The following is a 46,113-nucleotide window of genomic DNA, read 5'->3' as shown; positions in this document are numbered from 1 at the left end:
AAGTTACTTCGCATTTTACACAAACTGCGAATAAAAAGCTGTAAAACTAAAAGAACGTTAGGGTCCAGGTGTATCCAGGCTGCTCAGTTCCAATAGTTAATTTAAAGTCAATTGAGCAGTGCAACTCACGCCATCCTAATTCTGCCAAGTTCTTATTTATCCATTCCCTTCTGCGAAAGTTGAGTAGTTAATAAACATCATTTTTCTTTCTGGCTATATTTATTAAAAAGCGTTACAATTATATGTAAATTTAATGATAATGTAAACTATTTAAAGCAGAAGAAATTAGGAGAGATCAGATGGTTATATTCCCTATTGTTATTATCGTATCGGCAGTACTCTATATTTATTATAAGGTTGCCATTCTTAAAAACAATGATGAGCTTACACAAAAATATTTTAACGGAAAAGCCCGTTTATGTCTTGGTACCTTTCTTTTATTCTTTGGAATAAATCAATACACCTTTTATCAGACTCAGTTTTCACTGTTCATCGGTATTCTATTTGGCATTCTGGGTGGACTGCAGATGTACAGAGGTTTTGCGGAAGCCAAACATTATCGCAGCGAATGGCGCCGACTTAACCCAAATGAATAGAGCAGCAAAAGCGAAGGTGACTGTTCAGAAACTTAACGCTAGCAAGGGGCTGGAAAGCGCATGGTTTTCGCGCTTGGAATGTCCATTGCTTATGACGGGAGTTTCTAGGAACCGTAGCTGGACATGGCTGTTCATGTGCAAGAATTTATTGCTCAAAACATATACTTTCTAATTTATGAAGCAAAAGAAATCGGCAATGGCAGCCGATTTCTTTTTTTTTAAAATAAGAAAGATAGTATAAAACTGCATATGCGCTATTTAACGATTGATCAGTTGGGCCATAATCAATCCCTTTCCGACAAGGTTACGTTCATTGTATACTTCAACATCAATTTTGGCATAGAGTCTGCCGACATCAAGCAATGACGGTTTGATGACGAGCGTACTGTCTATTTGAACCGGTTTACTGAAATAGACGGTTAAATTTTCAACCGTAATATCTGCTTTTTTAACTTTCATGAGCAGTCTGCTGCTTGCTTCCGTGATTAATGACGTGAATACCCCATGGGATAAAGTACCCAATTGATTCGTCATTTGCGGGATAACTTTTGATTCATATACATTCTCCTCATCTTCTCTCACATCTATATTGCTGGAAACAATATCATCGATCGTTTCACCAACCTGAGGCTGACGCTGGATTTGCTGCATTGCCTTTAATACGTCCTGCCTTGATACGACACCTTGAAGCTGATATGCTTGATCGACAACCGGAACAAGCTCAATACCTTCCCAAACCATCATATGTCCAACAGATGCAAGCGACGTTTTCGATTGCACGACTTGAGGTTTTCTGCTCATGACGCGGTCAATAACAATACTTTTATCTTTACCGACAATATCCTTGGAAGAAACCATACCAACTACACGGAGCTTATCATCGACGACAGGGAAACGTGTGTGGGAGGATTTTTCATTGAGCTCATACCATTGATGAATGGTATCTTTTGTTTTCAGGAAATAAGACTCATTAAACGGCGTTGCAATATCCCCCACAAAAACAATTTCTTTTTTGATCAGCTGATCATATATCGCCCTGTTGATCATTGCTGCTACGGTAAATGTATCATAGCTTGTCGAAATGATTGGCAGCTCTTTTTCATCTGCAAGTCTTTTTATGCGTTCCTCTGTATCAAATCCGCCCGTAATAAGTACAGCAGCTCCAGCATTGAGAGCAAGTTCATGTGCCTTAAATCTGTTTCCGACAATAAGGAGGGAATCTGCCTGGGTATAGCGCATCATTGCATCGAGCTGCATAGCGCCGATTACAAATTTGCTTAATGTTTTATAGAGACCATCTCGTCCGCCCAATACTTGTCCATCAATAATATTTACAACCTCTGCAAAGGTAAGTCTTTCAAAATTCTCTTTTTTCTTCCGTTCGATCCGAATCGTACCGACACGTTCAATTGTGCTGACCAGACCTTGATTTTCAGCTTCCTTTATCGCACGGTAGGCTGTTCCATCACTCACATTCAAATCCTTTGCAATTTGACGCACCGATATTTTGCTGCCGACCGCCAAAGAAATGATATGTTGTATAATCTGTTCATGTTTAGTTGCCATTTTATTCCACCAGCTTTCAACTGTACTATATCACACCTGTTAAAATTAATTATACAGTTGAAGGGACAGAAACTCAATGAAAATCACGTTGCCTTCTATTTAATTCCTCCTGTTCCATTACAGGTGGCCTTGTCATTTCTAAAAGGGTTGCAAAATTTGCTCCAACAACAAGTAACAGGAACAACAGCCAGCCCCCCCAGAAAATTAACTCGATGTTTGACGTTGCATATGGAAATACCGGCCAGGCAATGTACAGGAAAAAGCCAGCTAATAACAAGCGCAGAATAGCATAATGCCGCATCATCATCCCTCCTTTATTATAAATTATGAAGCGGAAAGCAGCATAAGAACCTTTATGGCAAAGTAAAAGGACAGCTTTTCGTTAAAAGCTATCCGCGTGAAATGCTGTAAATGTAACTGTAAGGTAACTATCTGTCTCGCTTTGCTGTAGGTTAATTGCATCAATTCGGATCAGGCGTTCACTTAAGCTAAGTCCGTTCAGAAAATCATTCATGGAATTGAGGTCTTTTGCAGTTGCATCCATTATATAGGATGTTTCGTTAATGATGGAGTCCTCCTCCGCTTCTGCATTCTCTGATCCCATCATGCCGTCCGCTGCAATAGAGTCAATACTCACATTATGATGCCTAGCTATTTCTTCCAATCCAATAAGCAGCTGATCTGTCGCTTTACTGTTTGGTATTTTGCCGGCTGCTTCAGCAAGCTCTTCATTCACTTCCGCACCGGGCCCGTTTGAAATATCGCTGAGCTGATTTTCATACATAGAAACCTCGGTTTTTTTCATTTCTACTTCGTCCTGCAGTGGTTTGATGACATACAAATATGCTATTCCATAGATTAATAGAGTTGCAGCAAGAATACCAACTGCGATAAATGTATGATTTTTCCCCCATTGTTTAATCATTTGCGGCAAACTCCTCCATCACCATTTCCGAATCGATTGTAAGCTCGAATGTCGCTTCATATGCCTGTCCCATTTTTACCGAACTTGTAAGCAGTACATCCTCGACATAGCTCTCTTTCATAAGCGCTGCGATATATTCAGCGATAGCATTCAATGATTGAAAAGTGGCATCCACGACTATCCCGTTGTCGGTTTCGTATCCATATGAAATCAGTTGCTCTGCAGTTCCAAGCAAACCAGTGATCTCACGATACAATGCTGTATTTGGAATCATTTCTGCCTCCTTCTTTCTCATTTCCTCCTGTACCCTTTCAAGCTGTCTGACTGTCCCATGTTCTGCCTGCTGTTCCATAAGCACGGTTTCCACTTCTACCCGTTCGTTTTCAAGAGTTATGAGCTGCTTGTCATAACTGCTTTGTTGGAGCAGCAAAAGAGTCACTGTCAAAGTCAGCAAAATAAAGAAAATGATTCCAAGAACGATGTATGCACGATTTTTATTCGGTTCTTTTTCAAGAAAATTAATTTCTGTATTCACGTGCTCCCCCCTAAGAATCTTTCTTCAGTGCCAGACCTAAAACATCGATATATTTTGCTGTCAATTTCTCATTCTCAAAATGGTGAATAGGTATTGTAACAGTTTCAGTGAGAGTCGTTTTCACCATCTCCATGAAAGGGAAATCCCCGGAAAGGAGCAGCTGGTTGATCTGTGCCTCCCCCTTCGTAATGGAATACTGATAAAAATCGATGATTCGATTAATCTCAATGGTGTACTCATTAATAAGCTGTCGAACAGCCTGTTCATCACTGTCTGCATCTATTGAAATTTTCACGTAGCGGGAAAAAACCGCCTTATGATTATTAAATGCTGTCAGCAGCAAAGAATCCTTATTCCAATGGATTAACAGAACATGATTCTTTCCATCCTGATTTGGATTTGACACATAGTAATAACGATATACAGACAAAGATGTCAAATCAGCTGCCATCGGCTTTAATCCAGCTTTTTCAAAAGCTTCCTCATATGCAGAAATTTTATCATTGGGATATGCAAACAAAAGAATGTCTCGATTTTTCTCATCCGCCTCAAGAAATTCAATCGCGATGGCAGGATTGGAAAAAGGCAAATAGAAACTGCTTCCAATCTGCGCTTTCACATAACCAGCCGCTTCTTCCTTTGTTAAAACTGCCGGAACCTGCAATTGTCGAATGACGACAGTATCATCCGGCACAGCGAAGAACAGCTTCTTTCGTTTCCATTTATGTTTATGGACAAGCTCATTAACCACTTCCACAAACACACCGGAATTTTCAATAGCTCCGTCCTTTATGGTGCCTTCCGGAAATTCCACCTCACCATGCACAACCATTCCAACAACATTATTGTTTTTGTGATAGCTGTACCTGAGAACCTGATTGGTAATCACTATATTGACCCTTCCATTATTCATCAGTCCCATGTTGTCACCCGCCTATATGAGTAAATTGAAATACCAATTGATTAAAGTATTCCCGTAAAAATAAGTTATTAAAGCTGAAAGAACAATATACGGCCCGAATGGCACAGGCTGCTTTCTATCGATAATTTTAAATAGGATGAGCATCATTCCGATAACCGATCCGATGAGACATGATAGAAAGAAAGCAAGCAACACCTTCTCCATACCGAGCACAATACCGAGAACACCAAACAGCTTCATATCCCCTGCCCCCATGCCGCCGCGACTGATGAGTATAATAATAAAAATCAGACCGAATCCAATAATTGCACCACCGATTGCCGACCACCACGGTTCTATGGGTTCGATGATTCTTAGGACAATGAACAACGGCAAAAAAAACAACAGCAGCTTATTTGGAATGAGCATATATGTAATATCTGATACTAAAACAATCATCAGCATGGAAACGAACAGCAACGCCGTAATCAGCTCAGTCTCAAACCCGATACTGTAAAAGCTGAACGCAAATAGAGCAGCTGTTAAAAATTCGATTACTGGGTATATGTACGAAATCCTTCCTTGGCAATGCCTGCATTTCCCCCGCTGGATCAGGAATGATAATAAAGGGACATTCTCATACCAGGCCAATTGATGTTTGCAATGCGGACACACGGAACGATCATTTGCGAAGGATATGTTTTTGGGGAGACGCAATCCGACAACATTGTAAAATGAGCCGAGAATCAGGCCTAGGAGGTAGAAAAGAAACAGGATTGACGTCATTTGGGAGGCTCCTTTATTGCGTATGATTTTTATTAAATAAACGCCCTGCGAATTTTTTCAAGTCAGGGCGCATCAATATTATTGCTATCAATCTATTCTTACAAATGTCTACCTATCTTCATATTCAAATGTCTGCCCATCATCACTTGTTGTAACTGTTTTTGATTCATCATATGGACCATCACTAGTTGGATCTTCTGGAATTTCACTTAAGTATCCACCGTCTACTAGTTCTTTTAAAGTGTAACTATTTTCTTGTTCCCCAGAAGTATATGCAAGTCTAGCAGCATTTTCAAACAAATCCATATTTGCTTCATGGGCATCATCTTTTGAGTTGCTAATTACATTCCCTACTGCAGGCCCAGCAATAGCCAAAATAATCCCTAAAATAACAATGACCGCCAGCAGCTCTACCAAAGTAAAACCTTTCTCTTTCTTCACCATCTTCTTCAACTTTTGTAACATACAATCTCCGCCTTCCTTATAATCTGTTACTCTATTAATTCCAGTTCTGTCAGATTCACTACTAGCTCCTGATTACCCAATACCAATATACAGGTAATCAACCATCGACTCCTACTAAATTCCCACTACATTTTCATTATATTACACATTTTACCATAATTCTACTATTATTTTCACTATAGTGAACAGTGCTTTACAGGCTTTCAAACATGCCAAACATTGGGATCACAACAGCAGCAATGATGCCTCCGACAAGCACTGTCAGCACGATGATCATCAATGGTTCTATCAATGTTTTGATCCGATCTGACAGCTGATCAACCTCTTCAGCATAAAATTCGGCAGCCTTGGTGAGCATATGGTCCAATGTACCTGTTTTTTCACCAATCTGGATCATTTGGACAATTAATGCCGGAAAAGCCCAGTGCTTTTTCATCGGCTTTGCAAGGGAATCCCCAACAGCCAATGATTTTCTTGCATCGATCAGCACATTTTCGATTACTCTATTTCCGACTACCTTCTCCGTAATTTCTACCGATTGCAATATCGGAACAGAGCTGTTCACTAGTGTGCTCAGCGTTTGTGTCATACGAACCAATGCACCCTTATGAACCAAAACACCAAGTAACGGAAATTTCATCTTAAGAAAATCCACCCGGTATCGGACTGAATCATGTTGGATGAAATATTTATAAAGAATAATACCGATGGCAACGACAACCAGCAGTATCCACCAGTACCTTCCCGTAAAATCACTCAAATTTAAAACGAATTGTGTATAGGCAGGCAGCTCCTCACCAAATGAATTAAACATGCTCACAAACTGGGGCACTATAAAGACGAGCAGGAAGATACTTAAGAGAACCGTTATGACACCAACAACACTCGGATACAGCAATGCAGAGATAACTTTCTGCTTATTACTGTATTGCTTTTCGTAGTAGTCTGCCATTTCATTCAGTATTTCATCCAGCTTACCACTCACCTCGCCGGCATGAATCATATTGACAAGCAAAGTCGGAAAAACCTTAGGATGTCGCGCTGCAGCCTTTGATAGACTTTGTCCCTGTTCAAGCTGTCTATCTACATCTGTCAATGTAATTCTAAGTGCGTCGCTATTGGTTTGGAGCATCATTGTCTTTGTTGCTTCAGAAATAGTAATTCCTGCATGGATCAATGTTGCATATTGTCTCAAAAAAATAATGAAATCTTTGTTTTTCACAGTTTTATTTAAAATTATATCTCTATTCCATGCCTTCGTCTCTTCAATCTCGAAAATGATCAAACCATCTTTTTCAAGCTGTGAGAGGGCTGTATTTTTTGTATCAGCCTCTATCTTCCCTTTAATCTTTTGTCCTGAGATTCTTCGACCGCTATATTGATAATTCATTGCTTAGAAGCTCCTTTCCTGCAAATAAGGAGCTGCGGTTTCATAATCGATTTCATTTTCACCGATCAATCGTTTCAAATCCATTTCAAGTGTATGCATGCCTTGATCACGTGATGTCTGTAGAACATTTTGGATTTGGTGGAGCTTTTCATTGCGGATCAGATTTTTAACGGCTGAAGTGTTCATCAGCACCTCGGTTGCCACACGTCTGTCCATTCTGTTTTTTGTAAGAAGCAAGCGTTGAGAAATAACTGCCTGCAGAATTGTTGAAAGCTGGACTCTGATCTGGTCCTGCTGTTCTGCAGGGAACACATCAATAATCCGCTCAATCGTCGATACTGCATCTGTCGTGTGTAACGTACCAAAAACCAAATGTCCGGTTTCTGCAGCGGTAATTGCCGTTGAGATCGTTTCGAAGTCGCGCATTTCTCCAACAAGGATCACATCTGGGTCCTGACGCAAACTTGCCCGCAGACCGTTCACAAAATTGTTTGTATCGAATCCAACCTCCCGCTGATCGATAATCGATTTCTTATGGGAGTGCATATATTCAATCGGATCTTCAAGTGTAATAATATGCCGAGGCACCGTTTGGTTAATATAGTCGATCATCGATGCAAGTGTCGTACTTTTCCCGCTCCCCGTTGGTCCTGTAACAAGAATAAGCCCCTGTGGGTAATGGACGATTTCCTTCGTTATCGAAGGCAGATGCAGCTGTTCGATGGTAGGAATACCATCCGGAATAATTCTGATTGCAAATGATAATTCCCCGCGCTGGTAAAAGGCGTTCACCCGAAATCGTGATACACCATGGATACCATAGGAGAAATCAATCTCCCGTTTGATACGGAGGGTTTCCAATTGTTCTTCAGATAAAATTAGTCGAACAATCTGTCTCGTATCTGCTGGCAAAAGCTTCGGCAGATCCTGTTCTTCCAGATTTCCATTAATACGGAAAATCGGTGCCTTGCCGACTGTCAGATGGACATCGGAGGCATGTTTCTCAAAAGCAATCGTTAACCATTTCTCAAAATTTTTCTTCATATTGTTCACCCTATACACTTATGGATACTTGCATGATTTCATCAATTGTCGTTAAACCGCTTTTTACTTTTTCCAGACCATCCTGAATGAGAAAATCCATTCCCTGTCCTTTCGCATAATTGCGTATTGCAGCTGTTGATTGATTATTCAGGAGCATGCTTTTCATCTCTTCATCAAGGACCAACACTTCATGTACCGCAAGCCGCCCCCTGTAGCCTGTCTGATGACAGACACTGCAGCCCTGTCCGTGATAGACATGCCCAACCTCTACACCGCTCTTTTCAAAAATTTCCCTTTCCATTTCTGTCAAACCTCTTTCTGTTCTGCAGTCTAGACATATTTTTCGTACCAAACGCTGGGCCACTATCCCTGATAAAGACGATACGACAAGATATGGCTCAATTCCCATATCGATTAATCGGGGGATGGATTCAACGGCACTGTTTGTATGAAGTGTGCTAAATACCAAATGTCCCGTTAAAGACGCCCGTATAGCGATTTCCGCTGTTTCCTGGTCACGTATTTCACCGACCATGATGATATTTGGGTCCTGCCGTAAAATAGAGCGCAATCCCTCTGCGAATGTCAAGCCGATTTTACTGTTAACCTGTACCTGATTTATCCCTTCCATCTGGTACTCGACAGGATCCTCGACAGTAATGATGTTGACATTTTCCGAATTCAACCGATTGACAGAAGCATACAGTGTTGATGTCTTACCGGAACCTGTTGGCCCGGTTAAAAGAACAAGCCCCGATGGCTGCGTAATCAGGTCTTGATATTTTTGACGGTTTTGCACGGAAAAATGAAGGTCCGACAAATCCATCAGTGCATTGTTCAAATCAAGGATACGGATAACAACCTTTTCCCCATGTACAGTAGGCAGACAGGATATGCGCAAGTCGACTGGTGTTGAACCGACCAATGTTTTAATCCGGCCATCCTGCGGTAGTCTCGTTTGGGTAATGTTCATATCTGCCAATATTTTTATTCTCGCTGTCAATGAATTCTGCATCTGTTTTGGAATCATTTTCTCCGTCTGCAGCCGGCCATCGATCCGGTAACGGACTTGTACATTTGCTTCCTGTGGATCGATATGTATATCACTGGCCTTTAACTGGACACCAGTGTTCAGAAGCTGATCCAGCATACGAATAACAGGGGCTTCAGCTTCTTCATTTGAATCAAGCAGCATTTCCGAGCCATTTTTAAAATAGTATTTGTTGATCGCATACAAAATATCGTCCTTGGCTGCAATTACTGGAGATATACTGAAGCCTGTCCCGATTTCCAAATCATCAATGGCAAAATAATCCATCGGGTCACGCATCGCTATCGTTAATGTGTTGTCCTGCAGTTTCAAAGGCATCAGGATATTCTTCTGAGCCATTTCCTTTGTAACAAAGCCAAGCACATTTTCCTCAATCGGATAGCGATAAAGAGATACATGCGGAATTCCCAATTGAAACTCAAGAACTTCAATTAACTGTTGTTCTGTTATAAACCCATGGTCAAGAAGCGCATCTCCCAATTTCTGGTCATCCTTTTTATTTTCCAGAGCTTCAACGACCTGTTCTTCCGTGACAAGACCTGCTTCCTGGAGTAAATCTCCAAGACGTTTTCGTTTCATCATTCGGGCACCCCGCTTTCATCTAGTCCGGTTATGTGTATGACGATGGTTCCGTAAGACGTCGCTTCTGTATCAGTAACGAAGCCAACACTTTTAAAATGAATACTTTTCTCATCAGCGTTAAAGCCTTCATACGTGATTTCATAAGTTCTATTTTCATCAACATCAACCCGTTGCTTTTCAACGTTTAGTAATTCATCTATAAACAAATCTACAACATTAGCAAGATTATCATCATCTGGATCCTCATTAATTTCCCTCTCTAGAAGTGGCTGATTTATTTCAACTAGTCTCTGAAAATATGTAACACCCATATCCGCAATAAGCTGAGCATCTATTTGTTTTTCCATCGTAGTTACCTGTTTGGTTGTATTTGTCACTTGAGTAAATAAACCTAATATAAACACCAAAAATAAAGTAATCATCATTATCGTGAGTACTAGTGCAGCACCTTTTTCGTTTCTTAGTTTATTCATTCTAAATCACCTGAAATATATGTAAACGAATCACTGACTAATTCACCTGATTCAGTAAGTATGTTTATCTTTGTACGATATAAATCCAATTCTTTTTCTTCGCAAGTATTTAACATTGATTTATAATTGACCCCATTTAATGTATATTCTTTAAAAAAAATATCTTCTCGTTGATATGTATCACACTGTTGGACATTATCAAAGAGGTCATGTCCGTTTACATCTAAATTTTTAACCTCACTGCTTACTTGAGGCAATAGATTACTAGCCACCAATTCATCATCTGTTGTCTGTGTCCAGCTCATTATTTGCGGAAAAAACGGTAAAAATGTCCCGATTACCATCACTAAAAGAGCAATTGATGCTATAATTTCAATAAGGGTGAACCCCTTGCTGTTCCATATTTCATCTTTATTATACATAGAAGTTCACTCCTTAAAGGTGACTTTTATACTATTATACCATTTAATGGGATGTGAAAAAATGAAATTTCGACAATTTACAAATACAAAAGGAATGACATTGGTAGAGCTGCTCGCTGCTCTTAGTTTGTTTGCTGTGGTCATTGCCCTTTCATCGACAGTGATCATACAGATGGTAAATGGCGAGAGTAAAACAAGCGATGACATTTCTTTAAAGCAGGAAACGAACGTATTAATCAGTGAATTGAGAAATGATTATGAAGAGAAATTGAAGGACGCAAACAGCAATGAAACCTTCCATATATGCTTACAAAATGAATCCGCAGCTCTTCACGATTTAATTATAAATGGTGCCAGCACTGTAATAGAAAATGGCTGTACTGCCGAGGAATTTGGAACCGGGGACCCATTGAACATAAAATTAATCACCCAAAATTCATCAGGCGGGAAACTTGAACTGGAGACCTCGTTCCGCAGTGAAAGCAGTATCGTCCCCCTTGAAATTACATTAGAAAGAAATGAAGATGATAATACAGATCCAGAGAAAATAGATTGGATACCAGTTTCAGAAGAAAAATGCGAATATGATCATCGTACACTTTTAACTGATTTACACTTCAAACATAACATGGACTGTGAAGAAGACGGTATTTTTACTGTTTATAAGGTAAATGGCGACGCCAAAATTGAAAATAATGTGAAATTCCAAGTTAAAACAAAACTAATTATTAAAGGAGATTTATACTTAACTGATAAAACCAATATCGTAGTAAACGGCGGAAAAAGTTACAATAAAGGTGAGATATGTGTGGAAGCAGAAGGGGGTATACATTATCCTCCGAATAAAACTGAAAGCGATTTTGAAGGAATTTTCAGCTGCACATAAAAATAAGTTCTAAAAAACCCGCGAGCATTGCTCACGGGTCTTATTTTAAAGTTCCATCTCTTCCCCAATCTCCATTTCCCTGCCTTCTCCAGTTTTAACCTTCCCAGCCCACGCTTTCGGATCCTGATCAATTACCGGGAACGTATTATAGTGGACTGGAACAGAAACCTTTGCATTGATCCAGTCTGCCGCAAGCAATGCATCATCAGGTCCCATCGTAAAATTATCGCCGATTGGAATAAAGGCTACTTCGATATCATGCATTTCCCCGTACATTTTCAGGTCTGTAAATAATGCCGTATCTCCGACATGATAGATTGTTTTCCCTTCAACAGTCAGCAGAATTCCACCAGGCATACCACCGTAGATCATTGTCCCATCCTCTTCTGTATAGGAAGAACCGTGAAATGCCTGTGTAAACTTCACTGTCCCAAAATCAAATGCACGGGAACCACCAATATGCATTGGATGTGTCACCAATCCTTTACCGCCCAAATAGACAGCCAATTCATTAGGTGCAACGACCAATGCATCGTTTCTTTTCGCAATCTCAATTGTGTCACCGACATGATCATTGTGCGCATGTGTAAGCAAGATCACATCTGCCACAACAGTATCAGCATTCAGATCACATGCTTCATTTCCGGAAATAAACGGATCGATTAAAATCGTATGACTTTCTGTAACAACCTTCACGACGGAATGTCCATGATAAGAAATCTTCACTTTCATCTCTCCCTTTATACGTATTCACTTTATCTATTCGATAAAAGTTTGTATAATCCTTCTACCCTTCTGCGCCTTTTTCTATTCATTCCTTTTCAGATGCATTCATTTATTTCTCCGCATAAGAAAGCATGAAAAACCACTAAGAAAGGCTGTGGAAAAGGTGATCGAATAGACAGAGAGCAAAGGGAGATTGCATTCAATTCAAGTATGCTGACAGAAATTATTACCTATCCCTACTAAGCCAAAAGAGAAGCAGAATTCTCTGCTTCTCCCTTATTGTTTACCCATCTTTTGCTTCAATGCTGCAAGTTCCTCATCAATGTCATCGTTGCTTAAATCCTTGAACTCATCATCCAATGTCCGGGAAGACTGTGACATATCTTCCGTTGTATCTGCTTCAGCTTCGTACTGCATTACACGCTCTTCCATACGTTCAAAGCCGCGGCGAGATTCATCATTTCCGATTGAAGACATGGTACGGTTCATTTTTGTTCTCGTCTTCGCAGATTCAGCCCGTGCCTTCAGGGAATCTTTTTTCAATTTCATTTCGTGATATTCTTTTTTCATTTCATCCAATTTGGCTTTAAGAATTTCCACATCATTCTTTGTATGTTCCCATGACTCGTTTAGTGTATTAAATGTGGCTTCATGTCCTTTTTTATCTTCAAGTGCGCGCCGTGCCAAATCCTCATTATCAGCTTCGATCGCTTGTTCAGCCTGCTTCAAGCGCTTTTCAACCATTGCTTCCGCATCATTTGCTTTACGCTTAAGCATTTTTTCACTTGCGATCTGTTTGGCAACAGCCGCTTCAACTTCCTGGATATCTGCTGCCATCTCCCTCATAAATTGATCAAGCATCTTCACTGGGTCTTCCGCTTTATCCAGCATGGAATTAAGCTCTGAACTGACAACTGTCCTCATACGGTTAAAAAATTTGAACATCGTATTTCCTCCTCATAGTTTATTCCATTTGATATGGCACAAATGCCGCTTAATAAACCTGTTTTACGGAAGTTCAATTAATAATTTGCTGTACCATGTATTACGGATTATGGATCAAAAGGTTTCATATAAATATAATAATTTTTAATTCTGCTATACTTGAACTACTAAATCTTTCAGGGGTGAATGAAATGAACGAGCGATTAGAAAATTTATTGAAAAAGCTGGAAACAGAAAATCTGGACAGTGCACTAATAACTTCAAAGGCAAATTTCTATTATGTCAGCGGGTATTATACAGAGCCGCACGAGCGTGTCATTGGTGTTTATGTCAGCAAACGTATGGATCCTATTCTGATCGTTCCTGCAATGGAGGTGGAAGACGCTAAAACTGCAGGTTGGACAGGAGAAATCATCAGTTATCATGACCATGAGGATCCCTGGAACTTATTCCTCGGCTGCCTGAACAAACATGAAAAAATCCCCCAATCAATCGGCCTGGAGCACAATCACATTACACTTGGACGATTAAAAGCCATCAAGCAAATTTTACCGAACACAGCCTTGTTTGATGTAGAAGAAATAATGGCCGATTTACGTGTCGTAAAAAGCGATATGGAATATGCACGATTGAAACAGGCAGCAGCTTTGGCGGACTTTGGTGTGGAAACCGGTGTAAAAGCAATTGCTGAAGGTGTAACCGAACTTGAACTGGTCGCTAAAATTGAATATGAACTTAAAAAACAGGGCATCCGGGAAATGTCATTCCATACAATGGCACTAACCGGATTAAAAACAGCCTCTCCTCACGGTACACCTTCAAATGAAAAAATAAAGCCGGGAGACCTCATCCTTTTTGACCTTGGTGTCATTTTTGAAGGGTATTGTTCTGACATCACAAGAACCGTTGCATTCAAGTCCATTACGGATGAGCAAAAGCAAATTTATGAAACTGTCCTTACTGCAGAGATGAACGCCATCGAAGCTTCCAGTCCGAATACTGCCATTGGAAAAGTAGATGATGCTGCCCGGGAAACAATTGAGAAATCCGGGTATGGAAATTATTTTCCCCATCGTGTCGGTCATGGCCTTGGAATTGAAACACATGAATACCCCTCCATAACCAGTAATAACGATCTTATCTTGAAAGCTGGGATGTGTTATACGATTGAACCGGGAATATACATTCCAAACACCGGTGGGGTGCGGATAGAAGATATGATTTTTATGACGGAAAAAGGGCCTGAAATCTTGACAGCATATCCAAATAAATTACAAATTATTGAATAGCACAAGAAGAGTACAATGTTGTACTCTTCTCTACATGAGGTTTATTTTTGCAAAAGGACATGGGGATCTTCATATTCTAGTCCATGTGCTTCAGCAACCGCCTGATAAGTAACATAACCATTGAGGGTATTAATTCCTTTAAGCAGTGCTGCATTATCCAATGCAGCTTGTCTATACCCCTTGTTTGCAAGTTGCAATGCATACGGCACGGTAACGTTCGTCAATCCGATTGTCGATGTACGCGGCACTGCTCCAGGCATATTTGCAACGGTATAATGAAGGACGCCGTGTTTTACAAATGTTGGGTTATCATGGGTTGTAATACGATCGCTAGTTTCAAAGTTTCCACCCTGATCGATTGCAACATCAACAATAACCGATCCTTCAGCCATCTGTGCCACCATCTCCTCTGTCACAAGCTTAGGAGCCCTTGCACCCGGAATCAGCACCGATCCTATAACAAGGTCCGACTCACGTACAGCATGATGAATATTGAGCGTATTGGACATCAATGTATTGATGGAGGAACCAAAAAGATCATCCAATTGTCTCAGTCTCTCAGGGTTCAGATCAATAATTGAAACATCTGCACCAAGACCGATTGCCACTTTAGCAGCATTTGTCCCGACTACCCCGCCACCGATAATCGTAACCTTCCCACGATTGACTCCAGGAATACCGGAAAGAATGATCCCTTTTCCGCCTTTTGGTTTTTCAAGAAATTGCGCGCCAATCTGTGTTGCCATTCTTCCGGCAACTTCACTCATCGGCGTCAATAATGGCAGCGACCGATTTGGAAGCTGAACAGTTTCATAAGCAATTCCAATGATCTTCTTTTCGATTAATGCTTTCGTCACTTCCGGTTCATTAGCCAAGTGCAGATAGGTAAACAAAATTTGCCCTTCATAAAAATAACCAAACTCTTCATGCAGCGGTTCCTTTACTTTCATTATCAGCTCCTGTGACCATGCTTTGGCAGGACTATCCACGATAACTGCTCCGGCATCTGCATACTGTTCATCTGTAAAACTTGAACCCAATCCCGCTCCTGTTTCGACATATACCTCATGCCCTGCATCTCGTAATGTCAGAACTCCAGAGGGAGCCATAGCTACTCTATTTTCATTATTCATGATTTCTTTAGGAATTCCTATTCTCATTCTGAACTCCCTCCCATAACTAATTATGTATTCGAAATTATTGAAATATATATAGTTTAATTATATCAGATGATTTTATAAAAAGCACCTATTATAAGAGGGAGATAGAAAGATGCTCCATCTCCCTAGCTTCGTTCAGTTTTGTTAATTTTTACGATTATTGAAGGTGTGGATATTCTTGTTATTATGCAGTTGATCGACGACACCACTCTGGTAACTTTGATTCAATTGATTTCTGACTGCATCTACACCTTTGTCATCTTCAAAAAAAGATTGTTTCTTGCCAGCTTTTTTGGACAACATTCATCACCTCCATAGCGGTAGTATGCCCAAATCACTGTAACCATATTGTAAAAATATTGCCAATTATGGGATTGTAGCGGTTTCATTTAGGGTATATAATTAATATGAAAGGGGAGATTTAGTATGGAATATAAAAATATACTTGTTGCTGTGGACGGTTCTGAAGCTGCCGAAAAGGCTTTTCAAAAGTCACTGGACATTGCAAAGAGAAATAATGCGCGTATCATTCTGGCCCATGTGATTGATTCACGGACTTTTGCTACTGCAGAGGCTTATGATCGCACACTTTCTGAACGTGCGGAAGAATATGCAAAAGAATTGCTCGACTCGTATGTTGCAAATGCCAAGGCTGCTGAAGTTACCGACTTAGTGAGATGTGTAGAATACGGTTCTCCCAAGGTAAAAATCAGTAAAGATATCGCCCAGAATTTTAAAGCGGACTTAATAATTTGCGGTGCTACCGGGATGAATGCTGTGGAGCGATTCCTTATTGGTAGTGTTTCTGAAAGCATTACAAGATATGCGCCCTGCGACGTTTTGGTCGTTCGGTAAAATAAGCAATATAGCGCTTTTGGGCTCCTCCCTGAAGCGCTATAGCTGTTCCGGATCAATATCCTTTTTTATGTCATGGCAGATTTTAGTGAGTTCCGGCAATATTATTTTTCCCGTAGCCAATTCCGCAACATTTACAGCCCCAGGCAAGGCAAATATCGCTGTATTTTTTCTGACCCCTGCTGCCGCCCGTAATCGAATTGCCGCTGTTCCAGCCTCTTCATAACAGATCGTTTGAAACAAGCTTGCAAAACCTGACATTTCTTTCTCAAGCATTTCTCCTATCGTTTCAATAGCTGTATGCTTGGTTGATAGTCCTGTCCCGCCATTTGTAATAACAACATCTATTTCCGGATTTTCCGTTCCAGCATCAATCATCTTCCGGATAGCTTCCGGCTTCTCTTTAATGATTTCCTTAAACCTGACATGGTGACCGGCCTTTTCGAGCTGTTCTGTTATTCGGTCCCCAGCCAGATCCGTTTTCTCTGTTCGGGTATCGCTGATCGAAATTACCATGCACTGCAAAGGTACTTGGGGAATATTGTTCACGAAAATCACCTCCTGGTTATACTAATACCCATTTTCCAACGATTTAAAAAGGCTTTGTCATGAAAATTACATGACAAAGCCTTTCATTATTAATTGCTTAATCTTACTGTATCCCTTGCAATCATTACTTCTTCGTTCGTCGGGATGATGATAACTTTAACCGGTGAATGTGGATAGTTTATAAATTGCTCTTTACCTCGCACATTATTCAATTTAGGGTCCCAATAAATACCCATGAACTCAAGACCAGTAAGGATTTTTTCTCGTATCGTCGTACTGTTTTCCCCGACACCTGCCGTAAAGATGATAGCATCGACTCCATTCATTTTTGCAGCGTAGGACCCGATATATTTATGAATTCTACCTGCAAAAACATCCAATGCCAGGCCTGCACGTGGATTTGTTTCCGATTTTTCCTCAATATCACGCAAATCACTTGAAAAACCGGATAATGCCAGCATTCCACTTTCCTTGTTCAGCACATCAATAACCTGGTCTGCTGTTTTGCCAGTTTTGTCCATAATATATGGAATCAGGGCAGGGTCTATGTTACCGGACCTTGTACCCATTGTTACACCGGCAAGTGGTGTGAAGCCCATGGAGGTATCAATGGACTCGCCATCTTTAATTGCAGTGACACTCGCACCATTACCGATATGGCATGAAATCAAACGTAAATTATCAAGTGGTACACCCATTAATTCAGACGCGCGTTCCGATACATACTTATGTGACGTGCCGTGAAACCCATACTTACGAATACCATATTCTTCATAATATTTTCTTGGCAGGCTGTACAAATAAGAAGATTCTGGCATTGATTGGTGAAATGCCGTATCAAAGACAGCAACCATCGGTACATTTGGAAGAATTTCCTTAAAAGCATGTATACCTGTTAAGTTTGCAGGATTATGCAATGGAGCAAGCTCAGAAGTTTGCTCTATCTTAGCAATAACATCATCTGTTATCAAAACAGAGTCACTGAAATACTCTCCGCCATGAACAACACGATGTCCGACTGCATCAATTTCGTCAAAAGATTTAATGGTGCCTGTCGAAGTCAGTGATTCCAGGAGCATCTTGACTGCCACTCCATGGTCAGAAATATCTTCTACTTTTTTGTCTTTATTTCCTTTAGCTTCAACGGTAAAAATAGAATCATTCATACCGATTCTTTCCACTAAGCCTTTCGCAGCTACAGTTTCCTCCGGCATTTTAATCAATTGAAATTTTAAAGATGAACTACCTGCATTGATAGCTAATACGTTACTCATTGATGTCAGCTCCCATAATTATTTATATGTTTCAAACCAAGCATTCATTTTCCCAAGAATATCAGCCATTGCATTGGAATTTTTGAAGGATGGCATTTGTACAAGCAATGGCTGTTTAGGCGTATTTGTATGTTTACCCTTTTTCTGCAAAATCAATATGCTTTTCGCATTTTTTTCTGATTTAAATGCAGTTTCCGGCAATCGGATAACTCCGATAATGTGAGCATTTTGTTGAAGATAATCATGCAGCTTGTCTGATTGATCACTATCAAAAAGAAATTCAGGTACTACTAAAATCAGATAGCCTGCATCTACGGTATACTTCATACTCTGCTCAATCAAAAGGTGGTGTGCATAAGAGTGACCGGAGTCGGCTTTCAATTCGAAATCATTCGCACGAATATCATCGGGATAATAACCGACAGGCAGATCGGCAACAATCAAATCTACCGGCTCCATCAGAAAAGGACTTAAACTGTCCTGGTGGAAAAACTCTACCTGTTTCTTTTGAAGGTTTGCATTCCTTAGAGATAATTGGATTAACGTTGGATCAACTTCACTTGCAAAAGCTTTGACATCCTGTTTCAGTTGGCCGAGGACCGTTGTCAGCAAATTCCCTGTCCCACTGACCGGATCAAATACACGTATCGCTTCCTTACCCTTTGTCAATTTATCTGCCAGGTAACCAACGATAAGCCCCACAGTTTCAGGGGTCATTAGATGCTGCTGTTGCGTGGAGCCCTTCATGCCTTTTAAAATCGCAAGCTGAACTGCTTTTCGGATTTCTTCATTATCATAAGATTGAAACTCTATATTTGCTAAAGCATTTTGTAATTTATGGGATAAAATATCGTCCATATCTTCCGCCGAGCCTTCATAAAAGAGAATATCCATCGTTACTGCCAAACTATCCAAATATGGTTCATTTTTATGCTGCTGAATCAATTCAGTCGTTTCATCCAACCAGCTGAATAAAGTTTCAACACTTGTTTTTTCCATGAACAATTCTCCTTTCGTTCTTATCACAACTTTTCTATTGTACCAAGTGAACTGCAGTATGTAAAAGAAATAAGAAGAAAGAAATAATAAAATATAAATGTTGGAAAGCAATTAACTCTTACCCATTAAACAGCCGCGTCCAGCACCGCTTTCATTCCAAATCCAGGTGAATTGTTGAACAATCCAGGACGAAGAAAAATCTCTCCCATTAAAAAGGAGAGATTTTCCCACTTATTCCGCTTCCTTCGCTGCCTTTAACGCCGCTTCATAATCCGGATGTGTGGAAACCTCTGAAACATATTCTGCATGGGTTACTTCATCTTTTGAGTTTACTACGAAAATTGATCTTGCCAGCAATCTTAATTCCTTTATCAATACACCGTACTTCTCGCCGAAATCTGCGTCACGGTGATCGGATAGCGTATCCACTTTTTCAATCCCGTTAGCAGCACACCATCTGGCCTGTGCGAATGGCAGATCCATGCTGATTGTCAAAACATGTACATTATCCAGCTTGTCTGCTTCTTCATTGAAACGTCTTGTCTGCTCAGAACAAACACCGGTGTCGATAGATGGGACTACACTGATCAATTTCACTTTCCCACTGTAATCACTTAGGCTAACTTCACTTAAATCATTGGATAGAACTGTAAAATCAGGCGCCTTATCCCCTGCTTTTATTTCGGGGCCAACCAGTGTTACAGGTTCCTGTTTGAAAGTAACATTTACCATAGAATATATTCCTCCTCTTAATCATTCTATTTTTATTATGGAGGATTACCGTACAATCTGTCCACCAATAGCAAACGACTAACTGTTAAATTTGTGTGAACTTAGAAAACCCTATTAAGAATAAAACTGCTTATATATCAAAGTGAGAAGGATTCGTTTTTTCTTGCTTTTCTTCACTCTGTTCTTTCTTGGATCCACCGTTTTCATTCATTATCTGCTGAACTTTTTCAATAACATTTGGTGCAAAATCAAGCATTCTCTCATATAGATGAGTGTGTTGATCAAGATGTACCATTTTGACTCCCTGTTCACTTACAATCAAAAATGCTACAGGCGTGATTGATACACCTCCACCACTCCCTCCTCCAAATGGCAATGTTGCATCAGAATCGCCTTGCGATTGATTGGAATTAAATTCACTGCCGCCTGCTGCAAAACCGAAACCAAGTTTGGAAACAGGTATGATAAGACTTCCGTCAGGTGATTTAACCGGATCACCGACAATGGTATTCACTTCCACCATTTTTTGGAGATTTTCCATAGCTGTCGTCATTAAACCTTCAATCGGATGTTCTTCTGTCATGATCTTCCTCCTGGTTTTTTAATTATTATTGGCCTTCTCGTTAGCTTGATAATAGCTAGTATAGCTTGCCCAAATCGAATCGATACGATACAGTCCAGGTCAGTCCGCACAAACATTTCTTGAAAATTTGGTTCAACATAGATATACGGTTTGCATTTTAATTGAACCTTCTCCAGAAAGTAACCTGTCATGATGCCTTTGACCGACCAAATGCTTCCACTCGCTATACCGGTCGTAAACGCGTCACCGGTCCCCCCAGCCGTTACCCAACTGAAGTGATGCAGTCTGACTTTCATTAAAAAATTCATCATTACTCTATTTGCTTCTTTCCATGTTTGATGCAAGGAGTTTAATTTTTCCGGAAAAGATTCAAAATGGATACCGTCAAACAGATTATGCTCCTCACCAAAGGCTTTTAAATCATATTTCTTTTTAAAAAAACGGATTTTTAAGAGAAACACAGTAATAATCATGTACTGATTATCCTTCTCATATGTATATTGAATGGAGATATGTACGGCAGAAAAAAGAACTACCAGTAAAAAAATTACAACTAAAATAAAAGTCATCAGCAGCATATCGCTCCAACTTTCCAAAATATACCTTTTCATCTATTTTGCAGCATTTTTCTTTATTTTAAACGTATAGATTTACATTAATAGGATAAATAGTTGTGAGGTGATATGATTAAGAAAAGAGTACGCAGGAGGTAAAAAAATGGGCAAAAGCAAAGACTTATTTTTTTATTATCATCGGGATGAAGTAACCGATTCGAGGGTGGACACACTGCAACGCTTAGCAGAAGAAAATGGCTTTCAGCTTGTGGAAGACCATAAAAACGCAAGTATTATAGTCAGTATTGGAGGAGACGGGGAATTCCTGCAGGCGGTAAGAAAAACCGGATTTCGTCAGGATTGCATTTACGTGGGAATTACCCATGAAGGCAAGTCCGGCTTGTATTGTGATTTTAATATTGATCATTTTGATGAAATGCTCCATTCTCTTCAACACGAAGAATTGGAAGTGCGCCGCTTCCCTATAATTAAAACAAAAGTAAATGATGGAACAGCTTTTTATTGTTTAAATGAGGTTAGCATTCGTTCCACTATTGTAAAAACAATAGTTATAGATGTGCAAATTGATGGACAGCACTTTGAAACATTTCGTGGAGATGGGTTAATCGTCGCCACACCTACCGGCAGTACCGGCTATACAAAATCGGCCCGTGGTGCAGTTATAGATCCACTGATTGCCTGCTACCAGGTTTCCGAGGTGGCCTCATTGAACAACAATCAATATCGTACGCTTGGCTCGTCTTTTATACTAAACAAAAACAGGCAGCTGAAACTGGACTTGATTCCCTATGGAAACGACCATCCCATTATCAGTCTTGATAACGAAGCACTGCCAATACGAAAAATACAATCCATTGAAGTTTCCATGGATGATAGCGTCATTAAAACGGTCAAACTGAAAAACAATACCTATTGGGATCGTGTGAAGCGAACGTTTTTATAAAGCTTCTTATCGGAGTTGATATAAAATGCGAAGTAAATTAAGTTTATTCTTGGAGATAAGTGCTCTTGCCGCCGTCCGCGATCGCTCTGGGCGGATGCTTTCCGCGGGCACGGCCTCAGCCCCGAAGAGAAAACCACTCTTCTGGTCTTCGGACACGCGCTTTTCCCGCAGGAGTCACCGCCCAGAGCAATCCCGGACTGGTGAAGTTGTTTGATGTTATTTTAGCTATTATATATGAAATAATAATAAGCAATCCTCTAACCAGCTCGGGGAAATACACGGAGACTCCTACGGGAAGAGAGGCATAGGTGAGACACTGAAATGCGTAGCATGAAGGGGCTCACCAGCCGCCCGTGGAAAGCGCAGTGTATTTCCCCGAGCGGTAGCCGAAGACGCTTATCCGAGTTTGCATACGCCGCAGTTTACAGAAATTGCGAAAAGCAACTGTTTCGTCGGCATCGGTTTATTGCATGAATAACCAGCTGGCAGTTTATAATAATTCTTTAATGACAAAGAAGAGCTATCCCTGTTTCCAAGGATAGCTCTAGCCATTTATTATTTAATTATTGTGGAGTTCCACCAAACTGAGATTCTGCCATAGAAACTAAACGTTTTGTAATTTCTCCACCAACGGAACCGTTAGCACGAGAAGTAGTGTCAGCACCAAGTTGAACACCAAATTCCTGAGCTATCTCAGTTTTCATTTGGTCTAGTGCTTGTTGTACACCTGGAACTAGCAACTGATTAGAGTTGTTATTTGCCATGTTACTTCACCTCCTTGGTACTTATAGAATGTCACAGAATGAGGTGAAACATGTAACAATAAAATTGGTAGTTGTTGTTAGTTTACCTATATTTTGCCCTAAAACAGATCAGTAAAAGAATCCTCGACCTTTTTCTGGTCGGTTATCTTAATCGTTTCTATTCCGTTGATTGCCTCTTCGATGGAAGCGCTAAAATCATGTGTGGATTCATAGTAATTCACTTTATCCCTTTTTGGCTTTGTCTTCGGAGCTTTAGGAACGAAAATCGTGCAGCAATCTTCATATGGTAAGATTGATGTTTCATACGTTCCAATTTCCTCGGATATTTGGATTACTTCCTGTTTATCCATTGCAATCAGTGGTCGGATAATCGGATAGTTTGTAACTTCATTGATTGTATGCATGCTGTCCATCGTCTGGCTTGCCACCTGACCGAGATTCTCACCTGTTGTCAAGGAAAGGATGGATTCGTTTTGACATACACGTTCACTAATACGGAACATCATTCTGCGCATAATGGTCATCGCATATTCATCAGGCATTTCACGGAAGATTTCCTGCTGCAGCTTCGTGAATGGCACAATATGAACATTGATCGCCTTTCCATATAGAGTCAACTGTTTTGCCAGGTCAAGGACCTTTTGTTTGGCTCGTTCACTTGTGAATGGTGGAGAATGGAAATGAATTGCTTCCAGGTGAACACCACGCTTCATTGCAAGATAGCCTGCAACAGGGCTGTCAATACCTCCGGATAAGAGTAAAAGGGATTTGCCCGAAGTACCGACAGGCAGACCTCCAAGGCCAGGATCCACGCTTGATGTAATATAAGTCGCCTCAAGTCTGATTTCCACTTTCAATTCCAAATCCGGGTTGTGAACATCAACGGTGATATTATCCGTATTTTTAAGCAAATGTCCCCCAAGCACCTGATTCATTTCCTGTGATCGCACCGGAAAATCCTTGGCAATTCGCTTAACAGACACTTTAAACTTCCTGACATCTTCATTCTTTTTCAAGGCATATAATGCCGCTTCTTTAATTTTTTCCAAATCATTGTCTACTTTTATTGCAAGACTGAGGCTGTGTATACCGAATATTTTCTGAAGCTTCTCCATAATTGGAACGGGATCATGGCCATTTAGTAACACAAACATTCTTCCTTGTGTTCGTTTCACCTTCGCGTTCGGAAATTCCTTGATCTTTTGCTGAATGTTTTCCTGTAAGCGAATAATGAAGGTTTTTATATTTTTCCCTTTCAGAGCCATCTCGCCGTAGCGTATTAAAATATGATCATATTGCATAGTTATCTACTCCAGTGCTTCTTTAAATTGTTTGATTGCTTTTGACAATGCTTTACTAAAAGTTTCCATTTCTTCTAGCGTATTGTCATAGGAAAGACTGACACGCAGTGCAGAAGTTGATCTGTCACGCTCAAATCCACAAGCAGCCAATACTTTGCTCTCATCCTTTAACTTAGATGAGCAGGCTGACTTTGTCGATATATAAATACCCTGTTCCCCAAGCATATGGATAATCACTTCGGGTTTTATGCCGGGAACGGACATATTGATTATATGGGGTGCAGCATAGGGGGGCGTATTGATTTCTACCCCTTCCATTGATTTCAGCTCGTTGATCAAGTAGCTTTGCATATCGTACAACTTTTGAAGTTCCTTTTTTTCACGTTCTTTAATTAATCGTAAAGCTTTTACGAAAGAAACGGAGCCAGCCAGGTTTTCTGTCCCAGAGCGCAGTGCTCGCTCCTGATTTCCTCCGTGAAATAGCGGAAACAGTTTCGTCCGCTTGTTCACATACAACATACCAGTCCCTTTCAGACCATGAATTTTATGGCCAGAGAAAGTACATAGATCAATGCCACTATTATTTAATTCGAGAGGTACTTTTCCTAGACCCTGTACTGCATCCACATGGAGGAACAGCTTGCGGTGATTCTTGGCAATCTTTCCTATTTCCTCGATAGGCTGAATAGATCCGGTTTCATTATTTACTTGCATGATGCTGATTAATATCGTGTCGTTGCGTATCGCTTTTTCTAAATCACCTACTGATATTACACCATTTTTATCTACAGGTAAATATGTTACTTCATATCCTAAGCCCTCAAGACTTTTGCATGTCTCATAAATAGATGGATGCTCAATATCGGAAGTGATGATATGTTTGCCCCTGCCCTGGTGCTGTACAGCAATCCCTTTTATGGCAGTATTATTTCCTTCTGTTCCACCTGAAGTAAAGACTAATTCTTCCGGTGATGTCCCAAGGATTTCTGCAGCCTGCTTTTTCGCTGTCAAAAGCAATTTCTCGGCATTCCCACCAAGCTGATGGATGGATGACGGATTCGCAAAAAAGTTACTTGACACCTGTTGGAAGCTTTCAAGCACTGATGGATCGGGCTTTGTTGTCGCACTATTGTCCAAATAAATCATCGTTAAAATCTCCTCACATATCCAAACACAAAAATGTAAGGCTGACTTAAGAAACTGGGTAATCCGGTCTCTTATGACAGCCTCTTCGTCTATTATCTATTAAGAACGGTTTGGTTTTCTTCAATACGTTTTAATGCACCTGGTTCAACCTCTTCGATAGCTTTAGCAGCATGCTCAAGTGACAGTTCATATTCATATGACCTGAACAGACGCTCAGACTCATGAAGCTTGGCAGCCAAAATAGGGTTTTTGCTTCGGTATCTGTTTGCATATTGAATCACCTGTTCTGTCAAATAGGCCTGATCAAGCATCAATTCGACCTGCTCTGCCGTTTGGTCAAGTGAAAGTTTGGCTTCTGATAATGCCTGCTGGACATTTACCATATCCAGAGGGTATTTTTCCAACGTCTTGATGACCTGGTCATTTTTATTTAAAGCCGTTTCAAAACTGGACCAGATAAAATTCGGTACTCCAGGAATATTGCTTTTTTTCAGCCTTCTGTTTAAATGTGATAGCTGTCCACGCATCTCTGCAAGTTTTTCCCTAGCTTCCAATTCATCCTTCCGCAGGTTCTGGATACTTTTCTTAAACGTTTCATGCTTGATTCGCAATTCTTCAATTTTTTTAAAGCCGTCTTCAACCTGCTCGCGTAATTCGGAATGAGATTTACCTCTTTTCTCCATTTCGACTGAAAGCATCTCAAGCTGTTCCTTCAATTTGAAGATGGTTTTTCCTACCGATAAAAATCTTTCCATGTCATTATTTTCTACATAATATGCTTTTTTTATTTGCTCAACTTCAAGTTTTGTTTCATCAAATGTGTCGATAAGTTCATCCAGTGAATGTTCATATTCAGGAATATGTGTTTCCAGGTAATTTCTCGCATGTGCTTCTGTTTCCAGCATTTGGTACATTTCCTGTAATCTTTCTTCAATGTCCGAGATTGTTTGCTCTGAGTCAGCCATTTCACCTTTTTCCAATTGCTGGAGTATTACTGAAATTCTTTCTTGATATGTATGAATTTCTTTTTCAAAACCTAAATGCTCAACACGGTAACCTTCCTCTTTCATCTCTTTCAGACCCGATAGCATGTTATCAAGCTGTGAAGGTATATCATGCTTGTATTTTTTATATATCGCCGGAAACTGGTCGATTTTCTCTTCCAGTATTTTAATTTCATTCTTCAGCTCTGCCATCTGTTTTCCAGCTTCAATATAATCTCCCGCTTCCACCAATTCATAGTACGTTGCCAGGCTGACTTCCATTTCATCAAGCCGGCTGTCAAAATACTCTTCGGCTTTTCCGTACTGGTAGCGGCTTTGGGATATCAATTTACGCAAGCCTTTAATGGCGGGTGCAAGTTCTTCTGCTTCTTTTCGGCTTTTCTCCTCTGATTCGAGAAGCTCTTCAAGCTCATGCAATATATTTTCAATACTTTGTTCGATGCCTTGAAGCGTTTCTTCACCTTCATTCAATATTTTTTTCGCTTTATTGATTCGAAAGCGATCAGCTGCTTCTTCAGCATCAAATAAATGTTCTTCAATATTTGGGAGCTCGCGTGTTATAATGTGCTCCCAACGGTCTTTCCATGCTTCAAATTTCACTTGCGTTTCTCCGGAAAGATTAAGGGTTTTAATTTTGCTGAGCTGTACTGCGATATCTCTTCCCATAATATCCATTTTCCAGCTTTCGAGACGATCAACCCCGTCATAAATACGTTTTCGTAAAATTAGTCCAATGATGATTAATACGATGACTGCTAAAATTGTTCCGATGATGAAAACCATAAAATAAATTGCCTCCCAACCAATTCCCATAAAAAGAGGTTTCCCTGTCAAGTGTTTAATTTAATTATATTTTTTAGCAGATAGAAATCCTAAATTACCTATCTGCTTCATTGGGCGACTGAATGCGCCAAAAGTGGCTCAAGCATTTGCCAGTTTTCTAATATGTTTAAAACTTTTTAGATTTATCGTTACTCTTTTTTAGATATTACTTATAATACCATGGATAATGCAGTTTTGGCTAAAAAAATGCAAATTAATTGCTTATTCGCCACGTTTATTCATTCGCTTTATTGACTGTTACATTTCTTTTCGGAGAAATTCCTTTTTCCGTAATAAATTCTACCCATTGCTGAATGGTATTTACGTATTTTTTCACAAAGATCTGATGGGAATAATCCCCAATGACCTGTTCTTTCCACTCACTATGTAATATATATGGTGTAATCAGCATCCCCTTCAGCTGCATCAGCAAATAGTCACGCATATCTCCTTTCAACCGCCCCTGAAGCGTATTGAAGAAAGTTTGCTGTATATAGTAGTTCTCCTTGGCAAGATAGGTTACTGCCATTTCACGGACAAAAACGGAGTCCAGTGTGAGTTCTCGCTGAATAAAGCATGTCAGTTGGTGGTTATTTTGTTTATAATGTATAATGGTAAAAATCAAATCATTCAGTTTTTCCAAAGGAGAAAGGGAATCTGCCTTTTCCATGGCCTCTTCCAAGGTTTTGAGATATTCCTCATAGTAATTGGTTACGGCATATTCCAAAAGGCCCTGCTTGCCTTTAAAATAATAACTGATCAAGGATACGTTGACAGAGGCTTTGTCTGCGATATCCCGAACCGAGGTGCCATGAAATCCCTTCTGGAAAAACAATGAGGAAGCGGCATCTATGACTTTTTGCTTGGTTGGGTTCTTTTTCATTGTTATTCATCTCCTTTTGTTGCTTGTGCGAAAAAGAGGATATGACTGTATTTAAACATCCTTATTACATGATTACGACAATGAACCGTTAAATTCCTGCAATTTCTTCTCGACAAAAAGCATGATCCTGTCGAATTTTGCCAGTTGTACAATTACTTAAGGAGGAGTTATTATTGTTTCAAACCACATTATATTCAGGTGATAAAGTAAAAGATTATGAACTGCTGATAAAACAGTTGGATGCACTGTCTGAAGGTGAAAACGACGAAACAGCAATCCTGTCAAATGCTTCGGCATTATTGAATCAGTTTCTGACAGAGGTAAACTGGGTCGGCTTTTATGTTTGGAAAGATGATGAACTTGTTCTGGGCCCATTTCAAGGTCTTCCCGCATGTATCAGGATAGGGTTTGGGAAAGGTGTATGTGGTACAGCAGTCAAAGAGCGCACTACACAGCGTGTTGCTGATGTTCATAAATTCCCCGGACATATTGCATGTGATGGCGCGACACAATCTGAAATAGTAGTGCCAATCATAGTCAATGACCAAGTTTACGGCGTACTTGATATCGATAGCCCAAACCCGGATAGGTTCAGCGAAACCGATCAGCTGTATCTGGAGAAATTCGTAAGTGTATTGGTTAAACATTTGACATATTAGCTTACGAAGCACAACAAAACTAGCAGCTGTGCGGGCTGCTAGTTTATTATTACCCGGTTTTTCCCATTTTTCTTAGCTTCATAAAGTGCCTTATCGGAACGCATGAACAATTTGATCAAGTCTCTCTCGTTCTCCTTCCATTCGGAGATACCAGTTGACATTGTCACGGTTGGGTTTGTTGTCCGTTTCACCTGCATACTTACATCTTCTGCGAGCCTGTATCCTTCCTCAAGGTCCATGTTCGGAGCATAGATTGCCATTTCTTCACCGCCCCATCTTGCTGCAGTGTTTTCGCCATCCATATTTGACATAATTGTACTGGCAACCTGAATAAGTACTCTGTCCCCAATGTGATGACCATAATTATCGTTTATCTTCTTAAAGTCATCTATATCGAATAGAATCAGGACACCTTTTTCCCCTTCCTGCATATGTCTTTGGATTGTTTCCTCCAAATAGCTTCTGGAATACAACCCTGTCAAATAATCAGTGATCACTGCCTGCTGTAATTTGTCCTTTAATATTGTATTTGCCATTGCCAGGGTGGAATGCTGAATAATTGCCTGGATCAGTTTATATTGGTCAAAACTGAAAAAATAAGATTTTTTATGAAGAATTACGACGAGCCCCAACTGTATGCCTGCCTGTATCATAGGAAAAGCCATTACGGAATGATATGGAAATAAAGCATTGCCTGCCGAGAGATTACCGCTGAATACAGGTTCCGTATATGCTTTTGACTTTTCATGCAAGTACTCCATAAATCGTCTGCCTTCCATCGTTTCAAAGAAATTCTCACTTCCGGATAAAACTACAGGGTCGCCTTCATAAAATTTAAAGAAACCTATATCAACTGTCTCGCATGTCGTTTGAATTTGGGTTTTGAGCAGACTGACTATTTCCGGAAGTTCCAAATTGGAATTCAATTGCTGTGAAAGATCATTGACTATAGTCAAATCAGTTACCTGGTGCTTTGAATTCTGAAACAAAGTTGCCGCTTCGATAGCTTTTCCGGCCAGCTTTGCAAAATTAGTCAAGAATTGGTTTTCAAGCTCGGGAATATGCGCACTCAACGGCGTATGTATTTCAAGCACCCCATAAACTCCCTGTTTTCCCGTTAACGGAGCGTATATATAAGTAAGGTTTTTTTCAGGTTTGTTTTCAACCTGCAATTCTCCAGTCAAAAACGCTTTTGTGCTTAACCTTTCGATGCCGTTGTTACTATACTCAATGCTTACTATCGGTAATGACTTTGAAACTTCGACATCCTGAGAAAGCAGGAACCTATAATCAATACCCGTATTGTTTCTCTTCAGACATTCCAGTATGGATGTTAAAATCTGGCTCATGTCATTTGTCGTAAAGATTTCCTTGCTCAGCAAAAACAGTTCCCGATAAAAGAGATTGCCTCTCTTCTCATCCTGAAATTGATTAATCATCATTAACAGGCTTTCCGTCTGCTTTTCAATTCTATTAAAGACCGCTTCAGCCGGAAAAGCAGCTGATGGCAGTGAAAATACAAAAAGTAACTTTTCCTGATTGCCCGTAGTATATTGGAATGTTTTCGTTTTCCTGTCTTCCTGCTTGGAATTAAAAAAATCTTTTTCTGTAAATTCCCTTTTGGGTACAATTTCCAAATTAAAATTAGCGGAACTTTTCGGACCCAATAATTGATATGTATCATAAATATCTTCATAATAATAAACAACAGCTTCATCTGTATGAAGGAATGCTTTCATTTTTTCAAGGATCAACAAAAGGATTTCTGTTTTATTGTAGTTATTGTTCATAATCCTTGACAGCAACGTAAAATACGATTGCTGAACCATTCCTTGAAGGATATCATCTGAATGCATTTTTATCACCTGGCTTAACTGTTAAATTTTTATGCAACTAGTAACATAGTACTATTTTCGTTTCGTTAGTCCTGTAAAATTGATTTTTATGATAAATTCGTATGTTTTATTATCTTTTTCATTATACATGAACTAGTCATATTTTCCCATATATAATCTGTGAAAATATTTTTGAACTTCTTCTGTTGACTTTGCCCTCGTATAATTATATACTATTCTTTGTGTAAAATAATTAGGTAGCCTATGTGAACCGACACTGGCACTCATTTTATTCCTTCGAGTGGCTGACAGCCCCAAGGTGTATCGTGTAACTCTCTGCTGCTGGAGCGATGGTACATGAAAATAAAATGGACTGGTGTAAGGAACACGCGCGTTTTATTTTATGCAAATAAAACAATTAAAGGAGAATGTCTCTATGTCACGTTATACTGGATCCGTATGGAAAAAATCACGTCGTCTTGGCATATCATTAACTGGAACTGGTAAGGAATTGGATAAACGCCCTTACGCTCCTGGTCAGCATGGACCGAACCAACGCAAGAAAATCTCTGAATATGGCTTGCAAATGCAAGAGAAGCAAAAACTGCGCTTCATGTATGGATTGAACGAACGTCAATTCAAAAACTTGTTTGTTAAAGCTGGTAAAATGAAAGGTATTCATGGTGAAAACTTCATGATCCTGCTTGAATCTCGCCTTGATAATCTAGTTTACCGTCTTGGACTTGCACGTACTCGCAGACAAGCTCGTCAGTTAGTAAACCATGGTCACATCACAGTTGATGGCAGCCGCGTGGATATCCCATCATACGCTGTAAAACCAGGTCAAGTTATCGGTTTACGTGAAAAATCACAAAAACTTGATATCGTAAAAGAAGCTATTGATGTTAACAGCTTTGTACCTGAATATACAACTTTTGATGCAGAAAAATTAGAAGGAACATACACTCGCTTCCCTGAGCGTTCCGAATTACCAGCAGAAATTAACGAACAGCTTATCGTTGAGTTCTACTCTCGTTAAGGAAAAAACTTCATCAGTAAAATTATCTAGAGCCCTGGAATTACGTTTAAACAACGTTTTCAGGGCTTTTGTTTATAATGGAAAAACAAAGAACAGACAAACCTGCTACCTTCTCCTGCATTGGCTGCTGACAATTTTCGTTTTCCCCTTTTCTTTATGCCCTTCTCAAACTAAACCTATTATCACATAAATTAAAAATGAAGGTTAAAAAACTGGACGGCGGGTATCTTGTTTAAAAGAAACGAATTCAAACATCGAGGAAGTGATCAACGTTGAATATTTTACTGACATCAAGCGCCAGGCGAATAGACTTTGTCGGTTTTTTTCAGGAGGCTTTGAAAAATGCTGCGATTGACGGAAAAGTCATTGTTGCAGATCCTGAATATAACGCCCCCTCACTGCAAGCTGGGGATGAAAGCTATGTTATTCCCCAGCAGACAGATGATCGTTATATGGAAGCGATCATCGAAATTTGTAAGAGACATAACGTGGACTGTCTCGTTCCGTTAAATGATTGGGAAGTGCCGAAACTATCCGCACACAAACAGGTACTTACAGAAATGGGTGTGTCTGTTTTTGCACCTGATGAAAATATTGTTGATAAAGTACGGGACAAAGGCAAATATCGGGACCTGTTGAAACCTTTGGAGGTAATGGCTCCCCTTTCGTATCTTCATATAGAAGATGCTGAAAAGGCACTGGAATATAACGAGGTCTCTTTCCCGCTAATCGTTAAGCCTCGTAACGGTTCTGCATCTATTGGGATTGAATTTGTCCATACTGTTGAAGATTTGAAGTTTGCTTATCAGCATGCTGTACAGCAGATTATTGAAACACCGTTGAATGATGCAACTTATAAAAGACCAGAGGATAATGTCATTATCCAGGAAGTAATAGAAGGAGAAAAGTTTAGTGTGGATATGTTCAACGACTTAAATGGCAGATTTCTAGCTTCCTTTATCCGCAAGCAATTGGGGATGAGAGGCGGAGATATCGATCGATGTATTACCGTCAACACTCCTGAATTACAGAGCATCGCTAAAAAAATGGGGGAAAACCTTGGACATGCAGGCTATATGAATGCGGATGTATATTATGATGGCTCCAATTATTATGTGATTGATATCAATCCCCGCTTTGGCGGAGGCTATGCATTCACACATGCTGCGGGTGCCAATGTTCCAGCTGCAATCATTGCTCTGACAGCAGGAAAAGAAGTAAAAGAGGAATGGCTGACTTCTGACTCTAATGTAGAATTGGCCCGCCATGACATTGTCGTTTCCATAAATAAACAAAAAGGTAAATATGTCTTTGATTAAGTTTCAGTTCGTGAGTTTGTCAATTCGGATTTTCAAAAGCTAAAACGTGTGGGAGGAGTGATAAGATGGGTAATCCAATACCCTTATTAGAAAACCTTATAAAAATAGACAGCTCTACCAAATCAGGAGCAAATGAGGCGATTGCCTATTGTGCTAAATGGTTAGAAGAAAAAGGGCTCACCGTAGAAAAGTTGGAAAATAACGGTTTTCATATGTTAGTTTGTGAAATTGGCCAAGGTGACAGCACCATCGTGTTGAACGGGCATATTGATGTTATTGAAGCAGAAGATGACCAATTTGATCCCTATGTGAATGATGGAAAGTTATATGGGCGAGGTTCCATTGATATGAAAGCAGGGGTAGCCGCGTCAATGGAAACAGTTGCCCAGCTAAAAGACAAGGAACTGAAATCCAAAGTGATGCTTCAAATTGTACCCGATGAGGAAACAGGCGGTCTTTATGGTACGAAGTATTTAACTCAAAAAGGCTATCTGGGAGACTTTATTATTTGTGGCGAGCCGACAAACATGGGAATTGCAATCCAATCGAAAGGTGTGCTTCAGCTCGATCTTGTTGTTCAAGGTAAACCGGCTCACGGAAGCCGCCCATGGGAAGGCGATAATGCAATTGTTAATGCGTACAACCTTTATGAGGACATTCTCAAGCTCCCTTTTGCAGAAGAAACTTCCCCGCCTATGTATGACAAGCCATCTATTAATCTGGCAAAGCTTAAGGGTGGGACAGTTTACAATAAAGTGCCCGATGTCTGTGAGATGTCCCTTGACATCCGATATTTACCTGAACAGTCACCAGATGAAATATTCAACCAGATTCAGGAAATCACGAAAGGTACAGTTAAACAACATATAATGAACAGACCGGTAAAAACAAAAGAAGACAATCCGTTTGTGGAAGCACTGGCGGAATCGATTAAAAATAAAACCCAGCTGGAGAATGTTAAAATTTTTGGTCAGCATGGTTCCAACGATGGCCAGTTTTTCACCGAGTATGGAGGTTCGGCTGTAGAATTCGGACCGGTCGGACACGATTGGCATGGTGATAACGAAATGGTTTATGTAGATTCTGTACGAGAATATCAAAATGTACTCGAAGACTTTGTATTATCAGTAAAATAACACTTTTTTATTCTTACGGATAGAGATTATGGGCGTAATTCTTTTACCCCCGCTACTAACTAAAAGGCTGAGACGAATGTTATTAATTATCGAAAAATCCGAACGGCGATTCATAATTCTTTAGTCAGAATTTGAATCAGTTCGGATTTTTCTTCTTCATAATTTTCTTTGTCCCGCAATCAGTTGTTTTTTGTAACAGTCCTTTTACTTATGTTCGGAGCCCTGTAGATTCATTTATTCACTTTTTTATTCACTTTTCCACTTCTTGTCCCTGACATTATTTACCCATGCCTTGTCCTCGTCCATCATTTTCTTAGCGGCATATATTGTCAGGAACTGAATAATGATAATAGGAATTCCCATGAGTCCTGACAAAACTTCCAGTGGAGCCAGCCCGCCTATTCTCATTAGCAGCAAGGCAAGTACAGTTATGATGGCTGCAACGATAATCCGCAAACTTCTGGAAGGCTCTGCCTTACTCATATTTTCTGTGCCTGTATAAGATGCAATTGTATATGTTGTTGAGTCCAGTGTAGTTGTCATGAAAATGATTGCAATAATGACAAAGACCGTTAGTGCAATCCCAGCTAACGGCAGTGAAGCCAATATTTGCGGAATGGCTGCCATTGCATCTTCTTCAACTATATCCAATACAGGTATTTCACCGGTGATATATCGATGTACCCCAAGTCCTCCAAGCACACCTGTTCCCACCCATGAAATTAGGGTCGGAGCCAACAAATAGGTCAAAATCATTTCTTTTATCGTTCTGCCCCTGGACACTTTTGCTGCAAATACACTATGGAGCATCGCCCATGTTGCACTATAGGCAAACCAGAAAACGGTGTTGCTTTCAATATGTGTTGCACTGCCCATACCTAAAGAATTCGTATTCAATGACAGGTCAATATAATTCGATAGTAAAAAACCGATACTGTCTGTAAAGTAATTCAGGATAAAGATACCGGGTCCTGCCAGCATGATGAATATAGCAAAAGCCCCTGCAAGATACATATTGAACGTACTCAGTTTTTTAATGCCTCGATCAATTCCTAAATAAGCACTGAAGCTGAAAAGGATCACCCAGACAATTGTCACAATCATCGTTAACCAAAAAGTAATTTCAATGTTGAACATTTCAGCAAGGTTATACGTGACTATTGGCGTTCCCAATCCTAATGTAACGGCTGCTCCAGCAAGAATACTGACGAGAAAGATCACATCAAGTATTTTTCCGCCAATTCCATCCGTAAACCTGTCTCCAAAGATAGTTCGGCATGCCTCAGAGATACGCATGAAAGGTCTCTTTCGCACATGCAGAATATAACCCATTGCAGGTGCCGCCATGACAAAGATGGCAAATACCTGGAAGCTCCACATGAACATGCTGTAGGCATTTCCCCATAACAATGCCTCAGCTGATTGAGCCTCTGCCCCAAATGGCGGATCTATTGCCACTTCAGCCCATTGAGTCATCCCAGTGCGCATGATGGTAGATCCAAGACCCATTGCTATTAAAATAGAAGAATACTCAAACAAAGTAAATCTTGGTTTCTCTGTCGGATCACCCAACACAACATTCCCGTATTTTGAAAATGAAAGATACAGCCCTGCTCCCACGAGGATAATTGCATACCATATGTAACCCCATGAAAATACTTCTACAATCGTATCAAAAATATTATTCAACAAATCGAGCGATTCGGATTCATATATTGCAAACAGAAAACTGATCACCAACATAATCAATAGAGATGGTGCAAATATTCGGTGATCAATCAGTTTCCGTTTGCCCGAACCAGTATTCTTTGTACTCATATACAAACCTCCTTGAAATTTAGGGACCGCGGTATCCATTTATAGAAATATCCGATGCCCCTAGTTACTTACCACTTAATGAAATGTATTAAACTTTAGGGTGAGGAATACAGTTTGGAATGGCTTAAGCCATGCGTTTCCAGGAAATGAATAGGACGTTAACTGTTGGAATTAATTGCTGCTTAGAAAACTTGGCATGCGCCAAGCCTTTCCGGCGTATGGCATAGTTGCACTTATGCAAGTAAGAAAGTTTATACTTTCTTACTTGCCAAAGAAAAAAGCACCAGCCAGTGGCCGATACTTTTTACGAATTACTTATAGCTGATGAGAAAATATTTTTTCTTCCCGCGACGTATGATGGTAAATGTGTCCTCGATCCGATCCTCTGCTGTCAGAATATAATCAAGCTCCTTCACTCTTTCTCCATTAATAGATACAGCTCCATTTTTAACGTCTTCCCTCGCCTGTCTTTTTGAAGAAGAAATAGAGGCATTAACCAGCATGTCTATTAAACCAATATCTGTGTTATCGGCCTGATATGTCGGCACATCCTTAAATCCTTGCTGAATTTCTGCGGCAGATAATTGTTTTAAATCTCCACTGAATAATGCTTCTGAAATTTTCTCCGCCTGTTTCAATGCCATTTCACTGTGGACAGTTTTCGTCATTTCTTCGGCAAGACGTTTTTGGGCCACCCGATTTTCCGGTCGGTTCGCCACTTCTGTTTCCAGTTCCGCTACTTCTTCCAGTGAAAGAAAAGTAAAATACCTTATAAATTTAATGACGTCACGGTCGTCTGTGTTAATCCAAAACTGGTAAAATTCATAGGGTGATGTTTTGTCTGCATCCAACCATACAGCATTGCCAGCAGATTTTCCGAATTTCGTTCCATCCGCTTTAGTAATTAATGGAACAGTCAGTCCGAATACTTTCACTTCCTCTTCCTGATTTTCCCTGGAACGGCGAATCAGTTCCATTCCGGCAGTTATATTCCCCCATTGGTCACTTCCGCCAATTTGCAAGGTACAGTTTTCCTGTTCATACAATTTCAGGAAGTCCAATGACTGAAGTATCATGTAACTGAATTCAGTAAAGGTAATCCCTTTTTCGATGCGTGCAGATACAGATTCCTTAGCAAGCATGTAATTGATGCCGAAATGCTTTCCCGCATCCCGAAGAAAATCAATTACTGTCATGCTTCCAAGCCAATCATAATTATTTCTTGATTGAACCGGATTGTCAGCTGTATCCAAATCAACAAGCTTACCGATTTGTTCCTGAATTTTGGCCGCATATCCTTGAACGACATCTGTAGTGTGCAGTGAACGCTCACTGGATCTGCCACTCGGGTCACCTATCATTCCGGTTCCTTCACCTATTAGTGCAATTGGTTTATGCCCTGCCTGCTGGAATCTTTTAAGCATTGTTAATGGAACGAGATGTCCGATATGCAGACTGTCGGCAGTAGGATCAAAACCACAGTACAGGGTAATCTGGTTTTCCTTTAAATGTTTTTCCAACCCTTCCCGGTCAGTTGTTTGATGAATCAGTCCACGATTTTCTAGGTCCTGTAAAATATCCATTTGTTCACACTCCATCTTTATTTTTTTGAATCAAAAAAACCCGTCGCTTATCAAAGATAAGGGACGAGTTTAACACGCGGTACCACCCTTGTTGCTGAATCCAGCCACTTGGGATTGTTAACGATGTCTCCACCGTCCTTTGGAAATAGAAATGATTTATTCCAAAAGAAATGCTCCAGACTGTAATTCACCTGCAAATTTATTCTGGCTTGCACCTTCCGCCAGCTCTCTGTAATAGGGATTTGCAAAGTTACTGCGATCCTTCCAAGCAAGGTATGTATGATCTATTCATAACACAATTGTAATGATCGTGCAATATTCTAGCTGTAAAAATTATACAACATAAAATGCACTTATGCTATAATTATAATTGAAATTTAGGGGGTTTACAAATGAATTTTAAAGAAAAGTTTCGACCATATATGGATAAGGCAAAATCCTTATGGAAAACTGGAAAAATACAACGGTCCTCAAGAATAACATATGATGTTGTCTGGAATGTCATTTTATTCTTTCTTGTTATTGGACTGGTCTTTTTCATTTTTGTCGGAGGAATCGGTGCAGGTTACTTTGCATCCCTTGTAAAGGATGAGCCTATCCGAAGCTATGAAACGATGGCACAGGATATATACAACTATTCGGAGACTTCCAAGCTTTACTTTGCAGATAATGTCTACTTTGGCGATGTAAGATCTGATATTTATCGCGAAGAAACTACATTGGAGGAAGTTTCCCCAATTCTTCTGCAGGCAGTGATCGCTACAGAGGATGAATATTTCAGCGAACATAACGGAGTCGTTCCAAAAGCAATTATGCGTGCGGTCATTCAGGAAGTTACCAACGCTTCTGTACAGACCGGGGGCAGTACGTTAACCCAGCAGCTGATTAAAAATCAAATCCTGACGAATGAAGTTTCCTTTGAAAGAAAAGCTAAAGAGATTTTGCTTGCCATGCGACTGGAGCAGTTTTTTGAAAAAGACGAAATTCTGGAGGCCTATTTAAACATCATTCCCTATGGCCGTAATTCTTCCGGAAGAAACATTGCCGGCATCCAAACAGCTGCACAAGGTATTTTCAGTGTAGATGCAGATGAAGTTAACCTTCCACAGGCAGCCTATCTTGCAGGATTGCCACAAAGCCCTTCTGCCTATACTCCTTTCGTCAATACCGGGGGGTTAAAAGAAGAAGAAGCTATCCAGCCAGGTCTGAACCGCATGAAGACAGTGCTTGACCGGATGTATGATATGGAATATATCACAAAGGAACAATTAGATCAGGCACTGGAGTATGATATCGTGGCTGACTTCAAAGAAGATGAACCATCACCAAATGAAAAATATCCTTATCTTACTACCGAAATTGAAAAAAGAGCAAAAGCTATTATAAAAGATCATCTGCTCACGGAAGACGGCTATACAGCTGAAGATCTGGAAAATGATTCTGAACTCAGTGAGGAATATGACATTCTTGCCGATCGAGCAATGCGGATGAATGGTTATGAAATTCATTCGACAATTGATAAGGAAATCTATGATGTTTTTCAGGAGGTAGCTAAAAATTACGAGGATTACGGAAACAGCAGGACGTTTACAAAAACAAACGAAGCTGGAGAAACGTATGAAGTGACAGATATCATCCAGGCCAGTGGAATGCTGATTGAGAACAGTACCGGCAGGATTATCAGCTTTTTGGGCGGACGTGAATTCAGTGAAGACAATACATTTAATTATGCCACTCAGGCCGTCCGACAAAATGGCAGTGTCATTAAACCGTTATTGGACTATGCTCCAGCGATGGAGAAGGGCGTTGTACAGCCTGGGACACCAATCGCCGACTATGACCGCTCTTATAACATTCCCGGCCAGAAAGACTGGAAACCGAAAAACTATGGTGGCGGCTACTATGGAATCGTTTCAGCAAGGACTGCTTTGGCCAAATCCTATAATATTCCTGCTGCGGACACGTATTTGAAAATTATAGATGACGATCCTGCAACACATTATCTCGAGAAAATGGGAATTACCACCTTAACGCCTGGAGATCACAGTAATCTGGCACTTTCGCTGGGTGCAATGACTTACGGTGTAACAGTCGAGGAAAATACAAATGCATATGCCACCTTTGGCAATAACGGAAAATTTGCAGACGCCTATATGATCGAAAAAATCACTACAAACGATGGCGATGTTGTTTATGAACACAATGAAGAACCTGTAGAGGTATTTACACCACAAACGAATTATTTAACAATAGATATGATGCGCGATGTTTTAACAGACGGAACTGCTGGATATGCAAGAAACCTGCTGAAGCATAGTGGTGTTGACTGGGCAGGAAAAACAGGAACATCGAATGACTATCATGATGCATGGTTTGTAGCTACGAATCCTAATGTTACATTCGGCACATGGATTGGCTATGATACACCTTACCCAATCAATCATAAGTACCCATTATCCTACAGCCAGCGTAACCAAAAGCTATGGGCACAGTTGATCAATGCTGCTGCAGATATCAAACCTGATCTGATTGCACCGACCGAACGCTTCGAACGCCCGGACGGTATTGTGGAAAGAAGCTATTGCGCGATTTCAGGAATGCTGCCTTCCGAACTGTGTGAACAAGCCGGATTGGTCAAAACGGACATATTTAATTCCAAATATGCACCGACCGAGAAAGATGACAGTTTAATAACCGGCAACCAGGTAATCGTTGACGGAAAATCAGTACTTGCCGGGCCGAATACCCCTTCTGAATTTGTTAAAGGTGATGGTCTGACATTTAACCCGAAATGGCTCGAAAGAAAAGGTTATGATGACCTCAATGATCTGACCAAACTATACCCAAGAACCGAACGGGACAAATGGGAAAAAATTGGTGTCCCTTCCGGCAAGGTAAATACCAGCAGTACCATTGAGGATGATGGTAAAGCTCCCGGAGCTCCTGCTTCCGTAAAAAAGGACGGAAGTAAATTAACATGGAACAAATCTGGAAGTAAAGATGTTGTCGGCTATCGTGTCTACCGCTCCGATTCACCTGGTGGAGATTTCAAGCTTATCGGCAGTACTACATCTACCGATTACGGAATTGGTAACGGCAATGCCGTCTACACAGTAAAAGCTGTTGACTACTTCGGAATGGAATCCAAGGCATCCAGTGAAGTCATTGTCGGTGAATCAACCAAGGAAGAAAATGAAACAACTGACAACGAAGAAGAGGATAATGAGGAAGCAACTTCAACGGAGGAACAGAATTCGGAGGAAGAAGGCTCCCAAGAAGACGATACTGAAGAAGAAAGCAATGAAGATGATAACGAATCCAATGAGGAAGACGATAGCAGCAACAATGATGACGAGGAAGATAACGAATGATAATGGGAAGCCAATTGGCTTCCTATTTTTTTAGTCTACTTAATTATAATTCCATCTCCCCTTTTCATTAATATAATATGTATTTTAAAAATCAAACTATTTCCACAAAATACTAAAAATAATAAGCAGCTTCCTGTATAATAAAAGTAAGCGCATTAAAAATCAGGTGGTGAACAAATGGAGCATATAAAATCATACAATCGTTTAACATATGAGACAGAATTCGGACCAATTGTTATTGAAGGACCACTGGATTCAGAGGAATTGAAAAAGTATCATTTTCATGAGCAACTGACTGCTTTCAGACCGGCTGACAAGCAATTTGAAGCTCTTTTAAGTATTGCCAGGTTTCCCGAGGGCAGAATTCTTATCGCAAGAATAGAAGACACGATTGTTGGCTATGTCACCTATTTACACCCAGACCCTTTGGAAAGATGGTCAGAATTCAATATGGAAGATTTAATCGAGTTAGGGGCTGTCGAAATGAGTCCAGCCTATCGCGGCGCAAGAATCGCATCAAATCTATTAAAAGTCTCCATGATGGATGACTTCATGGAAAATTATATTGTCATTTCTACCGAATACTATTGGCATTGGGATTTAGAAGGTACAAAACTGAGTATCTGGGATTATCGTAAAGTCATGGAAAGAATGATGGCTGCCGGTGGACTGCTGCCGGCACCTACAGATGATCCTGAAATCATCTCACACCCTGCTAATTGCTTAATGGTGCGTATCGGAAAAAACGTACCGGAAGAATCGATAAAACAATTCGATAAACTTCGCTTTTTGGCAAGACATAATTATCGAAATATGAGAGAGGGATTATAAGATGCTTGTCGAAGATATTATGAAAACCGAAGTTACTACCCTGCCACCCACTGCAAGCATAGCGGATGCCCTGATACTTCTCCAGGAAAACAGATTAAGGCACCTGCCTATAGTAGATCAGGAAAATCATGTCATTGGCATTGTTTCTGACCGCGATGTAAGAGATGCAAGTCCCTCTATCTTTCTAAAGGATGCAAGCAGCAGTGAACTGGAAAATGAAATTCATACAATCATGAGCACTCCTGTCATCACAATCCACCCGATGGATTTTGTTGAAGAAGTTGCCGCTATTTTTTATGATAAGGAAATAGCCTGCCTGCCCGTCGTCAGCAGCAATCAGCTTGTTGGCATTGTCACAGAAAAAGATATGCTTTATACGTTAATTCAACTGACAGGAACCCATGTGCAGAGTTCTTTAATTGAAGTGAAAGTACCACACAGACCAGGTATTCTTCCTGAAGTGGCGGCAATTTTCGGGAAGCGCAAAACAAATATTGTATCTGTTCTGATTTACCCTTATAAAAATGATTCGAATTATAAGATCCTTGTCTTTCGGATACAAACGCTCAACCCGACACCTGTTATCCAGGATCTGCGTGAAGCCGGCTACCAATTATTATGGCCAAATAATATTGTGGAGCCGAGACGATGAAGTGCAGAGCAGGATTTGTCTTTTCCAATGATTACCTTACTTATCACTTTCATGACGAACATCCTTTTAACCAAAAGAGAATTTTGCTTACGAAGGAATTGTTGGAGAGTAATGATACGTTAAACATCAACGATCTTATTTCCCCTAGAATGGCAACGGATGAAGAACTTGCACTCTTTCATGATCATGATTACATTGAAGCCGTCAAACGCGCAGGCAGAGGCAAATTGAGTGAAGAGCAAGGCTATGAATATGGGTTGGGAACGGAGGACACACCGATATTTCCAAACATGCATGAAGCGAGCAGCTATCTTGTTGGTGGTACATTAAAAGCTGTTGATGAAGTGCTTAGCGGAAAGCGGGATCATGTATTGAATCTTGGTGGCGGTCTGCATCATGGCTTCCAAAGAAAAGCTGCCGGATTTTGCATTTATAATGATAGTGCAGTAGCAATAAAATATATTCGAAAAAAATACAATCTCAGGGTTTTATATATAGACACCGATGCACACCATGGTGATGGGGTTCAATGGGCATTTTATGATGATCCACATGTATGCACATTTTCCATTCATGAAACGGGGCGGTACCTCTTCCCTGGTACAGGTAATGTAAATGAACGAGGCATCAAAGAAGGTCATGGTTATGCTTTTAACCTGCCTATCGATGCATTTACACAGGACGAATCATTTCTAAACGTTTATGAAACCGCACTCAAAGAGATTGCTGATTTCTTCAAGCCAGAAATAATCATTACCCAAAATGGTGCTGATGCACATTCTTTCGACCCGTTGTCACATCTATGCGGGACGATGAATATTTATGAACGAATTCCCCAGCTTGCACATGAAATGGCACACCAATACTGTGATGGCAGATGGATTGCCACTGGTGGCGGCGGTTATGACATGTGGAGAGTTGTACCACGGGCATGGGGGCAAATTTGGAATATAATGAAGACTAATACACCGGCAAAAGGAGCTCTTCCCAACGAATGGCTGGTGAAATGGCAAACAGAATCACCTGTCAATCTGCCAAATTTCTGGCATGATACAGCAGAAGCATACGTAAATATTCCAAGAAAAGCAGAAATTACCGAGAAAAACGATCAACTGCTGCAGAATCTATTAAAATATACAAAAACGATAAAATGAAACTTCACTTTGTGGGTGTCTTATTGTCTGTTACATGGAACAAAAACGAAGGTGACTGTTCAGAAACTCAACGCTAGCAAGGGACTGGAAAGCGCATGGTTTTCGCGCTTGGAATGTCCATTGCTTATGACGGGAGTTTCTAGGAACCGGAGCTAGACGTGGCTGTTTATGTATAATAGTTAATTGCTGCAAAATTTATACTTTCTTATTTTCCGAAAAAGGAGCTGATTAATTTTCATTTTCAGCTCCTTCCTCCATGGCAGTTTCAAGGATTACTATTTCCACGCGGCGATTTTGACTCCAATTTTCCTCCGATGTATTCGGCACAAGTGGTTGTGTATCGGCATAGCCAACTGTAGAAAAACGTTCTATATTAAGATTGTTTTCATTGATGAGATATCGAACGACACTGCTGGCTCTCGCACCTGACAACTCCCAATTAGAAGGATAACGATAATTAGAAATCGGACGGGAATCCGTATGACCTTCCACCTTCACATCATTTGGAATATCCCGCAGCAATGTGCCGATTCTGTCAAGGAACGGCTGTCCTTCTTCCAGAATATATGCCTCACCTGAATCAAAAAGAATACTTTCCTGGAGAACGAGGACGACTCCGCGCTCATTGCGGTTTGCAGAAATTACATTGTTAAGCTCATATTCATCCAAATAATTCTCTACATTATTTACTAAATCGGTCAATGAATCTTCTTCCTCTTCCATGGCATCTCTGTCTGTCACATCATCCATTTGCGTTGGAGTATCAAATTCATTCGTCATTTCCCCGCTCTCCATATGATCCGTACTTTCTGTCGGGTTCTCCATTGGAATCGGTGATGGGGAAAAATCAAATATCATGCGATTTTGAAATGATTCCGAAATGGCATCAAATTTAACCTCGTCAATCTGTGATACCGAGAACAGCAATATAAAAAAAACAAGTACAAGTGTCACCATGTCTGAATAAGTAACCATCCATTTCGGCGCACTGCCACTTTTGGTTCGTTTTATTTCTTTACGCTTCATTTACGCTCTCCCCCACGTAAGCTGCTGCGTCTTCGGCCTGTTTCTGCTTCTTATAATCTCTCGGCAGGAATGCGCTCAACTTTTCCTCGAGAATTCGTGGATTTTGACCTGATTGGACACCGATAATGCCTTCAATGATGATCTGCTTCGTAAAAACCTCTTCCTCCGTTTTGGCTCCAAGCTTCGCAGCCATTGGAGTAAATACTAAATTCGCAAGCACTGTTCCATAAAGTGTTGTCAGAAGCGCCACAGCCATACTTGGACCCAGTGTGCCAGGATCTGACAGCGTATTCAGCATCAGAACAAGTCCAATTAATGTTCCAATCATTCCCCAGGCAGGGGCATATTCTGCTGCCTTTTCTATTAATAATCTGCCTTTATAGTGTCTTTCCTCCATTGCGGTAATTTCAGCGTTCATTATATCCGTAATCACTTCTGGTTCGATTCCATCCACAGCAAGCAGGATACCTTTTTTGATAAATGGATCCTCCACTTCTTCGAGTTCATTTTCAAGAGCCAGGATGCCTTCGCGTCTTGCCCGCTCGGATAAGCGAATAAACAGACTGATCAGCTCAGGAAGCTGCATATCATTTTTATGAAAGGCTTCGTTAACAATGGCACCGGTCAATTTGATTTGTTCCATTTTAAAGGTGATGAGCATAGAAGCGATTAAACCACCAATGACAATAAATATAGCAGGAATATCGGCGAATGAAGCGACACCGTCTGTGCCACTGTTTGTCAAAATTGCCAGCATAATCATAATGAAACCTAATGTAATACCGATTGGAGTCAACAGATCACGTTTTCTCATATTATTATCTCCCTAATGCTTTATAAACAAGAAGCGTTCAAAATGCTACCAGTGGTGAAGACGAGTCCAGCCAAACGGTAACTTTTTGAACACTTATTTGATTTACTATTAATATCGGCATTATTTATTTATTGTTGAGTCCCTGAACTCAATCCGATGTGGTAATACGACATTTTTTTCTTCTACCTGCTCTTTATTCATATATTTTGTCAGAAGGCGCATTGCAACGGCACCTATATCATATGTTGGCTGTACAATCGTAGTGAGTCTCGGTCTTACCATAGTAGCCAGTCTGATATTATCAAAGCCGAATACCTCCAGATCCTCCGGGATGCTATATCCACGATCCTGCGCCCCATGAATAACGCCTAGAGCAATCTCATCATAGGTGACAAATACAGCTGTAGGCTTCTCATCAAGTTCAAGCAATTTTTCAACGGCAGAGAGTCCTGTTTGATAAGCGTACTCCCCTTTGATGAGTAAATCTTCATTGATTTCGATGCCTGATTCCTTCAAAGCACGCATATACCCATTGTATTTAAGTGCATTCACACTTGATTCTGTCTTGCTTGCTATTAAAGCAGGCTGTTTATGGCCATTATCAATTAAATGCTTTGTTGCTTCGTAAGCCGCAAGCTCATAATCAATATTGACAGAGGGAATCGTATCGGTTGGGTCATATGTTGAAGCAAGTACAACCGGAA

The 46,113-nt window shown here is 40.3% G+C and carries 46 protein-coding genes and 1 other annotated feature (1 of these 47 cut by a window edge); of the genes, 13 read left to right on the top strand and 33 right to left on the bottom strand.

The genetic code is table 11. The annotated features are described in order from the left end of the window. Positions 1 to 299: 299 nt before the first annotated feature. The gene (locus A4245_RS09810) at positions 300 to 596 is read left to right on the top strand and encodes a YtpI family protein (protein WP_067727549.1); all 297 of its coding nucleotides are present in this window, start codon (positions 300 to 302) and stop codon (positions 594 to 596) included. A 258-nt stretch (positions 597 to 854) separates the two neighbouring features. On the opposite strand, the gene A4245_RS09805 is transcribed toward A4245_RS09810, so the two are convergent. The 12 genes from A4245_RS09805 to A4245_RS09750 form a co-directional block, all read right to left on the bottom strand. Continuing rightward, complete coding sequence (locus A4245_RS09805; protein WP_067727548.1) at positions 855 to 2,162, bottom strand: DRTGG domain-containing protein; 1,308 nt, start codon at positions 2,160 to 2,162, stop codon at positions 855 to 857. 73 nt (positions 2,163 to 2,235) lie between these two features. After that, positions 2,236 to 2,463 carry a hypothetical protein gene (locus tag A4245_RS09800; RefSeq protein WP_067727547.1) on the bottom strand — a complete coding sequence of 76 codons (228 nt, stop codon included), beginning with the start codon at positions 2,461 to 2,463 and terminating at the stop codon, positions 2,236 to 2,238. Between the two features lie 81 nt (positions 2,464 to 2,544). Then, positions 2,545 to 3,087, bottom strand: coding sequence for a hypothetical protein (locus A4245_RS09795; RefSeq protein WP_067727546.1), 543 nt, complete (start codon positions 3,085 to 3,087; stop codon positions 2,545 to 2,547). After that, positions 3,080 to 3,622 carry a hypothetical protein gene (locus A4245_RS09790; RefSeq protein WP_067727545.1) on the bottom strand — a complete coding sequence of 181 codons (543 nt, stop codon included), beginning with the start codon at positions 3,620 to 3,622 and terminating at the stop codon, positions 3,080 to 3,082. Before A4245_RS09790 ends, A4245_RS09795 begins: the two co-directional genes overlap by 8 nt. Positions 3,623 to 3,632: 10 nt before the next feature. Next, complete coding sequence (pilM, locus tag A4245_RS09785) at positions 3,633 to 4,544, bottom strand: type IV pilus biogenesis protein PilM (RefSeq protein ID WP_067727544.1); 912 nt, start codon at positions 4,542 to 4,544, stop codon at positions 3,633 to 3,635. 12 nt (positions 4,545 to 4,556) lie between these two features. After that, on the bottom strand, positions 4,557 to 5,309 hold the full coding sequence (locus A4245_RS09780) for a prepilin peptidase (protein ID WP_067727543.1): 753 nt from the start codon (positions 5,307 to 5,309) through the stop codon (positions 4,557 to 4,559). 108 nt (positions 5,310 to 5,417) lie between these two features. Further along, complete coding sequence (locus A4245_RS09775) at positions 5,418 to 5,774, bottom strand: competence type IV pilus major pilin ComGC (RefSeq protein WP_067727542.1); 357 nt, start codon at positions 5,772 to 5,774, stop codon at positions 5,418 to 5,420. Positions 5,775 to 5,967: 193 nt separating this feature from the next. After that, positions 5,968 to 7,164 carry a type II secretion system F family protein gene (locus A4245_RS09770; RefSeq protein ID WP_067727541.1) on the bottom strand — a complete coding sequence of 399 codons (1,197 nt, stop codon included), beginning with the start codon at positions 7,162 to 7,164 and terminating at the stop codon, positions 5,968 to 5,970. A 3-nt stretch (positions 7,165 to 7,167) separates the two neighbouring features. After that, positions 7,168 to 8,208 carry a type IV pilus twitching motility protein PilT gene (locus tag A4245_RS09765; RefSeq protein ID WP_067727540.1) on the bottom strand — a complete coding sequence of 347 codons (1,041 nt, stop codon included), beginning with the start codon at positions 8,206 to 8,208 and terminating at the stop codon, positions 7,168 to 7,170. A 10-nt stretch (positions 8,209 to 8,218) separates the two neighbouring features. After that, positions 8,219 to 9,841, bottom strand: coding sequence for a GspE/PulE family protein (locus tag A4245_RS09760; RefSeq protein ID WP_067727539.1), 1,623 nt, complete (start codon positions 9,839 to 9,841; stop codon positions 8,219 to 8,221). Continuing rightward, complete coding sequence (locus tag A4245_RS09755; protein WP_067727538.1) at positions 9,838 to 10,314, bottom strand: hypothetical protein; 477 nt, start codon at positions 10,312 to 10,314, stop codon at positions 9,838 to 9,840. Before A4245_RS09755 ends, A4245_RS09760 begins: the two co-directional genes overlap by 4 nt. Continuing rightward, positions 10,311 to 10,736 carry a type II secretion system protein gene (locus A4245_RS09750; RefSeq protein WP_067727537.1) on the bottom strand — a complete coding sequence of 142 codons (426 nt, stop codon included), beginning with the start codon at positions 10,734 to 10,736 and terminating at the stop codon, positions 10,311 to 10,313. Before A4245_RS09750 ends, A4245_RS09755 begins: the two co-directional genes overlap by 4 nt. Positions 10,737 to 10,797: 61 nt before the next feature. On the opposite strand from A4245_RS09750, the gene A4245_RS09745 reads away from it, so the two are divergent. Next, the gene (locus tag A4245_RS09745) at positions 10,798 to 11,622 is read left to right on the top strand and encodes a PulJ/GspJ family protein (protein ID WP_067727536.1); all 825 of its coding nucleotides are present in this window, start codon (positions 10,798 to 10,800) and stop codon (positions 11,620 to 11,622) included. A 45-nt stretch (positions 11,623 to 11,667) separates the two neighbouring features. On the opposite strand, the gene A4245_RS09740 is transcribed toward A4245_RS09745, so the two are convergent. Both A4245_RS09740 and A4245_RS09735 read right to left on the bottom strand, forming a co-directional pair. Further along, positions 11,668 to 12,348 (bottom strand): metal-dependent hydrolase, encoded by a 681-nt coding sequence (locus A4245_RS09740; RefSeq protein ID WP_067727535.1) that lies wholly within the window; start codon positions 12,346 to 12,348, stop codon positions 11,668 to 11,670. Positions 12,349 to 12,624: 276 nt separating this feature from the next. Further along, complete coding sequence (locus A4245_RS09735) at positions 12,625 to 13,293, bottom strand: PspA/IM30 family protein (RefSeq protein WP_067727534.1); 669 nt, start codon at positions 13,291 to 13,293, stop codon at positions 12,625 to 12,627. Positions 13,294 to 13,484: 191 nt separating this feature from the next. On the opposite strand from A4245_RS09735, the gene A4245_RS09730 reads away from it, so the two are divergent. Then, positions 13,485 to 14,582 (top strand): M24 family metallopeptidase, encoded by a 1,098-nt coding sequence (locus A4245_RS09730; protein WP_067727533.1) that lies wholly within the window; start codon positions 13,485 to 13,487, stop codon positions 14,580 to 14,582. A 41-nt stretch (positions 14,583 to 14,623) separates the two neighbouring features. On the opposite strand, the gene ald is transcribed toward A4245_RS09730, so the two are convergent. Then, positions 14,624 to 15,742, bottom strand: coding sequence for an alanine dehydrogenase (gene ald, locus A4245_RS09725; protein ID WP_067727532.1), 1,119 nt, complete (start codon positions 15,740 to 15,742; stop codon positions 14,624 to 14,626). A gap of 144 nt (positions 15,743 to 15,886) precedes the next feature. Beyond that, positions 15,887 to 16,045, bottom strand: coding sequence for a hypothetical protein (locus A4245_RS20100; protein ID WP_157087694.1), 159 nt, complete (start codon positions 16,043 to 16,045; stop codon positions 15,887 to 15,889). 123 nt (positions 16,046 to 16,168) lie between these two features. Here A4245_RS20100 and A4245_RS09720 point away from each other — a divergent pair, with 123 nt between their 5' ends. After that, positions 16,169 to 16,597 (top strand): universal stress protein, encoded by a 429-nt coding sequence (locus A4245_RS09720; protein ID WP_067727531.1) that lies wholly within the window; start codon positions 16,169 to 16,171, stop codon positions 16,595 to 16,597. A gap of 39 nt (positions 16,598 to 16,636) precedes the next feature. Here A4245_RS09720 and A4245_RS09715 read toward each other — a convergent pair whose 3' ends face one another. The 6 genes from A4245_RS09715 to A4245_RS09690 all read right to left on the bottom strand — a co-directional run bounded on the left by A4245_RS09715 (position 16,637) and on the right by A4245_RS09690 (position 21,330). Continuing rightward, complete coding sequence (locus A4245_RS09715) at positions 16,637 to 17,146, bottom strand: MogA/MoaB family molybdenum cofactor biosynthesis protein (RefSeq protein WP_067727530.1); 510 nt, start codon at positions 17,144 to 17,146, stop codon at positions 16,637 to 16,639. 89 nt (positions 17,147 to 17,235) lie between these two features. Beyond that, a complete protein-coding gene (locus A4245_RS09710) occupies positions 17,236 to 18,420 on the bottom strand; it encodes an acetate kinase (RefSeq protein WP_067727529.1) in 1,185 nt (394 codons plus the stop codon). Between the two features lie 18 nt (positions 18,421 to 18,438). Further along, positions 18,439 to 19,419, bottom strand: coding sequence for a class I SAM-dependent methyltransferase (locus A4245_RS09705; RefSeq protein WP_067727528.1), 981 nt, complete (start codon positions 19,417 to 19,419; stop codon positions 18,439 to 18,441). Between the two features lie 231 nt (positions 19,420 to 19,650). Continuing rightward, on the bottom strand, positions 19,651 to 20,151 hold the full coding sequence (tpx, locus tag A4245_RS09700; RefSeq protein WP_067727527.1) for a thiol peroxidase: 501 nt from the start codon (positions 20,149 to 20,151) through the stop codon (positions 19,651 to 19,653). Positions 20,152 to 20,281: 130 nt separating this feature from the next. Beyond that, complete coding sequence (gene ytfJ / locus A4245_RS09695) at positions 20,282 to 20,734, bottom strand: GerW family sporulation protein (RefSeq protein ID WP_067727526.1); 453 nt, start codon at positions 20,732 to 20,734, stop codon at positions 20,282 to 20,284. Further along, positions 20,731 to 21,330 carry a DUF2953 domain-containing protein gene (locus A4245_RS09690; protein ID WP_067727525.1) on the bottom strand — a complete coding sequence of 200 codons (600 nt, stop codon included), beginning with the start codon at positions 21,328 to 21,330 and terminating at the stop codon, positions 20,731 to 20,733. The genes ytfJ and A4245_RS09690 overlap by 4 nt, the downstream gene beginning before the upstream one ends. Positions 21,331 to 21,451: 121 nt before the next feature. On the opposite strand from A4245_RS09690, the gene A4245_RS09685 reads away from it, so the two are divergent. Beyond that, complete coding sequence (locus A4245_RS09685; RefSeq protein WP_067727524.1) at positions 21,452 to 22,252, top strand: NAD kinase; 801 nt, start codon at positions 21,452 to 21,454, stop codon at positions 22,250 to 22,252. A gap of 563 nt (positions 22,253 to 22,815) precedes the next feature. Here A4245_RS09685 and A4245_RS09680 read toward each other — a convergent pair. The 5 genes from A4245_RS09680 to refZ all read right to left on the bottom strand — a co-directional run bounded on the left by A4245_RS09680 (position 22,816) and on the right by refZ (position 28,172). Beyond that, on the bottom strand, positions 22,816 to 23,016 hold the full coding sequence (locus A4245_RS09680; RefSeq protein ID WP_067727523.1) for an alpha/beta-type small acid-soluble spore protein: 201 nt from the start codon (positions 23,014 to 23,016) through the stop codon (positions 22,816 to 22,818). A 98-nt stretch (positions 23,017 to 23,114) separates the two neighbouring features. Beyond that, a complete protein-coding gene (thiI, locus tag A4245_RS09675; RefSeq protein ID WP_067727522.1) occupies positions 23,115 to 24,317 on the bottom strand; it encodes a tRNA uracil 4-sulfurtransferase ThiI in 1,203 nt (400 codons plus the stop codon). Between the two features lie 6 nt (positions 24,318 to 24,323). Next, positions 24,324 to 25,463 (bottom strand): cysteine desulfurase family protein, encoded by a 1,140-nt coding sequence (locus A4245_RS09670; RefSeq protein ID WP_067727521.1) that lies wholly within the window; start codon positions 25,461 to 25,463, stop codon positions 24,324 to 24,326. A gap of 92 nt (positions 25,464 to 25,555) precedes the next feature. Continuing rightward, entirely contained in the window at positions 25,556 to 27,250 is a 1,695-nt protein-coding gene (gene ezrA, locus A4245_RS09665) for a septation ring formation regulator EzrA (protein ID WP_067727559.1), read from the bottom strand. Between the two features lie 274 nt (positions 27,251 to 27,524). Then, positions 27,525 to 28,172: a forespore capture DNA-binding protein RefZ gene (gene refZ / locus A4245_RS09660; RefSeq protein WP_067727520.1), complete on the bottom strand. Its 648-nt coding sequence runs from the start codon at positions 28,170 to 28,172 to the stop codon at positions 27,525 to 27,527. 173 nt (positions 28,173 to 28,345) lie between these two features. On the opposite strand from refZ, the gene A4245_RS09655 reads away from it, so the two are divergent. Next, on the top strand, positions 28,346 to 28,831 hold the full coding sequence (locus A4245_RS09655; protein WP_067727519.1) for a GAF domain-containing protein: 486 nt from the start codon (positions 28,346 to 28,348) through the stop codon (positions 28,829 to 28,831). Positions 28,832 to 28,869: 38 nt separating this feature from the next. Here A4245_RS09655 and A4245_RS09650 read toward each other — a convergent pair whose 3' ends face one another. Further along, positions 28,870 to 30,687, bottom strand: coding sequence for a sensor domain-containing diguanylate cyclase (locus A4245_RS09650; protein WP_067727518.1), 1,818 nt, complete (start codon positions 30,685 to 30,687; stop codon positions 28,870 to 28,872). A 415-nt stretch (positions 30,688 to 31,102) separates the two neighbouring features. Here A4245_RS09650 and rpsD point away from each other — a divergent pair, with 415 nt between their 5' ends. The 3 genes from rpsD to A4245_RS09635 all read left to right on the top strand — a co-directional run bounded on the left by rpsD (position 31,103) and on the right by A4245_RS09635 (position 34,160). Beyond that, positions 31,103 to 31,705 (top strand): 30S ribosomal protein S4, encoded by a 603-nt coding sequence (gene rpsD, locus A4245_RS09645; protein WP_067727517.1) that lies wholly within the window; start codon positions 31,103 to 31,105, stop codon positions 31,703 to 31,705. 272 nt (positions 31,706 to 31,977) lie between these two features. Continuing rightward, positions 31,978 to 33,024 carry an ATP-grasp domain-containing protein gene (locus A4245_RS09640; protein ID WP_067727516.1) on the top strand — a complete coding sequence of 349 codons (1,047 nt, stop codon included), beginning with the start codon at positions 31,978 to 31,980 and terminating at the stop codon, positions 33,022 to 33,024. Positions 33,025 to 33,089: 65 nt separating this feature from the next. Continuing rightward, entirely contained in the window at positions 33,090 to 34,160 is a 1,071-nt protein-coding gene (locus A4245_RS09635) for a M20 family metallopeptidase (protein WP_067727515.1), read from the top strand. Positions 34,161 to 34,406: 246 nt separating this feature from the next. Here the strand turns inward: A4245_RS09635 and A4245_RS09630 are convergent, their stop codons facing one another. Further along, complete coding sequence (locus A4245_RS09630; protein WP_067727514.1) at positions 34,407 to 35,978, bottom strand: BCCT family transporter; 1,572 nt, start codon at positions 35,976 to 35,978, stop codon at positions 34,407 to 34,409. Positions 35,979 to 36,289: 311 nt separating this feature from the next. Further along, positions 36,290 to 37,561 carry a tyrosine--tRNA ligase gene (tyrS, locus tag A4245_RS09625; protein WP_067727513.1) on the bottom strand — a complete coding sequence of 424 codons (1,272 nt, stop codon included), beginning with the start codon at positions 37,559 to 37,561 and terminating at the stop codon, positions 36,290 to 36,292. 56 nt (positions 37,562 to 37,617) lie between these two features. Then, positions 37,618 to 37,837: a binding site (T-box leader), on the bottom strand. Positions 37,838 to 37,953: 116 nt separating this feature from the next. On the opposite strand from tyrS, the gene A4245_RS09620 reads away from it, so the two are divergent. From A4245_RS09620 to A4245_RS09605, 4 genes are all read left to right on the top strand, one after another. Continuing rightward, complete coding sequence (locus A4245_RS09620) at positions 37,954 to 40,932, top strand: transglycosylase domain-containing protein (RefSeq protein WP_067727512.1); 2,979 nt, start codon at positions 37,954 to 37,956, stop codon at positions 40,930 to 40,932. A 177-nt stretch (positions 40,933 to 41,109) separates the two neighbouring features. Continuing rightward, positions 41,110 to 41,763: a GNAT family N-acetyltransferase gene (locus A4245_RS09615; RefSeq protein ID WP_067727511.1), complete on the top strand. Its 654-nt coding sequence runs from the start codon at positions 41,110 to 41,112 to the stop codon at positions 41,761 to 41,763. Between the two features lies 1 nt (position 41,764). Further along, positions 41,765 to 42,415, top strand: a complete 651-nt coding sequence (locus A4245_RS09610) for an acetoin utilization AcuB family protein (protein ID WP_067727510.1) — start codon at positions 41,765 to 41,767, stop codon at positions 42,413 to 42,415. Next, the gene (locus A4245_RS09605) at positions 42,412 to 43,569 is read left to right on the top strand and encodes an acetoin utilization protein AcuC (protein ID WP_067727509.1); all 1,158 of its coding nucleotides are present in this window, start codon (positions 42,412 to 42,414) and stop codon (positions 43,567 to 43,569) included. Before A4245_RS09610 ends, A4245_RS09605 begins: the two co-directional genes overlap by 4 nt. Before the next feature lie 228 nt (positions 43,570 to 43,797). On the opposite strand, the gene motS is transcribed toward A4245_RS09605, so the two are convergent. From motS to ccpA, 3 genes are all read right to left on the bottom strand, one after another. Further along, positions 43,798 to 44,595 carry a flagellar motor protein MotS gene (motS, locus tag A4245_RS09600; protein WP_067727508.1) on the bottom strand — a complete coding sequence of 266 codons (798 nt, stop codon included), beginning with the start codon at positions 44,593 to 44,595 and terminating at the stop codon, positions 43,798 to 43,800. Beyond that, complete coding sequence (gene motP / locus A4245_RS09595; protein ID WP_067727507.1) at positions 44,585 to 45,409, bottom strand: flagellar motor protein MotP; 825 nt, start codon at positions 45,407 to 45,409, stop codon at positions 44,585 to 44,587. Before motP ends, motS begins: the two co-directional genes overlap by 11 nt. A 120-nt stretch (positions 45,410 to 45,529) precedes the next feature. Beyond that, on the bottom strand, positions 45,530 to 46,113 hold the 3' portion of the coding sequence (gene ccpA, locus A4245_RS09590) for a catabolite control protein A (protein ID WP_067727506.1). Its footprint extends 418 nt past the window's final position; the window shows 584 of its 1,002 coding nt (coding positions 419-1,002); its start codon lies off the right edge, out of view; its stop codon occupies positions 45,530 to 45,532.

Origin of the sequence: Oceanobacillus damuensis (assembly GCF_001618145.1) — a bacterium.
GTDB lineage: Bacteria > Bacillota > Bacilli > Bacillales > Amphibacillaceae > Oceanobacillus > Oceanobacillus damuensis.
The sequence above is the reverse complement of the archived record's forward strand: the minus strand, read 5'-3'. Positions and strand labels throughout refer to the sequence as shown.

Excerpts from the sequence above, each read along its gene's own strand:
- A4245_RS09810 (WP_067727549.1), top strand. The coding sequence starts at position 300 with ATGGTTATATTCCCTATTGTTATTATCGTATCGGCAGTACTCTATATT.
- A4245_RS09805 (WP_067727548.1), bottom strand. The coding sequence starts at position 2,162 with ATGGCAACTAAACATGAACAGATTATACAACATATCATTTCTTTGGCG.
- A4245_RS09800 (WP_067727547.1), bottom strand. The coding sequence starts at position 2,463 with ATGCGGCATTATGCTATTCTGCGCTTGTTATTAGCTGGCTTTTTCCTG.
- A4245_RS09795 (WP_067727546.1), bottom strand. The coding sequence starts at position 3,087 with ATGATTAAACAATGGGGGAAAAATCATACATTTATCGCAGTTGGTATT.
- pilM (WP_067727544.1), bottom strand. The coding sequence starts at position 4,544 with ATGGGACTGATGAATAATGGAAGGGTCAATATAGTGATTACCAATCAG.
- A4245_RS09780 (WP_067727543.1), bottom strand. The coding sequence starts at position 5,309 with ATGACGTCAATCCTGTTTCTTTTCTACCTCCTAGGCCTGATTCTCGGC.
- A4245_RS09775 (WP_067727542.1), bottom strand. The coding sequence starts at position 5,774 with ATGTTACAAAAGTTGAAGAAGATGGTGAAGAAAGAGAAAGGTTTTACT.
- A4245_RS09770 (WP_067727541.1), bottom strand. The coding sequence starts at position 7,164 with ATGAATTATCAATATAGCGGTCGAAGAATCTCAGGACAAAAGATTAAA.
- A4245_RS09765 (WP_067727540.1), bottom strand. The coding sequence starts at position 8,208 with ATGAAGAAAAATTTTGAGAAATGGTTAACGATTGCTTTTGAGAAACAT.
- A4245_RS09760 (WP_067727539.1), bottom strand. The coding sequence starts at position 9,841 with ATGATGAAACGAAAACGTCTTGGAGATTTACTCCAGGAAGCAGGTCTT.
- A4245_RS09755 (WP_067727538.1), bottom strand. The coding sequence starts at position 10,314 with ATGAATAAACTAAGAAACGAAAAAGGTGCTGCACTAGTACTCACGATA.
- A4245_RS09750 (WP_067727537.1), bottom strand. The coding sequence starts at position 10,736 with ATGTATAATAAAGATGAAATATGGAACAGCAAGGGGTTCACCCTTATT.
- A4245_RS09745 (WP_067727536.1), top strand. The coding sequence starts at position 10,798 with ATGAAATTTCGACAATTTACAAATACAAAAGGAATGACATTGGTAGAG.
- A4245_RS09735 (WP_067727534.1), bottom strand. The coding sequence starts at position 13,293 with ATGTTCAAATTTTTTAACCGTATGAGGACAGTTGTCAGTTCAGAGCTT.
- A4245_RS09730 (WP_067727533.1), top strand. The coding sequence starts at position 13,485 with ATGAACGAGCGATTAGAAAATTTATTGAAAAAGCTGGAAACAGAAAAT.
- ald (WP_067727532.1), bottom strand. The coding sequence starts at position 15,742 with ATGAGAATAGGAATTCCTAAAGAAATCATGAATAATGAAAATAGAGTA.
- A4245_RS20100 (WP_157087694.1), bottom strand. The coding sequence starts at position 16,045 with ATGTTGTCCAAAAAAGCTGGCAAGAAACAATCTTTTTTTGAAGATGAC.
- A4245_RS09720 (WP_067727531.1), top strand. The coding sequence starts at position 16,169 with ATGGAATATAAAAATATACTTGTTGCTGTGGACGGTTCTGAAGCTGCC.
- A4245_RS09710 (WP_067727529.1), bottom strand. The coding sequence starts at position 18,420 with ATGAGTAACGTATTAGCTATCAATGCAGGTAGTTCATCTTTAAAATTT.
- A4245_RS09705 (WP_067727528.1), bottom strand. The coding sequence starts at position 19,419 with ATGGAAAAAACAAGTGTTGAAACTTTATTCAGCTGGTTGGATGAAACG.
- tpx (WP_067727527.1), bottom strand. The coding sequence starts at position 20,151 with ATGGTAAATGTTACTTTCAAACAGGAACCTGTAACACTGGTTGGCCCC.
- ytfJ (WP_067727526.1), bottom strand. The coding sequence starts at position 20,734 with ATGACAGAAGAACATCCGATTGAAGGTTTAATGACGACAGCTATGGAA.
- A4245_RS09685 (WP_067727524.1), top strand. The coding sequence starts at position 21,452 with ATGGGCAAAAGCAAAGACTTATTTTTTTATTATCATCGGGATGAAGTA.
- A4245_RS09680 (WP_067727523.1), bottom strand. The coding sequence starts at position 23,016 with ATGGCAAATAACAACTCTAATCAGTTGCTAGTTCCAGGTGTACAACAA.
- thiI (WP_067727522.1), bottom strand. The coding sequence starts at position 24,317 with ATGCAATATGATCATATTTTAATACGCTACGGCGAGATGGCTCTGAAA.
- A4245_RS09670 (WP_067727521.1), bottom strand. The coding sequence starts at position 25,463 with ATGATTTATTTGGACAATAGTGCGACAACAAAGCCCGATCCATCAGTG.
- ezrA (WP_067727559.1), bottom strand. The coding sequence starts at position 27,250 with ATGGTTTTCATCATCGGAACAATTTTAGCAGTCATCGTATTAATCATC.
- refZ (WP_067727520.1), bottom strand. The coding sequence starts at position 28,172 with ATGAAAAAGAACCCAACCAAGCAAAAAGTCATAGATGCCGCTTCCTCA.
- A4245_RS09650 (WP_067727518.1), bottom strand. The coding sequence starts at position 30,687 with ATGCATTCAGATGATATCCTTCAAGGAATGGTTCAGCAATCGTATTTT.
- rpsD (WP_067727517.1), top strand. The coding sequence starts at position 31,103 with ATGTCACGTTATACTGGATCCGTATGGAAAAAATCACGTCGTCTTGGC.
- A4245_RS09635 (WP_067727515.1), top strand. The coding sequence starts at position 33,090 with ATGGGTAATCCAATACCCTTATTAGAAAACCTTATAAAAATAGACAGC.
- A4245_RS09630 (WP_067727514.1), bottom strand. The coding sequence starts at position 35,978 with ATGAGTACAAAGAATACTGGTTCGGGCAAACGGAAACTGATTGATCAC.
- tyrS (WP_067727513.1), bottom strand. The coding sequence starts at position 37,561 with ATGGATATTTTACAGGACCTAGAAAATCGTGGACTGATTCATCAAACA.
- A4245_RS09620 (WP_067727512.1), top strand. The coding sequence starts at position 37,954 with ATGAATTTTAAAGAAAAGTTTCGACCATATATGGATAAGGCAAAATCC.
- A4245_RS09615 (WP_067727511.1), top strand. The coding sequence starts at position 41,110 with ATGGAGCATATAAAATCATACAATCGTTTAACATATGAGACAGAATTC.
- A4245_RS09610 (WP_067727510.1), top strand. The coding sequence starts at position 41,765 with ATGCTTGTCGAAGATATTATGAAAACCGAAGTTACTACCCTGCCACCC.
- A4245_RS09605 (WP_067727509.1), top strand. The coding sequence starts at position 42,412 with ATGAAGTGCAGAGCAGGATTTGTCTTTTCCAATGATTACCTTACTTAT.
- motS (WP_067727508.1), bottom strand. The coding sequence starts at position 44,595 with ATGAAGCGTAAAGAAATAAAACGAACCAAAAGTGGCAGTGCGCCGAAA.
- motP (WP_067727507.1), bottom strand. The coding sequence starts at position 45,409 with ATGAGAAAACGTGATCTGTTGACTCCAATCGGTATTACATTAGGTTTC.